The sequence below is a fragment of the Actinotalea fermentans genome (assembly GCF_007991475.1).
Lineage (GTDB): Bacteria > Actinomycetota > Actinomycetes > Actinomycetales > Cellulomonadaceae > Actinotalea > Actinotalea fermentans.
Genome location: NZ_BJYK01000008.1, coordinates 1 through 57,671 on the forward strand (window position 1 = coordinate 1; position 57,671 = coordinate 57,671).

General features: G+C 73.3%; 47 protein-coding genes (1 of these 47 running past the window's edge). 20 read left to right on the forward strand and 27 right to left on the reverse strand.

Going from position 1 to position 57,671, the window contains the following annotated elements:
* From AFE02nite_RS11215 to AFE02nite_RS11260, 10 genes are all read right to left on the reverse strand, one after another.
* A partial coding sequence (locus AFE02nite_RS11215; RefSeq protein WP_146819654.1) for an FtsK/SpoIIIE domain-containing protein occupies positions 1-2,718 on the reverse strand: 2,718 nt, incomplete at its 3' end.
* Positions 2,719-2,772: 54 nt separating this feature from the next.
* The gene (locus AFE02nite_RS11220) at positions 2,773-3,459 is read right to left on the reverse strand and encodes an FHA domain-containing protein (RefSeq protein ID WP_034249387.1); all 687 of its coding nucleotides are present in this window, start codon (positions 3,457-3,459) and stop codon (positions 2,773-2,775) included.
* A 65-nt stretch (positions 3,460-3,524) separates the two neighbouring features.
* Complete coding sequence (locus AFE02nite_RS11225) at positions 3,525-5,168, reverse strand: serine/threonine-protein kinase (protein ID WP_146819656.1); 1,644 nt, start codon at positions 5,166-5,168, stop codon at positions 3,525-3,527.
* Positions 5,165-6,580 (reverse strand): FHA domain-containing protein, encoded by a 1,416-nt coding sequence (locus tag AFE02nite_RS11230; RefSeq protein WP_146819657.1) that lies wholly within the window; start codon positions 6,578-6,580, stop codon positions 5,165-5,167. The genes AFE02nite_RS11225 and AFE02nite_RS11230 overlap by 4 nt, the downstream gene beginning before the upstream one ends.
* On the reverse strand, positions 6,580-7,401 hold the full coding sequence (locus AFE02nite_RS11235) for a PP2C family protein-serine/threonine phosphatase (RefSeq protein WP_146819658.1): 822 nt from the start codon (positions 7,399-7,401) through the stop codon (positions 6,580-6,582). The genes AFE02nite_RS11230 and AFE02nite_RS11235 overlap by 1 nt, the downstream gene beginning before the upstream one ends.
* Positions 7,401-8,876, reverse strand: coding sequence for a zinc-ribbon domain-containing protein (locus tag AFE02nite_RS11240; protein WP_146819659.1), 1,476 nt, complete (start codon positions 8,874-8,876; stop codon positions 7,401-7,403). The genes AFE02nite_RS11235 and AFE02nite_RS11240 overlap by 1 nt, the downstream gene beginning before the upstream one ends.
* The gene (locus AFE02nite_RS11245) at positions 8,873-11,275 is read right to left on the reverse strand and encodes a transglutaminase family protein (RefSeq protein WP_146819660.1); all 2,403 of its coding nucleotides are present in this window, start codon (positions 11,273-11,275) and stop codon (positions 8,873-8,875) included. Before AFE02nite_RS11245 ends, AFE02nite_RS11240 begins: the two co-directional genes overlap by 4 nt.
* Complete coding sequence (locus tag AFE02nite_RS11250; protein WP_146819661.1) at positions 11,272-12,567, reverse strand: DUF58 domain-containing protein; 1,296 nt, start codon at positions 12,565-12,567, stop codon at positions 11,272-11,274. The genes AFE02nite_RS11245 and AFE02nite_RS11250 overlap by 4 nt, the downstream gene beginning before the upstream one ends.
* A complete protein-coding gene (locus tag AFE02nite_RS11255; RefSeq protein WP_034248085.1) occupies positions 12,564-13,544 on the reverse strand; it encodes an AAA family ATPase in 981 nt (326 codons plus the stop codon). The genes AFE02nite_RS11250 and AFE02nite_RS11255 overlap by 4 nt, the downstream gene beginning before the upstream one ends.
* Positions 13,545-13,558: 14 nt before the next feature.
* Complete coding sequence (locus AFE02nite_RS11260) at positions 13,559-19,570, reverse strand: Ig-like domain-containing protein (protein WP_146819662.1); 6,012 nt, start codon at positions 19,568-19,570, stop codon at positions 13,559-13,561.
* Positions 19,571-20,004: 434 nt separating this feature from the next.
* Between AFE02nite_RS11260 and AFE02nite_RS11265 the strand changes: the two genes are divergently transcribed.
* Entirely contained in the window at positions 20,005-20,463 is a 459-nt protein-coding gene (locus AFE02nite_RS11265; protein WP_034249062.1) for a hypothetical protein, read from the forward strand.
* On the opposite strand, the gene AFE02nite_RS11270 is transcribed toward AFE02nite_RS11265, so the two are convergent.
* Complete coding sequence (locus tag AFE02nite_RS11270; RefSeq protein ID WP_034249061.1) at positions 20,448-20,981, reverse strand: DUF4240 domain-containing protein; 534 nt, start codon at positions 20,979-20,981, stop codon at positions 20,448-20,450. The two genes, AFE02nite_RS11265 and AFE02nite_RS11270, sit on opposite strands and share 16 nt — an antisense overlap.
* 461 nt (positions 20,982-21,442) lie before the next feature.
* On the opposite strand from AFE02nite_RS11270, the gene AFE02nite_RS11275 reads away from it, so the two are divergent.
* From AFE02nite_RS11275 to AFE02nite_RS11290, 4 genes are all read left to right on the forward strand, one after another.
* Positions 21,443-21,667, forward strand: coding sequence for a DUF7455 domain-containing protein (locus AFE02nite_RS11275; RefSeq protein WP_146819663.1), 225 nt, complete (start codon positions 21,443-21,445; stop codon positions 21,665-21,667).
* A gap of 147 nt (positions 21,668-21,814) precedes the next feature.
* Complete coding sequence (locus AFE02nite_RS11280) at positions 21,815-22,132, forward strand: hypothetical protein (RefSeq protein ID WP_034249060.1); 318 nt, start codon at positions 21,815-21,817, stop codon at positions 22,130-22,132.
* Entirely contained in the window at positions 22,129-23,463 is a 1,335-nt protein-coding gene (locus AFE02nite_RS11285) for a hypothetical protein (RefSeq protein WP_146819664.1), read from the forward strand. Before AFE02nite_RS11280 ends, AFE02nite_RS11285 begins: the two co-directional genes overlap by 4 nt.
* Complete coding sequence (locus tag AFE02nite_RS11290) at positions 23,460-23,870, forward strand: hypothetical protein (protein ID WP_034244334.1); 411 nt, start codon at positions 23,460-23,462, stop codon at positions 23,868-23,870. Before AFE02nite_RS11285 ends, AFE02nite_RS11290 begins: the two co-directional genes overlap by 4 nt.
* A gap of 183 nt (positions 23,871-24,053) precedes the next feature.
* Here AFE02nite_RS11290 and AFE02nite_RS11295 read toward each other — a convergent pair whose 3' ends face one another.
* Entirely contained in the window at positions 24,054-25,094 is a 1,041-nt protein-coding gene (locus AFE02nite_RS11295; RefSeq protein WP_146819665.1) for a glycoside hydrolase family 6 protein, read from the reverse strand.
* A gap of 44 nt (positions 25,095-25,138) precedes the next feature.
* Positions 25,139-25,549: a hypothetical protein gene (locus AFE02nite_RS11300; protein WP_034244310.1), complete on the reverse strand. Its 411-nt coding sequence runs from the start codon at positions 25,547-25,549 to the stop codon at positions 25,139-25,141.
* A gap of 241 nt (positions 25,550-25,790) precedes the next feature.
* Here AFE02nite_RS11300 and AFE02nite_RS17440 point away from each other — a divergent pair, with 241 nt between their 5' ends.
* Complete coding sequence (locus AFE02nite_RS17440; RefSeq protein WP_034244307.1) at positions 25,791-26,444, forward strand: hypothetical protein; 654 nt, start codon at positions 25,791-25,793, stop codon at positions 26,442-26,444.
* Positions 26,444-27,841, forward strand: coding sequence for a zinc ribbon domain-containing protein (locus tag AFE02nite_RS11310; RefSeq protein ID WP_052113503.1), 1,398 nt, complete (start codon positions 26,444-26,446; stop codon positions 27,839-27,841). The genes AFE02nite_RS17440 and AFE02nite_RS11310 overlap by 1 nt, the downstream gene beginning before the upstream one ends.
* A gap of 15 nt (positions 27,842-27,856) precedes the next feature.
* Here AFE02nite_RS11310 and AFE02nite_RS11315 read toward each other — a convergent pair whose 3' ends face one another.
* Entirely contained in the window at positions 27,857-28,429 is a 573-nt protein-coding gene (locus tag AFE02nite_RS11315) for a TOPRIM nucleotidyl transferase/hydrolase domain-containing protein (protein ID WP_052113504.1), read from the reverse strand.
* A gap of 149 nt (positions 28,430-28,578) precedes the next feature.
* Here AFE02nite_RS11315 and AFE02nite_RS11320 point away from each other — a divergent pair, with 149 nt between their 5' ends.
* From AFE02nite_RS11320 to AFE02nite_RS11330, 3 genes are all read left to right on the forward strand, one after another.
* Positions 28,579-28,803 carry a hypothetical protein gene (locus tag AFE02nite_RS11320; RefSeq protein ID WP_034244301.1) on the forward strand — a complete coding sequence of 75 codons (225 nt, stop codon included), beginning with the start codon at positions 28,579-28,581 and terminating at the stop codon, positions 28,801-28,803.
* Positions 28,800-29,390: a GIY-YIG nuclease family protein gene (locus tag AFE02nite_RS11325; RefSeq protein WP_052113502.1), complete on the forward strand. Its 591-nt coding sequence runs from the start codon at positions 28,800-28,802 to the stop codon at positions 29,388-29,390. Before AFE02nite_RS11320 ends, AFE02nite_RS11325 begins: the two co-directional genes overlap by 4 nt.
* A gap of 101 nt (positions 29,391-29,491) precedes the next feature.
* The gene (locus tag AFE02nite_RS11330; protein ID WP_034244298.1) at positions 29,492-30,757 is read left to right on the forward strand and encodes an exonuclease domain-containing protein; all 1,266 of its coding nucleotides are present in this window, start codon (positions 29,492-29,494) and stop codon (positions 30,755-30,757) included.
* A 348-nt stretch (positions 30,758-31,105) separates the two neighbouring features.
* Here the strand turns inward: AFE02nite_RS11330 and AFE02nite_RS11340 are convergent, their stop codons facing one another.
* From AFE02nite_RS11340 to AFE02nite_RS11350, 3 genes are read right to left on the reverse strand one after another with little or no spacing between them, the layout of a single operon-like run.
* On the reverse strand, positions 31,106-32,068 hold the full coding sequence (locus tag AFE02nite_RS11340; RefSeq protein WP_146819667.1) for a PD-(D/E)XK motif protein: 963 nt from the start codon (positions 32,066-32,068) through the stop codon (positions 31,106-31,108).
* Entirely contained in the window at positions 32,065-34,269 is a 2,205-nt protein-coding gene (locus AFE02nite_RS11345) for a Z1 domain-containing protein (RefSeq protein ID WP_052113500.1), read from the reverse strand. Before AFE02nite_RS11345 ends, AFE02nite_RS11340 begins: the two co-directional genes overlap by 4 nt.
* Before the next feature lie 24 nt (positions 34,270-34,293).
* Entirely contained in the window at positions 34,294-35,796 is a 1,503-nt protein-coding gene (locus tag AFE02nite_RS11350; RefSeq protein WP_186814546.1) for an ATP-binding protein, read from the reverse strand.
* Between the two features lie 325 nt (positions 35,797-36,121).
* Here AFE02nite_RS11350 and AFE02nite_RS11355 point away from each other — a divergent pair, with 325 nt between their 5' ends.
* Positions 36,122-36,868: a hypothetical protein gene (locus AFE02nite_RS11355; RefSeq protein ID WP_146819669.1), complete on the forward strand. Its 747-nt coding sequence runs from the start codon at positions 36,122-36,124 to the stop codon at positions 36,866-36,868.
* Positions 36,865-37,323, forward strand: coding sequence for a DNA mismatch endonuclease Vsr (vsr, locus tag AFE02nite_RS11360; RefSeq protein ID WP_146819670.1), 459 nt, complete (start codon positions 36,865-36,867; stop codon positions 37,321-37,323). The genes AFE02nite_RS11355 and vsr overlap by 4 nt, the downstream gene beginning before the upstream one ends.
* Here the strand turns inward: vsr and dcm are convergent.
* A complete protein-coding gene (gene dcm, locus AFE02nite_RS11365) occupies positions 37,249-38,613 on the reverse strand; it encodes a DNA (cytosine-5-)-methyltransferase (RefSeq protein ID WP_146819671.1) in 1,365 nt (454 codons plus the stop codon). The two genes, vsr and dcm, sit on opposite strands and share 75 nt — an antisense overlap.
* A 159-nt stretch (positions 38,614-38,772) precedes the next feature.
* On the reverse strand, positions 38,773-39,543 hold the full coding sequence (locus tag AFE02nite_RS11370; RefSeq protein WP_052113498.1) for a DNA/RNA helicase domain-containing protein: 771 nt from the start codon (positions 39,541-39,543) through the stop codon (positions 38,773-38,775).
* Positions 39,544-39,688: 145 nt separating this feature from the next.
* Between AFE02nite_RS11370 and AFE02nite_RS11375 the strand changes: the two genes are divergently transcribed.
* The 3 genes from AFE02nite_RS11375 (at position 39,689) to AFE02nite_RS11385 (ending at position 43,049) form a co-directional block, all read left to right on the forward strand.
* On the forward strand, positions 39,689-40,009 hold the full coding sequence (locus AFE02nite_RS11375) for a nucleotide pyrophosphohydrolase (protein WP_034244290.1): 321 nt from the start codon (positions 39,689-39,691) through the stop codon (positions 40,007-40,009).
* On the forward strand, positions 39,996-41,798 hold the full coding sequence (locus AFE02nite_RS11380) for a DUF2075 domain-containing protein (protein WP_052113497.1): 1,803 nt from the start codon (positions 39,996-39,998) through the stop codon (positions 41,796-41,798). Before AFE02nite_RS11375 ends, AFE02nite_RS11380 begins: the two co-directional genes overlap by 14 nt.
* 159 nt (positions 41,799-41,957) lie before the next feature.
* Positions 41,958-43,049 (forward strand): endonuclease NucS domain-containing protein, encoded by a 1,092-nt coding sequence (locus AFE02nite_RS11385; protein ID WP_034244287.1) that lies wholly within the window; start codon positions 41,958-41,960, stop codon positions 43,047-43,049.
* 15 nt (positions 43,050-43,064) lie between these two features.
* Here the strand turns inward: AFE02nite_RS11385 and AFE02nite_RS11390 are convergent, their stop codons facing one another.
* Together AFE02nite_RS11390 and AFE02nite_RS11395 are read right to left on the reverse strand one after the other, a co-directional pair.
* Positions 43,065-43,904: a nuclease-related domain-containing protein gene (locus AFE02nite_RS11390; protein WP_146819673.1), complete on the reverse strand. Its 840-nt coding sequence runs from the start codon at positions 43,902-43,904 to the stop codon at positions 43,065-43,067.
* A 54-nt stretch (positions 43,905-43,958) separates the two neighbouring features.
* Complete coding sequence (locus AFE02nite_RS11395; RefSeq protein ID WP_034244282.1) at positions 43,959-44,333, reverse strand: hypothetical protein; 375 nt, start codon at positions 44,331-44,333, stop codon at positions 43,959-43,961.
* A gap of 250 nt (positions 44,334-44,583) precedes the next feature.
* Here AFE02nite_RS11395 and AFE02nite_RS11400 point away from each other — a divergent pair, with 250 nt between their 5' ends.
* The gene (locus AFE02nite_RS11400; RefSeq protein ID WP_034244280.1) at positions 44,584-45,150 is read left to right on the forward strand and encodes a dihydrofolate reductase family protein; all 567 of its coding nucleotides are present in this window, start codon (positions 44,584-44,586) and stop codon (positions 45,148-45,150) included.
* A gap of 51 nt (positions 45,151-45,201) precedes the next feature.
* Here the strand turns inward: AFE02nite_RS11400 and AFE02nite_RS11405 are convergent, their stop codons facing one another.
* A complete protein-coding gene (locus tag AFE02nite_RS11405) occupies positions 45,202-45,672 on the reverse strand; it encodes a hypothetical protein (protein WP_034244278.1) in 471 nt (156 codons plus the stop codon).
* Between the two features lie 220 nt (positions 45,673-45,892).
* Here AFE02nite_RS11405 and AFE02nite_RS11410 point away from each other — a divergent pair, with 220 nt between their 5' ends.
* From AFE02nite_RS11410 to AFE02nite_RS11425, 4 genes are all read left to right on the forward strand, one after another.
* Entirely contained in the window at positions 45,893-47,074 is a 1,182-nt protein-coding gene (locus AFE02nite_RS11410) for a hypothetical protein (RefSeq protein ID WP_146819675.1), read from the forward strand.
* Positions 47,075-47,212: 138 nt separating this feature from the next.
* Positions 47,213-47,773, forward strand: coding sequence for a DUF6318 family protein (locus AFE02nite_RS11415; RefSeq protein WP_146819676.1), 561 nt, complete (start codon positions 47,213-47,215; stop codon positions 47,771-47,773).
* Between the two features lie 182 nt (positions 47,774-47,955).
* On the forward strand, positions 47,956-48,621 hold the full coding sequence (locus AFE02nite_RS11420) for a PKD domain-containing protein (RefSeq protein ID WP_186814547.1): 666 nt from the start codon (positions 47,956-47,958) through the stop codon (positions 48,619-48,621).
* A 244-nt stretch (positions 48,622-48,865) separates the two neighbouring features.
* A complete protein-coding gene (locus AFE02nite_RS11425) occupies positions 48,866-50,311 on the forward strand; it encodes an MFS transporter (RefSeq protein ID WP_307726049.1) in 1,446 nt (481 codons plus the stop codon).
* A 13-nt stretch (positions 50,312-50,324) separates the two neighbouring features.
* Here the strand turns inward: AFE02nite_RS11425 and AFE02nite_RS11430 are convergent, their stop codons facing one another.
* The 5 genes from AFE02nite_RS11430 to AFE02nite_RS11455 form a co-directional block, all read right to left on the reverse strand.
* Entirely contained in the window at positions 50,325-51,209 is an 885-nt protein-coding gene (locus tag AFE02nite_RS11430) for a GNAT family N-acetyltransferase (protein WP_034248843.1), read from the reverse strand.
* A gap of 39 nt (positions 51,210-51,248) precedes the next feature.
* Entirely contained in the window at positions 51,249-51,599 is a 351-nt protein-coding gene (locus tag AFE02nite_RS11435) for a hypothetical protein (RefSeq protein ID WP_052114034.1), read from the reverse strand.
* Positions 51,599-52,750, reverse strand: coding sequence for a TFIIB-type zinc ribbon-containing protein (locus AFE02nite_RS11440; protein ID WP_052114035.1), 1,152 nt, complete (start codon positions 52,748-52,750; stop codon positions 51,599-51,601). Before AFE02nite_RS11440 ends, AFE02nite_RS11435 begins: the two co-directional genes overlap by 1 nt.
* A gap of 161 nt (positions 52,751-52,911) precedes the next feature.
* Complete coding sequence (locus tag AFE02nite_RS11450) at positions 52,912-54,141, reverse strand: SHOCT domain-containing protein (RefSeq protein WP_146819679.1); 1,230 nt, start codon at positions 54,139-54,141, stop codon at positions 52,912-52,914.
* A 180-nt stretch (positions 54,142-54,321) separates the two neighbouring features.
* On the reverse strand, positions 54,322-57,671 hold the 3' portion of the coding sequence (locus tag AFE02nite_RS11455) for a DUF2510 domain-containing protein (RefSeq protein WP_146819680.1). The gene runs 1,444 nt beyond the window's last position; 3,350 of the gene's 4,794 nt are visible here — the last part of the coding sequence; the start codon falls outside the window, past its right edge — the gene reads right to left on this strand; its stop codon occupies positions 54,322-54,324.

Below are 57,671 nucleotides of genomic sequence, written 5' to 3' on the forward strand. Positions count from 1 at the left end.
GGGCGTCCGCCCGCCGGCGTACGCCGACTGGAAGGTCACGATCCGGCCGGGCCCGGTGCGGACCGCGCCGCGCCCCGGCAGCCCGGGGTCGACATGCGCGGCCAGCGGGCTGCCGAGGACGTCGTTCGAGTCGTCCTCGTCCGCCATCCGCAGCGCGACGCGCAGGTTCGTGTTCGCGCGCAGGTTGTCCCGGATGACACCCGCGGGGCGCTGCGTCGCGAGGATCAGGTGCAGGCCGAGGGACCGGCCGCGCTGGGCGACGTCGACGACGCCGTCGACGAACTCCGGCACCTCCGTCGCCAGGGCGGCGAACTCGTCGACGACGATCACCAGGCTCGGCGGCGTGTCGGGGTCGCCGCGCTTCTCGAGCGCGAGGAGGTCCTTGGCCTCCTTGGCGTTGAGCAGACCCTCGCGGAAGCGCAGCTCGGCGCGCAGCGACGTGAGCGCCCGGCGCACGAGGTGGGGCGACAGGTCGGTGACGAGGCCGACCGTGTGCGGCAGCCGCACGCAGTCGGCGAACGCCGCCCCGCCCTTGTAGTCCACGAGCAGGAACGTGACGCGGGAAGGGCTGTGCGCCGACGCCATCCCGAGCACCCACGACTGGAGGAACTCGCTCTTGCCGGCGCCGGTGGTGCCGCCGACGAGGGCGTGCGGACCCTGCTCGCGCAGGTCGAGCACCATGGGCCCGGCCACCCCCTGGCCCACGATCGCGCGCAAGGACCCCGCCCGCGCCACGCCGCCGGGGGCGCGGCCGAGCGAGCCGCTCTCGCGCCAGCGCTCGAGCTGCACGCCGGGGTCGGCGCCCAGCTCCGGCCCGACGAGCGCGAGGAAGGACACGCTCTGCGGCAGGCCGGCCTGGTCCTCGACGACGGCGCCCGCGTCCTCGACCGGCGCCAGGAGCCGCGCGAGGGCGGGGGCGTCGGCCGCGGCGAGCCGCTCGATCACCACGGGGAAGCGCAGCTCCCCGGGACGCACGGCGCCCGCCGTGGCCCGCCCCTCGGCGTCGACGACGACGAACTCGCGGCAGGCCGCGGGCAGCGCGTCGGCCGTCGCAGCCACCCACACGACGTGCACGTTCACGTCCGGACCGTTCTCGGCGATCGCCGTGAGGCGGGCCCGGTCGACCGGCGCGCCGTCCTCGACGACGAGCACCACCGATGGCAGGAACGGCGGCTCCTCGGCCTGCGCCGCGCCGGGGTTCGCCGCCACGCGACCCCGCGGCTCGGGTCGGGCGGCGCCGCCCCGGCGCGCCGCGACGAGCTCCTCGAGGGCGGCGACCAGGGTGACCGCCGCGCCGGCGTCGTCGGCCAGCAGCGGCACGCTGCCGAGCGCGGCGTGCGCCGATCCGGTGTGCGGCAGCCAGGGCAGCCAGCGCCAGTCGGCGCTCGACCGGGCCGGCACCACGGCCGCCAGCGACAGCTCCGCCGGCGAGTGGAGCGCGACGAGCTGGAGGGCGATCGCACCGGCGAGCTCCGCGACGTGCTGGCGGGGACCGGCGATGCCCAAGTTCCCGCCCTTGCGGAGGTTCGCGACCACGGGCGCCTGCGTGACCGTGCCCGCGTGCTCGACGAGGTCCCGCAGCGCCTGGCGGACGTCGGCCGCGCCGTCGGCGGCGTCCGCGCCCGTGATCGTGCAGCGCGAGCGGACGTCCCCGGTGCCCAGGCGGACCGTGAGGAACTCCTCGTGCTCCGGCCGGCGCGACCAGAGCAGCGGGCCGTACCGGACGACGGCGTCGGTCAGCTCGGCGGTGGACGGGTGCTGGGCGCACCGCAGCACCCGCTCGAGCCGGTGCGCCGCGTCGACCTCCTCGCGTGCGGCGAGGATCGCCCGGTGGAACTGCTCGGTCGCGGCGGCGAACTGGCGGCGCGCGGTGAGCCGGGCGTCGAGCCAGGTGCCGACCATGATGACCGGGCTCAGCGCGACGAACATCAGGCTCAACGCGTTGCGGGTGACGGTGAACAGGATCGCGCCCATGAGCAGCGGCGCGACCATGGCGACGAGCGGGAAGCGCCGGGGCGGCGACGGCTGCGGCACGGTCGGCGCGGCGATCTCGCGCTCCTCGACCGCCGGCACGACGCGCGGAGGGCGCACGAAGGGCACGACGGTGGTCGCCTGGGCCCGGTCGGCGGGCCGCTGCAGCAGCACGACGGTGAGCACCGTGTCGCCCAGCAGGACGGTCCCGCCGGACTCCAGGGGCACCCGCGGGACGGGGACGCCGTCGACGACGACGCCGTTGGCCGAGCCGAGGTCGACGATCTCCACGGTGTCGGCGACGTTGATGCGCGCGTGGCGCTTGGACACCATCGGGTCGCTGAGCCGGACGGCGACGTCGCGATCCCGGCCGACGACCGTCGCCCCGGCCGGGAGCGGGAACTCGCGGCCCTCGTCCGGCCCGGCGAGGACCCGCAGCACCGCGACCGCGGGGGGGCGCCCTTCCCCGGGGCCGACGACGGCGCCCCCGACCCGCTCGACGCGCACGGTGCCGCCCGAGCGGACCCCGGAGCCCTCGACCGTCGCGGCGGCGTCGAGCAGGAGGCCCGCACCGTCGGGCGTGTGCAGCCGCAGCGTCACCGGTCCGCCCGGGCTGGCGGCGTGCGGGTCGGGGTTGCCTTCGACGAGGGCCTCCGCGACGTCGCCGACGGTGGCGCCGGCGTCGGCCGTGACGACGAGGTCGACCGGCTGTCCGCCGAGGCGTTCGAGGGTGAGCTTGATGCGCATGTCAGGGCGTCCCGGGGGTGGCTGGGCAGGCGGGGGGTGGGCAGAGGGCGGCGGTCACTCGTCGACCTCCAGGTCGAGCAGACCGAGGTGGGCTGCGGTCACCAGGCGCGACGTGACGGCGTACTCGACGAGCCGGATCCGGCGGGAGGTGGCGTGGCCCGCGGGCCCGCCGCGCAGGCCCTTGACGCCGTGGCGGTCGAGCTTGTCGCAGACGTTGTCGAGCTTCCGGTTGAAGCGGGTGAGCGTCCAGCCGAGCCGGCGCGCGGCCGCGGCCGAGGACGGGATCTCGCTGAGCCCCGACCCGGTCCGGCGCAGCAGCGGCTCGGCGAGCGCGACGATCAGCTGGAGCTGCGACGTCGTCCACCGGGCCTCGCCGACCGTGGTGGCGCCGACGGCCTCGACGGCGGTCCGCACCTCGCGGTACGGCGAGGTCTCGAGGTAGACGTCGAACTCGTACGACGTCGGGCCGGCGAGGAACGTGACGGTGGAGACGGGGAAGACGAGCGGCAGGCGCGCCCCGGGCGGGAGCCAGGACTGCACGCCGCCCCCGACGTCGCACACGGTCGCCGAGATCCGGGCGCCGATGTTCTCGAGCCACCACAGGCCGGCGTCGGAGGACAGGCGCAGGAAGCGGCGGTGCAGGAACGGGTTCTCGTCGATCGTGAGGTCGGCCTCCCGGCCCACCTCGAAGACGTCGCCCCAGGCGACGCGGTACCACTCCCCGCAGTACTCGACGGACACGGCGGCACCCGTCGCGTCCGGGGCGCCGTCCGGCCGCCGCGGCGCCTCCTGGTCCTGTCCGAGGCTCACAGGCACCCCCTGACCGGCTCGACGGACGCCTTGCCGTCGCGCGTGACGAACACCTCGATGCAGGTCTCGCCGTCCTGCACGGGCACGGACGCGGTCGGCTCGGCCGAGCGCGTGAGGGCCTGCTCGTCGACGAGGCTGAGGAGCCGCCACAGGTACTCGTCGCCCGGCTCGGGCTCGGGGTTCGTCCAGGTGAAGACCACCTGGTCGCCCTCGCGCGTGCCGCGCACGTCGGTCGCCGACGGCACGACGTCCGCCAGGGAGTCCACGGGCTGCACGTCCGGTGCCCCGGTGGCCACCGGGTCGGTGTCGTCCCCGTCCGGCTGACCGCCGAGCAGGACGGCGGCGCCCACCCCGAGCGCGGCGACGGCCACGACGGCGACGACGACGGCCGTCCGCCGCCGCCCGCGGCCCGCCGGCGTGTCGTCGTCGGGCGCCGCGTCCTGGGCGCCGGTGCCGGCGGCGACGGGCCGGTGGAGCGTCTCCTCGACGGCCGGCGGCGCCGGCACGTCGACCCACGCGCTGCGTCCACCGCGCACGATGGTCCGGGCCATGGGCGGGGTCGTGTCGCCCTCCAGCGGGTCCGCGCCGGCCGAGGCGACGCCCGGCCGGGGAGTCGGCGCGGACGGGGTGGACGGCGCGGGCGCCGGGGCGTGCGCGGGCGCCGGGCGTCCGCCCGTCGTCCCCGGCGGGCGGTCCGGCGAGATGCTCTGCACCCGCCGGATCCGCGTCCCGGGCTCGTCGTCGTCGCGCGCCTCCTGCTCGACGACGACGTCGTCCTGCACGGAGACCGGGGTGGCGCCGAAGCCGAGCTCGGTCTGCACCTGCTGCAGCGCGCGGGCGAAGGCGAGCGCCGAGGGGTAGCGCTGGTCGGGACGCTTGCCCATCGCGGTGGCGAGCACCCGCTCGAGCGACGCCGGCACGTCGGCGCGGCCGATCGGCGGGACCGGCACGCTCTCGATCCGGGCCATGAGGTCCGCGGACGTGTTGGACCGCCCCGGCAGCTCGAACGGCGAGCGACCCGCGAGCAGCGTGTACACCGTGGCACCCAGGGCCCACACGTCCGTCGTGACGTCGGCACGCGGCGGGTCGTCGAAGGACTCCGGCGGGCTCCACGGGAGCGACATGCCCTCGGGCCCCGCGCTGTCCTCGACGGTGGAGGCGATGCCGAAGTCCGTCAGCTGCGGCTCGTTGTACTCGGTGAACAGGATGTTCTGGGGCTTGATGTCGCGGTGCAGGATGCCGGCGCGGTGGGCGGTCTCGACCGCCCCGGCGATCTCGACGCCGATCCGCAGCGACTCCTGGAGCCCGAGCGGCGCCTGGCGGTAGCGGACCCCGAGGTTCGCGCCCGGGCAGAACTGCATGACCAGGTACGGACGCCCGTCGGCGGCCCGCCCCACCTCGAAGATGTTGACGATCGAGGGGTGGCTCGACAGCTGGGCCATGAGGTCGGCCTCGGCGTCGAACCCCGCGAGCGCCGCCGGCGAGAGCATGCTCTCGAGCAGCACCTTGATCGCGACCTTGCGCCGCGGCTTGTGCTGCTCGTAGAGGAAGACGTCGGCGAACCCGCCGGACCCCAGCAGCCGCTGGTAGGTGAAGCCCTCGAGCTGCGGCGGCGCCGACGGGGCGCGGCCCGGGCTCACGGGAGCCCCACGAACGTGAGCAGGGCGCCGTCGCCGAGGTCGAGCACGTCGTCGGACCGCAGCAGGACGGGGACCTGGGGGTCGAGCCGCCGCGGGTCCTGCCCGTCGCGGAACAGCACGGTGCCGTTCGAGGAGTCCAGGTCGACGGCGAGCACGTGCCAGTCCTCGAGCCGGATCGCCACGTGGCTGCCCGACACCTCGCCCTGCGGGCTCGGCACCGTGAGCACCCGCGGCACCTCGCCGGAGACGCGGGACACCTTGGGCCGCCGCCCGACGACGTAGGACCCGTCGAGCTGGACCACCTCGCCGCCCGACACCTGGACGGCGCCGAGCGCGGGGCGGGCCACGCGGGACGCCTCCCCGGTGACCTGCCGGCCGCAGACCCAGCAGTCGCCGCGCTCGGGCGGGTTCGCGTGGCCCGACAGGCAGATACGGGCGAGCACGCCGTGGCCGCCCGACGACGGCGCGGGCGCGTCGGGCGCGCGGCCGTGGGCGCGGGCGGCCCGCAGCGCCGCGATCGCGGCCGGGCCCATCGTGCGGCCGTCGTGCAGCGCATCCGCGACGGCGCCGTGCTCGGCCTCGTCGGGCTCGCGCACGGCGGCGTCCTCGATGGCACGCATCTGCGTCGCCCCGAACAGGTGCGCGTACCCGTCGGCCGCGTCGTCGGCGTCCTCGCGGGCAGCGGCCGGCTCGTCGTCGAGCGGGAGGAGGCTCCACGTCGTGCCGCCGAGCGTGACGTCCGGCACGGGCTGCGGCTCGGGTTCCGGCGCGGGCTCCGGCGCGGCCTCGGGTTCCGGCTCGGGCACGGGTACCGGCTCGGGCTCGGGTTCCGGCTCGGGGACCGGCACAGGCGCGGGCACGGGCTGCGGTTCGGGGACCGACACAGGCTCCGGCTCGGGCACGGGCTCCGGCACCGGCTCGGGCTCCGCGACCGGCCTGGGAGCGGGCGTCGACACGAGCACGGGCGTCGGCAGGGGCTCCGCCGTCCGCGCGACCACGAGCGCGCCCGCCCGCACGACGCCCGCGGACACCGGCAGGGCCGGGCCGTCGCCGAGCGCACCGACGGAGCAGCGGACGGCGCCGGGCACGCGCTCCTCGCGCCACGTCACGACGCCGCGCCCGTCGAGGCGCGCGTCGTCGCCGGTCTCGCGTGCGATCTCCACGGAGAGCGGTCCGCGCACGAAGACCTGTACGCCGTCGTCCTGCCAGGCGAGCAGCAGGAAGTCGGGGAGGTCGCCGGTGCCGATGGGCGCGCCGGCGACGATCTCGCCGAGCACCCTGGCCAGGCCGGCCCCCTCGGTCAGCCGCTGCTCGAGCGCGAGCGCCAGCTCCACCCCGCCGGCCGGCAGCAGCAGGGCCGCCGCATCGGTGACGACGGCGAGCCCCTCGCCAGGTGCGTACAGGCAGCGCATCACGGCCTCCGTCGGGCGGTCGGCTTGGTGTCGCCGTCGGGCTCGTCGACGCCGTCGTCGGGGCGGCGCTGCGCCGTCCCCTGGTCCGCGCCCGCGTTGCCGCCGTCGACGACGACGGCCGTCACGTTGTCCCGGCCGCCGCGCGCGACGGCCTCCCGGACCAGGCCCTGCGCGGCCGCCACCGGGTGCGGCTCGCCGCGAAGCAGCTCCGCGATCTCGTCGTCGGTGAGCTCCGCCGTCAGGCCGTCCGAGCAGACCAGGACGCGGTCGTGCGAGCCGATCGGCAGCAGCCAGAAGTCCGCCTCGGACCAGCCGCCGGCGCCGAGCGCCCGGGTGACGACGTGCCGCAGCGGGTGCTCGGCGACCTCGGCCTCGGTGATGTCGCCCGCCTCGACGAGCTCCTGGACCTCGGAGTGGTCGACGCTGATCTGCTCGAGGCGGTCGTCGGCCAGCCGGTACGTGCGCGAGTCGCCGACGTTGACCACCAGCCAGTAGGGCTCACCGCCCTGCCACGTCACGACGACGCCGCTCAGCGTGGTCCCCGCGTCGCGGCCGGGCGGCGCCTCGATCGCCTCGACCCGCGCGCGGGCGCGCGCCACTGCCTCGTAGACCTCGGCGGGCGAGACCTCGCGCCCGGCCAGGTCGGCGAGGGCGGCGATGGCGGCGCTGCTGGCGCGCTCGCCCGCCGCGTGCCCGCCCATGCCGTCCGCGACGACGAACACGGGCGCCGTCGCGACGTGGGAGTCCTCGTTCAGCGGCCGCACCCGCCCGGCGTCGGTGGCGGCACCGGCGGCGAGGACCAGGTCGGCGGTGGCGACCATCAGGAGACCCGCGCCACGAACGACCGCTCGCCGAACCGCACGGTGGCGCCGTCGGGCACGACGACGCGGCGGCCCGCCGGGACCGGCTCGGGCGCGGCGCCCGGGACGAGCAGCTCCGTGCCGTTCGTCGAGCCCTTGTCCTCGACCCACAGGCCGCCGTCGTCGGTGCCGAAGGCCAGGTGGGTCTTGGACACGGACATGTCGGGGTCGGTGATCGCGACGAGGTGCTCCACCTGCTCGCCCGCCGCGGCCTCGGGCGCCCGCCCGACGATGCCTCGACCGGTGACGTGCACGACCTCGCCGGTGTCGAACGCCAGGCGGTGGCCGCCGCGGCGTGACGCACGCGGGGACAGCCGCGTGTGCACCAGGTCGTCGTCGGCCTCGGGCGCGGCCGGCGCCGGGGCGGCCGCGGGCGTCGCGGCCACCGGGGCGGCGTACGCCTGCTCGGGTGGCGCCGGCGCGAACCCGGGCACGTCGGCGATCAGCCCCTGCGCGGGCGGCACCACGGCCGCGACCGGGGCCGGGCTCGGCGCCACGACCGGCGCGGGCATCGGCGCGGGCATCGGCGGCTGGACGGGCTGCGGCATCGGCGCGGCGACCGGGGCGGCCGTCGGCATCGGCGCCACGATCGGCGCCGGCGTCGGCGGCTGGACCGGCTGCGGCATCGGCGCGGCGACGGGAAGCGCGGTCGGCGGGGCCGCGGGCCGGGCGGACCCGGCGCGCGCGCGGACGACGGTCGTCCCGGACGCCTTCTCGTGCCAGCCCTGGCGCAGCGGGCCCTTGTCGAACACGCCGGTGCCGGCGAGCGCCATGACGACGGCCGCGTTGAGCAGCGACGTCCCGATGGTCGCCACGAGCCCGAACAGGAAGAGCAGCGCCACCACGCTGCTGAGCAGCGTGACGGGGAACGAGATCGCGCCGAGCACCAGCCGCGACAGGAAGATGCGGCCGACGCCCGGCGCCTGCCCGGTGGCGGCGTCCACGGTCCGCGTCCCGGTGACGACGTTGCCGACCCGCCTGCCGGTGCGTCCCTCCCAGATCCAGGCGACGACGAACCAGATCAGGACGAGGAGCTGGGGCAGCTGCGTCGCCAGCATCGAGCCCGTGTCGAAGCCGAACGTGCGCCAGAACCACACGACGGAGCTCCCGCGGGTGAGGAGGACGGCCCCGAGGACCGTGATCGCGCTGACCGCCGCCATCTCCACCAGCCACGACAGCGCGCGCAGGCCGGGCGAGGCGATCTCGACGCCCGCGGCCCACGCCGGGGGGACCCCCTGCATCCCCCCGACGCGCGGACCGGGCCCGTACCCGGGCGGGTAGCCGGGTGCGTAGCCGACGCCCGGCGCGGGGCCGGGCCCACCGACGAACGGCGCGGCCGCTCCGCCGGGCACGGTCGTGCCGCACCGGGGGCAGAAGGTCGCCCCGGCCGGCACGGGCGAGCCGCACGCGGCGCAGAAGTGGGCCTGCTCGTTCATCGACGTCCTCCTCTGATGCGGGCGAGCGCGGAGCCGCGCCGTCCGTCCTGCCTCCACCTGAGCGAGCGGACCGAGAACCGCGCGGCGAGGCGCCGCCAGCGGCCCTGGCCGCCGCGGAGCTCGGCCAGGAGCCGGTCCACCTCGGCCCAGAACGCCTCGACCTCGGCGTCGGTCGGCTCGACGGAGCCGAAGACCACCTGGTCCACGCGGTCCGCGACCGCGACCATCAGCGGGCCGCCGTACTCCGGGGCCAGTCCGGTCGCCGTCTCGCGCCGGGTCGCGCCAGGGCGCAGCGGCGCGCCGAGGTCCAGCGCCGTGTCGGCGACCTCGCGCCAGCCCCCGCACACGCGCACCACCGGGTGCGCGGCCCGCCGACGACGGCGCCGCCGTCGTGCCTTCGCGGCCGCCACCAGGACGAGCGGGCCGACGAGCACCAGCACCGGGATGCCGATCGCCGCCGCGAGCCGCAGGTAGGCGCCGAGGTCGACGCCCTCGTCCTCCTCCGCGACGTCGTCCTCCTGGGCGAGCGGGGGCCGCGGGGCGACCTCGGGCTCCTCGGGTGGCGGCGGCTCGTCGAGCGCGGCGGGCTGCGGCTCGCGGTTGGACCGCGGCTGCTGGTCCTGCGGGACGTTGTCCTCGCTCGGGGTGACGTCCACGGGGACCCAGCCGGCGCCGTCGACCGCGACCTCCAGCCACGCGTGCACGTCCGTCCCGCGCAGCTCGACCGGCCCGGCGCCGGTGCCCGTGGCGTCCGGGTACAGGCCCATGACGACGCGCGAGGAGTAGCCGAGCGAGCGGACCATGAGCGCGGCGGCGACGGCGTACTGCTCGTCGTCGCCCACGGGCGGGTCGCTGGAGAGCAGCCGGACGAGGCGCGCGGCGCCGTGGCCGGGCGGCGACGGGGGCTGGCCGTCGAGGCCGTCGGAGAACACGCCGTCGGTGAGCAGCCGGTCGCGCACCAGCCCGATCTGGGCCAGCCCGTCGGTCTCGGTGCCGACGAACGAGCGGGCCGCCTGGTCCACGACGTCGACGCGGTACTGGGCGGCGGCACCGGCGTCGCGCGTGGGCGCCGCACCGGTGAGGTCGGCGAGCGCGCGGGTCTCGGGGACGACGGCCGTCACCGCGTAGGTGTCGCCGGTGGCCAGCGGCCGGGTGGCGAGCATCGTGCCGGTCTCGCCGTTGACGTAGAGGGTGCGCTCGGCGCCGTCGCCCGCCGCGGGGAGGTCGACGGCCACGGGGACGCCGGGCGAGGGCAGCCACGGGCCGCGGTACTCGCCGACGGTCACCTCGACCCGGCTGGGCTCGTCGGCCGCGACCGGGGCGTCGGGGTCGCCGAGCACGGTGTCGGCGAGCTCGAAGGACCCGGCGGTGCCCGGGCCCGTGCGGTCGCCGCCGGCGACACCGAGCACTGTGCCGTCGTACGCGTCGAGCACGGCCAGGCGCAGCCGCGCGCCGGCCGGCAGGGCGTCGACGGTGAAGAGGACGTCCTCCTCCTGGTCCTTGACGTACCGCCGGAACGACTGCAGCGGGCTCGCGTACTGGCGCAGGTCGAGCGGCGGCTCCACCTGGTCGCGCAGCACCTGCCGCGACTGGGCCCCGGCGACGACGGGTCCGGCCAGCGCCACCGTGGCCGCGACGGCGGCGACCATGACGGCCGCCTGCGCGCCGCGGCGCCGGCTCAGCCGCCGCGCGTCGGCGCGGTCGTCGACGGTCTCGGTGGACGCGGGGACGGCCGGCCGACGCGCGGTGGAGACCCGGCGCCAGGCGAGCCACCCGCAGGCGAGCACCGCGAACGCGCCGCCCTGCACCACCGGCCAGGCGGCCTGCGACGTGCCCAGCAGGATCATCCCGACGAGCAGGGCCCCCAGCGGCAGGAGCGCCCACTCGGCGCGCCGCACCCGCAGCGCGAGCGAGACGGCCAGCACGACGGCGACGAGCCCGGCCAGGAGCGGCACGACCACGAGCTCGGGGAACGCGAGCACGGGGGTCGGCGCCGTGACGAAGCCCTTCCAGGCGCGCACGGCGTCGAACGCGAGGGCGCGGAAGGTCGCCGCGCCGGGCACGACGCCGCCGAGCGTCGTCCCCGGGCGCGCGAACGGGCCCGCGACGAGGAAGTAGCCGAGCACGGTCGCGCCGGCGACGGCGAGCGCCGGCCACCGCCAGGCCGCGCCCGCCCAGCCCACGACGGCGCCGAGCAGGACGCCCGCCGCGGCGGCGGGCACGAACCACGCGCCGCCGAACGCGGGCACCAGGCAGGCCAGCGCGGTGCCCGCCAGTGCGAGCACGACGACGACGTCGACGAGGGCGACCGGGCGCCGCGCGCGCGTGGCCGTGTGCGTGGCGGTGCGCGTCCCGGTGGGCGGGCGGCTCTCGGCGCGCCTGCCGGGCCGGGCGCTCACGCGTCCCCCAGCCGGCGCATCGCGACGGGCAGGTCCTCGAGGGCGCCGATGGTGAGCACCGTCAGCTCGGCGACGGACCGGCGGGAGGGCTCGGCACCGCTCTCGCAGCGGACGGCGACCCCGGCGACCTCGATCGGCAGTCGCGCGGACGCCGCCCGCAGCCGCGTGACGCTCGTCCCCGAACCGACGACGAGCATGGCGATCGAGGCGCCGGGGGCCGCCGTCGCCAGGGAGCCGGCGAGCGCGACGACGTCCGTGCGGCGCGCCGATGGCTGGACGCGCGTCAGGTCGTCCAGGAGCCGGCCGGCCGTCCTGGTCTGGAGGGTGCCCGACTGGGTCAGGACGGTGAGGTCGCGCTCCTCGCGGAACGCGTGCAGGCCGAGCGAGCCGGCGACGCAGACGGCGAGCTCGAACTCGTCCTCGTCGGATCCGTAGTCGGCGACGTGCGTGGACAGGCCCACGGCCAGGTGGGACCGCCGCGTCTCCTCGTACTGGCGGACCATGAGCTGCCCGGTCCGGGCCGTGGACTTCCAGTGCACGTGCCGCCGGTCGTCGCCGACGACGTACTCGCGCAGCGCGTGGAAGGACACGTCCGACGGCGACAGGTCGCGGCTGGGGCGCCCCTCGAGGTCCTTGAAGAACCCGGCGGAGGTGCCGGCCAGCGACACGGTCCGGGGGTGCACGAACAGGTCGATGGGGTCGGTCCAGCGCACCTCGCGCCGCGCCACGCCCAGCGGGTCGGCGCGCACCGAGCGCACCGGCCCGACGGCGATCACCGCGCGTCGGGAGGTGGGCACGGCGAACAGGTCCTCGTGGGTGGCGCCCGGCCCGAGCCGCGGGAGGGCGAACGTCGCGAGGTTGGCCCCGACGGGGAGCTCGATCTCGGCGGGCAGCGTGCCGCGGGCCGACGTGTTGGCCACCTCGACGCGGCCGACGGCGCGCTCTCCCACGACCACGCGGCGGTGCGCCAGCTCGAGCCGCACGGCGTACGGGGACCGGCCGACGAGGAACACGCCCGCGACCACGACGACGGCGGCCACGCCGACGGCGACCACCCGCAGCTCGTCCCAGCCGTACCGGCCACCGGCCCACCAGGACGCGCCTGCCACCGCGAGGAGCAGCACGCCCAGCCCGCCGACGGCGAGCCCGCCCGGCCGCCAGCCCCGCACCCCCCGCAGCCCGCGCCCGACGACGTCGGTCACCTGCTCGCGGGCGCGCAGCAGCGCCGGCGGGACCGCGAGCCGGAGGCGGGGTGGCCGGAGGGCGGCCAGCCGGTCGAGCACCTGGGTCATGCGACGGTCCGACGCTCCTGGGGGGCGGCCACGTCGGCGAGGACGCGGCCGAGGACGCCCGCGGCGGTGGCACCGGCGAACTCGGCCTCGGGGTCGAGGACGAGACGGTGGTTCCAGACCGGGTGCGCGAGCTCCTTGATGTCGTCCGGCAGCACGAAGGTGCGCCCGTGCGCGGCCGCCCAGACCTTGGCGGTGCGGATCAGGGCGAGCGCGCCGCGGACGGAGACGCCCAGGCGCGTGTCGGCGTCGTCGCGCGTGGCGCGGGCCAGGTGGGAGACGTACTCGAGGACCGTGGGGTCCACGTGGACGTCGGAGGCGAGCGCCGCCATCTTGATGACGGCGTCGGTCGTGATGCGTGCCGGCAGGTGCGACGCCGGGTCCTTCTCCTTGGCGCCGCTGAGGATCTCCACGGTCGCCAGGTGGTCGGGGTAGCCGATCTCGGTCTTCATGAGGAACCGGTCGAGCTGCGCCTCGGGCAGCCGGTAGGTGCCGGCCTGCTCGATGGGGTTCTGGGTCGCGATGACCATGAACGGCGCGGGAGCGCGGTGGGTGGTGCCGTCGACCGTGACCTGGCCCTCCTCCATGACCTCCAGGAGGGCGGACTGCGTCTTGGGCGAGGCGCGGTTGATCTCGTCCGCGAGCACGATCGAGGCGAAGATCGGGCCGCGGTGGAAGTCGAACGTGCGGCTCGCCTGGTCGTAGATCGACACGCCCGTGACGTCGCTCGGCAGCAGGTCCGGGGTGAACTGGATGCGGTTGTGGGTGCCTTGCACGGTCGCCGCGATGGCGCGGGCCAGCGACGTCTTGCCGGTGCCGGGCGCGTCCTCCAGGAGCAGGTGTCCCTCGGCGAGCATGCAGGTGAGAGCGAGGCGGACCACCTGGCTCTTGCCGAGCACGGCGTGCCCGATGTTGTCGACGAGCGCCTCGAACGTCTGGTGGAACCAGGCCGCCTGGTCGGGCGTGGGTGCAGGGTTCATCGAGTTCTCCTTGTTCACCACGTGATCCATGGCGTCGTGATCACGCCGATCACCTCGAGACGGACCCGGGTACCCGAGTAGCCGTAGTAGCAGGGGCTCTGGATCGTTCCGTTGGCCGGGACCGAGACGGGCTGGGTGGTGTAGTAGACGCCCTCGCCGCCGTTGTCGGACCAGCAGGCCAGGCGATAGGACCCCGCCGGGACGTTGGTGACGGTCAGGTTGATGTAGGCGCATGCCGCACCGGTGCACACCGCGTCGTTCATGCGGGCGCCCTTGGACGCCGTCGCGGACATCGGCGGCGGGCCGCTGCTCGCCGAGGCGCTGCGGCTCGCGGTCGTCTGCCCACAGCCGTCCGTCGCGTACGCCTCGATCGAGTGGCCCTGGCTGTAGCCGTTGCCGACGCTCCCGCTCCACGAGGTCGCCGCCGTCTGCCACGCGCCGCCGTCGACGCGGTAGTGCAGCGTCACACCGCACCCGTTCGCTGTGGCGGTCGCGGCGAGGCTGACGCTCGTCGCGCCTCCGGTCGCACTGACCGACGGCTGGGCCAGCGGCCCGTAGGGCGCGACGCCGGAGCCGGACGCGTTGTTCCCCGTGTACCCCGCGGCGACGGCCGGGCCGACGTACTGCGCGCCGTCCACGGTGGAGACCGCGCGGACCTGCACGGAGTAGGTGGTGCCGTTCGCGAGGCCGCCGACCTGCCGGTTGCCCGCGAGCGCCCCCCAGCCACCGCCGCTGAGCGACACCTGGTAGCTCATCTGCCCGGCGGTGGCGCCGTTGCGCGGCGCGTCGCCGAAGGCCAGGGCGAGGGTCCCGTTCCCGCCGGTCGCCGACGCCGTCAGGCCGGTCACGGCGCCCGGCGGCACCACGGCCTGGCGCGGGGCGGACGGCGCGCTCGGCGCGGAGTCCCCGGCCTTGTTCGTGGCGACGACGCGGTAGGTGTACGGCGTCTCGGAGGTGCTCACGGTGACCGCCTGCGACAGCGCGGTCCCGGCGTCCAGGGTCTGCTCGGGCAGCGCCCCGCCGTGGAACACCTGGAGCGTGTACCGCTTCACGGCGTCGCCGTTGTCGGACGCCGGCGCGGCCCACGAGACGAGCATCTGGGCCGAGCCGCCGACGGGCTCGAGCATCGACGTCGTCGGTGTGCCGGGCGCGTCGGGCACGCCCGCGGGGATCTCGGCGGCGGAGTACGCGCTCCAGTCGGACGGGCCGGCGTTGTTCACGGCCTGCACGCGCACCCGGTAGGCGGTGCCGTTGTCGAGGCCGTCCCAGACGATCGACGTCCCGGTCACCCCGGCGCGCTGCCCGATGCCGGACGACGGCGGCGGGGAGATCTCGAGGGTCACGGACGCGATCGCTGACCGCTCGCCGCCGTAGTCGCGGTTCGACCAGCTGACGGTGAGGCTGTGGTCGCCGAAGACCAGGGTGGGCGGTGCGGGCGGGTCGGGGACGGCGTCGGGCCGGATCTCGCCGGACTGCGCGGACGGCTCGGACGGGCCGACCTCGTTCACCGCGACGACCGTGAAGCGGTACGGGCGGTCGTTGGTGAGGCCGTCGACGGTGCACGTGGTCGCCGGGCAGGCGCGCGTGCCGCCGCCCTCGCCGAGGATCGACACCTCGTAGCCCGTGATCTCGGCGCCGTTGTTGCGCGGCGGCGCCCAGGACAGCACGGCGGTGTGGCTGCGGACCTCGACCACGGTCGGGGTGCCAGGCGCGTCGGGCACGCCGCGCACGGTCAGCCGCACCCGGCCGACGACCTGCCGCGAGGGGTCGCCCGTCGCGTCCGCGACGGTATAGGCGACGACGACCGTGCCCACGAACGTCTCCGCGGGAGTCACCGTGACCGTCCGCCCGTCGGTGCTCACGTCGGCCGTGCCGGACTCGAGCAGGACGGCGGCGACCTCCAGGCGCTCGCCCGGGATCGGCGAGACGTCGTTGTCGAGCACGGGGACCTGGTACGTCTCGCCCTGGTTGGCGTCGTCGACGACGTCGTCCACGACCGTCGCGAGGGGCGCGCCGGACGCGGTCACCGTGACCGTCGCCGTCGCGGCCGTCTCGCTCTCGCCGTCCGAAGCGACGACGGTGAAGGTCAGCACGGTGCCCACCGGCGTGCCCGCGGCGGGCTCGAGCGTCAGGACGCCGTCGGCGGCGACCCGCACGGTCAGCGCGGCGGGCACGTCCTCGGTCCGGAAGGTCAGGGGGTCGTCGTTCGGGTCGGACGCGTACCGGCCGAGCTCGACAGCGGTCTCCTCGCCGAGGGCCGCGTCGACCGCGAGGCCCAGCAGCTCGGGCGGCTCGTGGCCCGACGGCGTCACGTCGATCGGCAGCGACAGCGTGGCGCGGCGCCCGGTCGGGTCGTCGACCGTGCGCGTGTCGATCACCTCGACCGTGAGCGCGGCGGGCCCGTAGTAGTCCGGGTCGGAGACGAAGGAGACCGTGTGGTCGTCGACGAGCCCCGGCGTCCCGCGCAGCGCCTGCAGCCGCTCGGCCTGCGTCACGCGCACCACCCGGCCGGCCGCGACCACGACGACGTCGGTCAGGTCCACGCGCAGCTCCTCGCCGCTCACCACCGTGAGCGGGGCGAGGTCGGCGCGCAGCGTGGGCCGCTGGCCGTCGGTGCCGGGCACCCACACGAACGCGCTCGCGCGCAGACCGTCGGGGTCGGTCACCGTGTAGCGCACCGCCTGCGCCGTCGGGAGGACGGGCACCGAGAGGACGCCCGCCCGCGCGGTGACGCCGACCGTGTCGGTGGCGACGGTGAGCGTGCCGACCGACCCGTCGGGGTCCTCGTCGTTGTCGAGCACCGCGACCTCGACCTGCGTGCGCCCGAGGACGTCCGCGGGGGACATCCGGTCGTCGCGGGCGACGGGCGGCTGGGTCGGCGCCTCGGCCGTGACCTCGACGGTGAGCACGCCGGTCGCGTGACCGACGCCGTCGGACACCCCGTAGCGCACCGCGTAGGTGCCGGGCTGGGCGGGGGTGCGGACGAGGAGCCGGTCGCCCTCGACGTCGACGGTCAGGCCGTCGCTCGGCTCCGGTTCGCCGTAGAAGCCGAGCGTGCCGCCCTCCGGGTCGACGTCGTTGGCCAGGACCGGGACGGAGATCTCCCGCGAGGGCCGCGTGGCCCGGTGGTCGTCGACGGCGACGGGCGGCGCGTTCGCGGCCACCTGGGACGCGATGCCGACGAGCACGACGCCGTCGGCGGACGCGCCGAGCCGGTCCGTGACGGTGTACGCGAACGAGTCGGTGCCGACCGCGCCGCGGGCGGCCTCGTACTCGACCCAGCCGTCGCCGATGGCGGTGACGCGGCCGAGCCCCGGCGCGCGCGAGACGCCGTCGAGCTGCACCGAGTCGCCGTCGGGGTCGATGCCCGCCAGCGGGATCGCGATGCGCGAGCGCTGCCCGGAGAGCACGCGCGCGGTGACCGTGACCGGCGTCGGCGCGGCGTTGGAGGCGGCGTCCACGGGCGTGACGTGGACGGTGATCTGGGCGGAGTCCTTGTGCCCCTGGCCGTCGCGCACCGTGTAGGTCGCGTAGGCCGTCTGCGGGGTGGTGCCGGCCTGGAAGCGGACCACGCCCTCGCTGACGAACATCGTGCCGGCGGCGGCGTCGGGGGCCTCGGCGAGGTCGGGCTCGACGGTGATCGGCAGGCCGTCCGGGTGCGTGTCGTTGGCCAGCACGTCGATGGTCGCGACGTCGCCGGCCCGGACCGTCACCTCGTCCTCGGCGGCCTGCGGGGACTGGCTCTCCCCCTCGCGGGTGACGGGCACGACGACGACCTCACCGCGCGTGCTCGCCTGCCCGTTGGAGACCGTGTACGCGACGGTGAAGGACTGCGGGCCCGGCTGGACGGCGGACAGCCGCAGCACGGCGTGGTCGAGCACCGCGACGGAGACGCCCGCACCCGGGGCCGCCGCGGCGGACTGCAGCACGAGCACGCCACCGGTCGGGTCGACGTCGTTCGCGAGCACGTCGACGAGCACCGAGCCGTCGCTCGGCAGGAGCGCGCGGTCCCGCACCGCGACGGGCGGCTCGGCGACGGCGTCGTCGGGGGCGACGTCGACGCGCACCAGCCCGACGGCGACCGCGGGGCCGTCCGTGACGAGGTAGGTGAGGTAGTACACGCCGGCGGTCGGCGCGGTGAACGTGATGGTGCCCGCCTCGAGGTTGCGGTCGAGGGTCACGCCGGCGACGTCGTCGACACGCGCCAGCCGGAGCTGGTCGCCGTTCGGGTCGGTGTCGTTGTCGAGCGGGCGGATGCTCGCCTCGCGGCCGGCGACGGCCGTGAGGTGGTCGACGGCGGCGAACGGCGGCTGGTTCTGGCCGGCCGGCAGCACCGTGATCTCGACGGTGCCGTCGGTGGTCTCGCGCCCGTCGGTGACCTGAACGGTGACGGTCTTCGCGCCCGTCTCGACGCCACCGTCGATGAAGGTCAGGGTGCCGTCGGCGGCCGAGCGGACGCTGTCCCCGGCCGACGACGTCGCGGCGCCGACCAGCTGGAGGACGTCGCCGTCGGGGTCCCGCCAGTCGCCCAGGACGTCCACCTCGACGGTGCCGCCCTGCCCCACGGACGCGCGCGTGCTGCGCAGCTGGACGGGCGCGCCGTTCTGGTCCGGCGCGCGCACGGTGAGCGTGACCGACGCGGTGTCGCTGCCGCCGCGGCCGTCGTCGAGCGTGTAGTCGAACGTGGCGGACCCGGTGGCGTCCTCCGGGACGGCGACCTGCAGGCCCGCCCCGTGGCCGATCGCCTGCACCTGGCCGAGCGCCGTGCCACCGTCGGGCGTGGCGGCGAGGATGTCGCCGTCCGGGTCGGTGTCGTTGTCCAGGACGGTGAGGATCGTCGTCCGGCCGGGCCGCACGCCGAACGCGTCGTCGCCGGCGACGGGCGGGCGGTTGGGCAGGTCCCGCTCGGCGAGGATGCGCTCGGTCTCGGTGGCGGCGTCGTCGGTCTCCTCGGCGGAGCTGTCCTCGGCCGGGGCGAGGTCGTCCCACTCGTCCGACATGACGTAGTCGAGGTCGGCGAGCCAGACCGTGCCCGTGGCCAGGTCGTTCAGCACGACGTAGCCCCGGTTGACGCGGTAGCGCAGGTCGCCGGACGTCGCGGGCAGCGTGTCCGTGTAGGGCTCGTCGCCGTCGCACAGACGGACGACGTCACCGGTGGACCACGCGCCGTACGTGCACGCGCCGACGCGAACCGGCGGGGCCGGCGTGCCGGAGGCGCCGACCACCCGCGGCTCGCCACCGCCGAGCGGCTGCAGCACGAGGCCCTCGCTCGTCGCGACCGCGACGGCCCCGGCCGCGACGCCGGGCTCCTGCAGGCGCGCGTCCTCGCCGGGCACGGTCACGGTGGCGTCCGGCAGGTGCAGGACGCCGGCCCCCTCGTCGAGCACGACGGCGGACCCGCCGACGGCCGTCACCTGCAGCGGGCCGTCAGGCCCGACCTCGAGGGAGCGCGTCGACGTGTCGCCGGGCACGCCCGCCTCGGTGCGCACGGTCGTGAGCGTGGCGGCGGCCGGGTCGGCGACCAGCACCGCGCCGTCCGCGCCGACGGCGACGTCACCGCCGTCGGCCACCGTGGCGACCGGCTCGCTCTCCGGGTCGAACGTCATCAGGGCGTCGGCGGGCAGCGCCCACACGGACCCGCCCGGGACCCACACCGCGACGGTGGCGCCGCCCAGCTCGACGCGTGCGCCGTCGGGCAGCGAGACCGAGCCGGCGGGCTGGACGGCCGCCGGGTCCACCTGGCTGACCGTGCCGCCCTGCGGGTCGACCAGGAGCACCAGCCCGCCGTCCTGGAGGACGTCGAGCGCGGTGGAGCCGCCGACGACGGCGCCGTCGACCGCCTGCGCCTCGTAGTTGAACCGGCCGAGCTGCATCTCGGACGCACGGGTCACCCACACGCCGCTGTCGTGCAGCTCGACGTCGGTGGTCGAGTACCCGGGGTTGGCGAGCGCGAGCGCCACGACCGCCGTGGACATCGCGGACAGCCCTGCCACGGAGGGCGCCGTGCGCCGGAACCGTGCCCTCATGGCGTCCTCCTTCGAGCGGTCGACCGCCGCACGTCCGGGTCAGGGCAGGGGCCGCTGACGCGCCGACCGTAGGAGCGGGGGGATGGGGCGGACGATGGGGAGAGCTCCCCATCTCGCGTGCCCCCTCCGGCGGACGAGATGGGGAGAACTGCCCATCGCCGGGAACACTCGACGGGCCGGTGTGGAGCGACAAGTCCCCCGAATCGGGGACGACTAGGCCGTTCGGGGGACACCTCGTGCTCGCGGTTTCACCCGGTGCCGGACCGGCCCTGGGGGCCCGCGTCTTTGCACGTGAGACGCGTGTCCGACGTGTCCGGAGATGCCAAGACAAGGCCGGACGCGCCGGACGGCCCGCGCCCGGCGCCCCCTGGGCAGTAATGGGGGGAGCGCGGCGTCGCCGCGCTCCCCCCACCCCCGGCCCCGGGACCACCCCCATGAACCAGCACTGCTCGGTGCGCTCGGTGCGCACCACCGGCGTCACGCTCGCCGACGTCAGTGGCGGCGTGCTGCGCGTGCTGCGCTCGAGCCGCGGCGTCCGGGGCACGCTCCGCCTGAGCGAGGGTGCGCTCACGGTGCGCGGCGCGGCGGACGCGGGCGACGACGTCGTCGAGCTGCCGCTCGCCTGGGTGGACGACGCGCACGGGCGTCAGCCGCGCGGCCTCCTGCGCCCGGGCCTGCTCATCGTGGGCGCGCAGGACCCGGCCACGGGCCAGCAGCTGTCCGTGGTCGTCACGACGGCGCGCGGGGTGGACGCGATCGCCGCCGCCCGGGAGGTCGCCGACGCGGCGGCCGCGGCGGGCAGGCTCAGGTCAGAGCGGTCCGGCCGGCTGAGGCAGGTGCATCCGTCGAGCCAGGCGGCTCAGTCGGGTCGGTCGGCTCAGTCGACGTCGTAGGCGAGCGAGGCCAGGCGCGGCAGGTGCTCGCGCATCGCGTCGTCGTCGTCGAAGTCCCACATCGGGGCGAGCTCGGGGAGCGCGATCTTCCCGGCGTCGGGCAGCTCCTCGTCGGTGGCGGCCTCGTACGCGTCCCAGGCGACGCCGAGCATCGCCTCGCACTCGAGCTCCTCGCCCCCGGCCAGGGCGCCGCGGACGGCGGGGACCTCGGCGAGCGAGTCGGGGTCGGCGACCGCTGCCTCGAACGTGTCGCGACCCTGCGCGATGAGCCAGCCGCGGAAGTAGTCGAAGCCGTCGTCGGACGCGCCACCGTTGATGAGGTAGGCGGCGGCCCACAGCTCGGTGAGGTAGCTCTCGGCGACCAGGCCGGCGAGCGCGACGTCGAACGCCTCGATCACCTCGGGGTCGCGGTCGGCGAGGGTGCGGACCAGGGTCTCGGCGACGGAGTCGGCGTCGGTGGGGTCGTCGGCCTCGTCACGGGCGGTCTCGATGAGGTCCCAGAGCTCGGTGGAGTCCATGCGCGGAACGCTAGTCGCGTCGGCGGGTGGCGGGGGAGCCGTTCGCGGCGCCCGCGCGGGTTGGCCGGGTGCACCCACCGCTCCCCCCACCCACCCACGCGTGCACCCACCGCCACCCCCCACCCACCCACGCGTGCACCCACCGCCACCCCCAACCCCCAACCACCCACGCGTGCACCCACCGCCGCACTTGGTGCGGGAGTGGCTGGAGTGAGCGGGGGGACAGCACGCGGGTCCCAGGCGCCACTCCAGTCACAAGCGCGGCGGCACGTGCCCGCGCCCGCGCCCGCGCCCGCCGACCATGCCCGCGCCCGACGGCGTTTCGCCCACCCGATCCCCTTTCACCCGACGGCGAACGGTCGATGTGGAACACGAGCGGCAGCGCGGCCGTTCGCAGAGGTGTCACGCCCAGCCGGATCCCCAGATCCGGGTGCGCCGTCCACGAAGCGAGGTACGCCGTCATGCCCGTTGCCACCAGCCAGCCCGCAACCCTGACCCGCCAGGACCGCTGCGACCGCTGCGGTGCCCAGGCCTTCGTGCGCGCGACCCTGCCCGGCGACGGTCTCTCGCTCCTCTTCTGCGGCCACCACTTCCGCGCGCACGAGCTCGCCCTGGTCGCGGCCGGCGCCGAGATCCTCGACGAGCGCCACCGCCTCCACGAGCAGGTCAGCACCCCGGAGGCCTGACCGCCGACGCGCGGGCGCCCTTGGGGTGCCCGCCGACGCACCGCCGCGCGTCCGCGGACCTGTGGACAACCACTTCTCCACCGCCGCCGCGCCCTAGGGTCGTCGCGGATCCGGACATTCCGGACCGCACGACGCCGGGGGGCAGAGGTGACGGACCCGCTCGAGGTCGACTTCGAGGAGCTGCGCGCCGCCGCCCGCGCAGCGTTCGCGGTCGCGGACGACCTCTCGGCCATCGGCAACGCCGAGCCCCTCGCGGCGCGCGACGCCTACGAGTGGTCCCTCGCGCCGTCGACCGGGCGGTTCGCGGCACGCTTCGGCCACTTCGTGCGCGAGCTGGGGCGCAACGCCGACGACGCCGGTGAGGTGCTGCGCATCGCCGCCGAGGCGTACCTGGCCGACGACATCGTCGCGCCGCTCGAGTTCGGCCACCTGGGCGAGGGCCTGCCGAGCGGGGCGCTGGTGTGAACCGGACGGGTGACCTGGCCCGCCTCCTCGCGTCGAGCGGCGACCCCGAGGTCCTGGTGCCGGGCTCCCTCAACGCGCTCTACGGCGACGCGGACGCGCTGGTGCGCCAGTCGGGCGAGCTCACCGCTCTCGCCGACGACGTCCGTCGCCGCACCGTGGGGACGTGGTTCGGGGCGGGGGCCGCGCGCTGGGCCGAGCTCCGACCGGTCCTGGCCGACAACGTCGACGCGGCCGCGGCCGTCTACCTGGTCGCCGCGGATGCGCTCCGGGCGCAGGCAGCGGTGCTGATCCGCGGACGCGCGGTCGCCCTGATCGCCGCGCGGCTGTGGCAGGAGGCGATCCGCGCGGAGACGATGGCCTCGCCCGACCTCGTCTGCGCGCCGCCGCGGCTCTCCCTGCCCGCCGCTGCCCCGCGCATCGGCGTGCCGGCCGGCGCGTCCGTCGCCGTGCCCGGCCGACGCGCGTCGTTCCCGGCCGCCGGAGGCCCGGACCACGACCCGACCGGCCTCCGCGCGCTCGCCACGCGCGTCCTCGCCCTGGCCCACGACGGCGTCGCCCGGCACGCGGCGGACGTGGCGGCGCTGCTCGACTCCCTCTGCAAGGACCTGCCCGACGGCGAGTTCCGGCTGTCGTCCCTCGTGGGTGGGATCGGGCACTGGGTCAAGACGAACACCCTGATGTGGGCGACGACGCACCCGCTGCGATGGGTCGTCGACTTCGAGGGGACGCTGGCCGACGCCAACGCGATGGTCGACGGCGTCGAGGAGACCGTCCGCACGCTCGCCGCCGACCCGCACGAGGCGAACCGCCTGCTCCTCGATTCCCAGCTCTGGCACGACGACCCGGGCCGCTGGATCGGCCAGGCGCTCCCGGACGCGGCCCTGACGGTCGCCGGCCTTGGCCCGACGACGCGCGCGATGCGCCGCCTGGAGGCCCTCACCGTGGCGGCGGAGCGGCGCCTCCCGTGGCCGAGGCCCCGGCCGGAACCTCGCACCTTCACGTCAACCGACCCGCTGGTCGGCGAGACCGCGACCATGCTCGATCACGTGCTCCCCGGCGTAGTCAAGGGCGTCAACCAGGGGGTGCCGACGCTGTACGGTCGCTCGCAGGAGATCGACATCCTCCTGGAGCGCATCGCCATCGAGGTGAAGAGCGGACGCGCCCAGAAGGTCGCCGCGCAACTGGACGCGATCGCAAGCAAGACGGGGTTGACCCCGCTCCTGTACGCGCCCGATCTGCCCAACGTCGCGCGGGCAGGTCTCCTCATGGAAGGTCGCCTCGTGGCACGCAACTTCGACGAGCTACTGCAGATCCTGAGGGAGTTCATGTGAAGAGCGCGTACTTCTTGTCGCACGACCCGCTGCTGTTCGAGAAGGCCCGGCAGGCGGTGCGCGAGACGGGTCGCGACATCTGGCACGGGTGCGAGCTCACGTACGAAGGCGACGACGAACTCCAGGTGCGCGAAGTCGCGACCGATCACCTGTTCACCCTCGAGAACCGCGAGGACCCGAAGTACGGGTACCTCTACAAGTCGCCCCCGCACTACCCCGAGCCTGGCGTCACGATGCCTGACCTCGAGACCGCCATCCCCTACGGCGCGGTCTGCCGCTGGGAGGACCTCTTCGTGCGGCTGGTGCGTGTGATCACCGAGATCTCCGGCGAGCCCGCGTGGATCCTCGACGAGAACGGCGTCATCTGGGACGCGCGCAACGTCGACCCCGATCGCGTGCTCCTCTGACTCCCGGCCCGCGCGGGGCTAGGTGTCTCGCGAACTAGTTGCCGCGGTAAGCATTTCGCGGAAGTGTCCCCCGGCCCGCGCCCCGCCTCGGTCCCTGCTCCGCCGTGAACTCCGCCCGCGCCCGCCTCGATCCCTTCCGCCCCGCGCACTCAGCCCGCCCGCGCCACACCCCCGCCGCGCACCTCACCACCCCGCGTTGCCGGCCAGCTCCAGCGCGATCTCCTGCCACCACTGGCCTGCGGCCGGCCCGCCGTTGCACTGCCCGTCCGACTCGCCCGGCAGCTTGACCCACAGCAGCGCGTCCAGGTGCGTGCCGTCGTCGACCAGGCGAGGCGGCTCACCCAGCGCGCGACCGCGCGGGTTGCACCACTCGCCGTTGGACCCGTTGCCGTTGCGCGACACGTCCACGACGTACCTCGCGCCGCCCGTCAGGGCCGAGACCTGCTCCCCGTACGCGACCGAGTCCGCCGTCGTCTGGTAGTTCGAGGTGTTCAGCGCGAAGCCCGCCGCGTCCGCCAGCCCCACCTCGTTCAGCCGCCGGGCCGCCTCCTCCGCGGACAGCCACCCCGAGTGGCCGACGTCCACGTACACCCGCGCTCCGGCGTCGGACAGCGCCGTCGCCGCGTAGCGCAGGTAGCCCACGCGGTCGCCCTGGCCGTCGCAGTCACCGAGGCCCGCGAGCGCGTCCGGCTCGAGCACCACCCACGGCTGCCCGACGACGGCGCCCGCCACCGCGTCGATCCACGCCGCGTAGTCCGACCCCGCCACCCCGCCCGCGGAGTAGAGCCCGCAGTCGCGGCCCGGGATCGCGTAGACCACGACGACGCCGAGAGCGCCCGCGGCGTCGGCCCGCCCGGTGTAGTCGCGCACGGCGTCGGCGGCCGCGGCGGGGTCGGCGTCGTTGACCCAGAAGGCCTGCGGCGTCGCCGCGATCTTCTCCAGGAGCTCACGCGCGGGGTCGGACGCCGCGGCCGCCGCGATCGCGGCCTGCGTGTCGGGGTTCAGGTAGAGCGCACCGGCCTGGGCGGGCGCGGCGGGTTCGGCGTCGGGCGACGGCGCGGCCGTCTCGGGCGAGGGGGCTGCCTCGGGCGGTGAGGACCGGGTCGCCGTCGGGGTGCTCGCTGCGGTGGGGGCGCCGTCGTCGGCGAGGGCGACCGCGACGACGACCCCGCCCACCGCCAGCACGCCCGCGACCACCACGCCGACGACCCGTCGCCTGCTCACCCGGCCTCCTCACGCTCCCGACGCACCCGCCGGACCCCGATCGGCTAGGGCGCGTCCTCGGGGGGCGCCGGCGTCGCGACGATCCGGACCTCCTCGGGCGGCGGCGTCGCCACGATCCTGCCAGGCAGCGGCGGCATCGTCGGGCGGTGGGGCAGGTCCCCGTCCGGCGTCCGCGCGGGCGGCCGGCCACCGGTCGCGGCGACGCCCGGCGACGGCGCGGCCGGCGCGACGCCGTCGAGGTAGCGCGCGGCCATCCGGTCGTGGTTCGTGGCGAACGACCACACGCCGGTGATCAGGGCGCCGATGCCGATGAGCCACAGCACGACCGCGACGAAGGTGAGGAAGGGCTCGCCCGTCTGCACGGAGAGCCAGCCGACGCCGGGCGCCCCGACGAGCATGAGGCCCAGGCCCCAGCCGAGGGCGTTCGCGGAGGGGACGGCACCGGTGCGGTTCATCGACGGCTCCTTCGCTGGGGCCCTGGTCGTGCGCCGGACGAGCGGCGCGGGCGGCGTTCCGATGATGCCGGGCCAGACGCCACCGCCGCTGACGAATGCGGACCCGCGTTGCCTGGAGCGCGCCCCTCGGCGGGTGCCGTCGAACGTCCGCACAACCCCGGACAACGCCGCGCGCCCTCATCCCGCCCGGGGCCCTCGCGACGCCCGTACGCTGCGGCCGCACCCGCCGACTGGAGCTCTCATGGGACGACCGCATCGATTCGCCGGCAGCCGCCTCGACGCGAGGACGACGCTGCCGCCGAGTCGCATCCTCGACCTCGGCACCGCGGCGGCCGAGGTCGCCGTCGGCAACCGGTGGGACGGGCGCACGGTCACGAACCTGGTCGCCTCGGCGGCCGACGGCGCCGCCTACGAGATCCGCGGCGGGATCGGCCTGAACGCCAAGCACCTGGACTTCCGGCTGACGGTCTCCGACGCGGGCGAGCGTCGCGACGTCGCGACCGTGATCACCTGGTACCGGACGTTGCAGAGCGTCATCTACGGCTTCATCCCGATGGGCCGCAAGACGATGCTGGGGCACCACGCGTACCTGCAGTTCATCGAGGACCTCGCGCAGCGCATCCGTGCCGAGGACCCCGCCGCGACCATCACCATCCGCAAGGGCGAGCAGGTGCTGGCGGCGGTGGGCCAGACCGCGCTCGCGTCGGCTCCCCTGGTCGCACCGGCTCCCGCAGTCGCGTCGGCTCCCGCAGTCGCGTCGGCTTCCGCGGTTGCGGCGGCTCCCCTGCCGGGCCCGACGGCGCCGCCCGCGCCCGGCGGCCGGGCATGCACGTCGTGCGCGGCGGTGGCCTACGACGGCGACGTGTACTGCGGCCAGTGCGGGGCGGTGCTCTGATGGAGTTCCTGGCGATCCTGTCGGGCATCTCGCTCGTGGTGCTGGCCCTGCTGCCGAACGGTGGCCTGACGCCGGGGCGCAAGGTGGGCGTCATCGGCCTGGGCGTGCTCTTCGCCGGGTACGGCTTCTACGTGGCCGCGCAGGACAGCGGCACGTGGAGGTTCCCGATCATCGTCTTCGCGCTGCCGGTGATCGCGGCGGTGGAGGTGGTGCGCGAGATACGCGACCACCGCCGTCGGACCGCGCAGTGGGCTCCGGCACAGGGCGCACCCATGCCGAGCGCACCCACCCTGAACGCACCGGGGCCGGGCGGCGCCGAGCTCGCGGCCTTCTGCACGGCGTGCGGTTCTCGTCTCCGGCCGGAGGTGCGGTTCTGCACCCGGTGCGGCGCCCGACGCGCGGTCGTGCCCGCCCCCGCGGCGGTGGGCCGTCCGGCGTGGCTGCTTCCGGTCGCCATCGGTGGGGGCGCGGTCGCGCTCGTCGTGACGATCGTCGTCCTCGTGACGATGCTCGGGAACCGCGGGCCCGGCGTGGACGAGCAGGAGGACGTCGCGGGCGCGCTGGTGGCGGCCGCGCGGGAGAGCGCGTGCGCGGACGCGGCGTCGGACGGCCTGTACCTCGCGTCGGAGATGGCCCGCGTGATCCCCGACGACTTCTGGGTGGACTCGCCCGCGTACCCCACGGTGGTGGAGGCGCCGTTCGCCGAGCTCGCCCGGACCTGCGGGTACGAGTACGGGTCCGAGGCGCTGAACGCCGTCGGCATCGTGGGCGTGACCTACCGGGCAATCGACGGCGCCATGCTCGCCGCGGCGCCGCCGGTCGTGGCCGAGCCCGCTCCGCAGGACCAGGGCGGTGTGAAGCAGTCGACGCAATCGGACGAGCCGCTCGTCGTCCCGGGCTCGGTGACGCTGTGGGGCGGCGGCGCCATCGGCGACCTCGGCTACTTCGCGCCCGCGGACTACGCCCTCACCACCCTCGCGAACGAGCTGGGGGCGTGGGAGTCGGAGGGGGACGTCTCCTGCAGCGACGGCGCCATCACCGGCCGGCAGTACTGGTGGGATGACTTCCTGGTGTTCGTCGGCGAGCAGGGCTTCACCTACGACCACCCGTCCGGGGAGGTCGTGACGGTCGAGGCGCCGTACGTCGGCGGCTGGATGCTGGTCCCCGGGGACGGCGCGCGGACCGGCCTGCGCACGGCCGACGGCCTCGGCACGGGCGACTCCGTCGACGAGCTGCTCACCAGGTACCCAGGCGCCTACGTCGCCGGCCCGGGCCCGGACGGCACCGTCGACTGGGAGTTCTTCGCCGGGGACATGGGCGGGTACGTCTTCACGACGACGGGCGAGGAGCCCGACGACGTGGTGGTGGCGATCAGGTCGGGGACCGTCTGCTGGTAGCGGGCGCGGGCCCCGTCAGGTGACGACGTCCAGGAGGCGGCGGATCGGCGTCGGCGTCCGCTCCAGCGGCACGACGGCGGCGAGCAGGCTCCCGTAGGCGATCTTGCGTCCGCTCGCGGTGCCGATGAACCGGCGCAGCTGCGCGTCGAGCGGGCGCGTGCGCTGGAACGGCTGACGCTGGAACGCGCGGAAGCGGTCGAGGTCGTGGCGCTCGGCGAGCAGGTCGAGGACGCCGTCGGTCGTGCAGGCACGGATCAGCTCGTCCTCGAGGTCGCGCTCGCAGCGGAAGAGGTGGTGTGCCGCGGGGTCGAGGGCCGCCGGGTCGAGGGCGGCCGAGTGGAGGTCGACGAGCGTCCGGCGGACGACCCGCTCCTCGGCTGCGTCGTAGAGACCGGCCGCAGGGAGGCCGTCGGCGGCGGCGGCGCGCAGGTGGGTGCGCAGGTTGGTGATGCCCTGCATGGGGACGACCGCGATGCCGGTGAGGTCGCGGCCGAGGCGGGCGGCGAGGGTGGTGACGGCGGCGGCGTCGGACGCGCCCTCGACGAGCACGCGCCAGCGCTGGGCGGGTGCCGTGCCGGCGTCGGTCACCCCGGCAGTGTGCGGGCGCGACGGGCCGTCGCGGAAGGTGCCGACGGCGGGCACGGCGAGAAGGCGGGGCGCAGACGGCCGTCGTCGGGGCCCGCCTACGACCACTCCGGGACTATTCACGGGCTCGACCAGCCAATTACCGTCGGTCGATGGGACTGAACCAGAACGTCGCCTCGATGAACGCGGGGCTCGGGGCGCTCGCCCAGCAGCGCCGTAACCGCGAGGCCGCCGTCCAGGCCGGCAACACGAACGCTCTGCTGGGGCTGCTCCTCGAGGCGCAGGAGGAGACGAACCGGCTCCTCCTGTACATCGCCGACCTCGAGCACCGCCGCGAGCTGCGCGAGCTCGCGGCCGGGGAGGGTCAGCCCCGTTGAACGATCCAGCGGCGACGAGCCCGGCCGACGCGCCACCTCCAGCGACGCCGGACGCCCTGGTCGCCGCGCTGCGTGACGCCGGCGCGGCGCTCTCGCCGTCGCAGCTGCGGGCCCTCGACCGCCGATCGCTTGCCAGCCCCGGGCTCTACAGCTGGTGGGTCGACGAGCGCGGCGCGGCCGACCTCTCGCGCGGCCTCGGCCACCCGCTCGGCGCGGGGCTCATCTACGCCGGCCAGGCGGGCGCGTCGCGCAGCCGCAGCGCCAAGCCGTCCACGAACACGCTCGCCGGGCGCCTCGTCGGCATGCACCTCGGCGGCCGGGCTCGGATGTCGACGTTCCGCCGCACGCTCGGGTCGATCCTCTGGCCGGGTTGGGGCGGCGAGGCCGACGAGGAGCTCCTGACCCGCTGGATGGACGACCACCTGCGCGTGATCCCGGTGCCCGTGCCCGACGGCGCGACGCTCGACGCCCTCGAGACGGCCGTGCTCGCGCGGCTCGACCCGCCGCTCAACCTGGCGAAGATGACGCGCACCGACCTGCGGGCCGACCTCACGCGACTCCGCCGTCGGTACGCGCGCGCCCGCTGAGGCGCGCCGTCGGGGACCAGGGTCCCAGCCGTCCCGCGATGCCGGGTGGATCGTGTGGCGGGCGGGCGACCCCCGCCGCACGGCCGGGCGAGGAGGGGCGGATGGCGGGGTACGCCGTCGTCGACGTGGAGACCACCGGGCTGTTCCCGGGCGGGACGGACCGGATCGTCGAGGTCGCCGTCGTGCACGTGTCGCCGGGCGGCGAGCGCGAGCGGTCATGGACCACGCTGCTGAACCCGGGGCGGGACCTCGGGCCGCAGCACGTGCACGGGATCGCGGCGGCGGACGTGCTGGGGGCGCCCACGTTCGCGCAGGTCGCGGGCGCGTTGGCCGAGCTGCTCGCCGGGCGGGTGTTCGTGGCGCACAACGCGTCGTTCGACGCGCGGTTCGTGGCGGCGGAGTACGCGGCGCTGGGCTTCGACGTGCCGGTGGTGCCGGAGACGTGCCTGTGCACGATGCGCTGGTCGGGGCGGCTGCTGCCCGGGGTGGCGCCGCGGAGCCTGGCGGGGTGCTGCGCGCACGTCGGGATCCCCCTCGAGGGCGCGCACGCCGCGCTGGTGGATGCGACCGCGACCGCCGAGCTGCTGGCGCACTACCTGCGGGTGCTCGGGACCGGGGCCTGCGACGCGGACGACTGGTGGCGCGCGCACGAGCTCGCGGAGACGGCCTGCTGGCCCGCGGTGCCCGTGCACGACGTCGGGTGCTGCCTCCGCGGGGCGGGCGCGGCCCAGGCGGCGGTGCCGTTCCTCGAGCGGATCGTCGAGCGGCTCCCCGGCACGTGCGGGCCGGCGGAGCACCAGGAGTACCTGGCGATGCTCGACCGGGCGCTGCTCGACCGGTTCCTGTCCGTGCGCGAGCGGGAGGCTCTGGTCGCCCTGGCGGACCGGCTCGGCATCGGGCGGACGACGGCGCGGCAGCTGCACCGGGACTACCTGACCGGGCTGGCGGCCGAGGCCGTGCGCGACGGGGTGGTGACCGAGGACGAGGTGGTGGACCTCGTCGGGGTCGCGGAGATGCTGGGCGTGGACAAGGGCGAGGCGCTCGAGGTCATCGAGGAGGCACGGCGGGACGCCGGGCTGGGTGAGGGTGGCGCTGGGGCGTGCTCCGGGCTTGCGGGGTGCGACCGCTTCCGGCTGCGGCCGGGCGACCTCGTGGTGTTCACCGGCGACATGTCGCGCCCGCGCGAGGAGTGGATGCGGCGGGCGGCTGCGGCCGGGCTGGTGCCGCACCCGTCGGTGACGAAGTCGGTGGCGCTGGTGGTCGCTGCCGACCCGGACTCTCTGTCCGGGAAGGCGCGGAAGGCCGCGGCGTACGGGATCCCGATCGTCGGGGAAGGGGCGTTCGAGGAGATGCTGCGGCGGTTGTAGCTCAGAGAACCCCGGGGGCGTCGATGGGACTCTCCCTCTCCAGGTGCACGGGCCTGACCAAACGCCTGCCACCAGCGTTCCCTTCCTGGTTTGCTAGAAGCATGGCGCGAGTACGGTCCATCGCACGGAAGGCGCAGGACGCGCGACTTCACCCGACGGAGGTTGATGCGACCTACCAGGTACTCAGGACTCCAGCCGGCGCCCTCTTCCAACTCAGCACATACGGCTCCGACGCCCGTGCGAGCGAACCCAAAGTAAGCCAGACCATCCAGTTCGACGAGACGGCCGCCCGCGCACTCCTCGGGGCGCTCCGCGAAGCCTTCCCCACACTCTGAACTGAGGCGATGGTCAGCGGCCCACAGGACGGATTTCCTCGGCCTTGGCGGGAACCGCCTCACAGTCGACGCGCAGCCGGACGGCCTCGATGGCCGGGCTGAGTTCTTCGCGGACCCGCGGGATGTCGTCGGCATCGAACAGCCGCATCGATCTCACGGCTTCCTCCCTATCCCAGCGCAGGGACGTCGTCGCACCCATCCAGTCCTCGCCGAGGGTATCTGCGACCATTTGCCAGACCTTCGCAGCCAGGTCCACTCGACCGTGGAGGCGCTCCTGCACCTCCTCCACCAGGGACGCCACACTCGTCCCCGCCTCGGTGGCAGTCGTGACAACACTCACCACACGGGTCCGGGCGCCTTCAACCGGACACAACTGAGCGAGACTGAACTCATGTATCCGCGCGCCGCCATCAGTCGTCTTGACCTCGATTCGCGATGTCGGCGCAGCGAAGTCGAACCGGTCGTCCGTCGCGACGTGCCACGCTTCGACCATTCCCTCGACGTCGGATGACACGGCGATAGTGAGCAGCTCTCCCCAAAGCCCCAAGACGCTACCCCCCCGGAATGCAGAGGGGTCGAAGAGCCCCACGACATGCCGAAGAGCCGAGCGCACCGTCCCGGGCGTGGGCTCCTCGCCGATGAGATCAACGACTGTGGCCGCAACGCCGCAGAAAGCTGGAAGCATGGACGCTGAGACCTCCCGGAGCGCGACCACTCCCACCGTCTCCGTCACGGGGCCCATGGAATCTCCGTGGACCACAACCGTCGCGCGCGAGTGGGCAACAATCCGACGCAGCGTGACGGGCGCCCCGACGTGGCCGACAACCTCCGGAGGCGTGAGGAGCACGACCGCCCCGTCTGCTCCACGTCCCACCCGGAACGCCGGTGCGTTGGGCACTCGAGCCACGTTGTAGCCGCCGAGTTCCGGAGGAGCGACCGAGTCCAGGACCCTGAGTAGATCGCGACCAGCGGTCATCCCTCCACCTGCACAAGAGCGCCACCAGCCAGATGCCGAGGCACCCACACTGCCAGCCCCCGGAGATTCGGCGCCACGATCTCTCTTGTCTCCGCATCGACCGCGTCGACCGCGAAGACCTGGATTGTGAGGCGCTCCGGAGTGCGGAACGACGCGTCCCCTTGGTAGCCCTCCTCGCCACCGCCCGGCCGATAGCCCTCCTGCAAGTTGAGCACACGTCCGTCCATCTGCGACACCAAGCGACGCGACCGCCTCAGTCCGCCGCGCATCCACACAACATCTGCCAACTCATTAGGCGACTCATCGAGACTCGCGCCAAGTACGAGAAGCAGTTGGTTAAGGGCGACTCGGTCCACGGGATGCGCCTCCCACGCCGCCAGGAACTCGCCGACGATGACCGCGAGCGAAGCAGTACCCAACCGGTGCCTGTGCTCAGGTCGCCGATCATCATGGTGCTCACGCCAACCGAGTTCCGGTGCGTCAATCAACCGAGCAACAAGTTCCCGGTTCGTCTTGGCGTCGACAGAGGGAATCCGCGCCAGTCGCTCGAACCGAGCCCAAGTCTCGCCTGAGATCCTCGAATGCAGGTACGGCAGACCCACGACATCTTTCCGGCACGGCTTGAGAGCGGGGTCAAGGAGCATTCTGCGCTTCCAGTCCCCGAGACCCTTCCCCTCCTTCTCCAGCACACTCAACTCCTTGCGCAAGTAGCGCTCGTGCTCCACATAGCGGCTAAACGCCTGCTCCGTCTCGGGCACGAGCCATGCTCGACAGAACTCGGCATACGCGCGCTTGTAGCCGAAGAAGCGGGCGCGCTGCTGGATCGTGTCGGCGTTGCCGACGCCCGTCCCCCGTGGCATGTAGGTGACCGAGAGCCCTTCTACGGTGAAGCCTCGGTCGAGTTTGTTGCCGCCCACGAGCACCCAAGCAGGCGAAGAACCCCACTGGATCCCGTCCTCCTCAGGCACCTCGCTGTTCACTACGCGCACCTGCACCTTGAGGAGATAGAAGGGCAGCTCGGCAATCACATCGTCGAGGGGCGCCACGGGCGCTCCCTCGAGGACTAGCCCACGCCATGCCGGCTCGATGATCTCCCGAACCAACTCATCCCGATCTAGGCCAGGCTCACCAAGAGTCAGCCTCCACGCCTCGAGCGCCCCCGACACCCATTGCTTGTACCGGTTGTGCAAGTCCTTGGTGTGGGATGGGTGAACGAGCATCGCCAGCTGGCGTTTCCCGCGCTGGGACACCACGCCGACCAGGAACGTTGCGATGGCATCCAAGAGAGTCGCCGGGGGCTCGTGAGTGTCAAGATCGACGGCCGCATACGTCTCGGAGGCGGGGATGGGAACGACGAAGGACGACCGATGCTGGGCGAAGAAGTACTCCCCGCCCGTGTACGTCTCGCCCGCGTCCAGCACTCGCACGAAGTCGGGCGAGAGCATGTCGGCGAGGTTGAGCAGGAGCGGCGCCTGCGGGGTCGCCGTATACATGAGGTAGGTATGCGCGTGAAGGACGTTGCGAAGACGCACGATCGCGGCGTAGGTGGCCGTGGGGTCGTCAACGTCTCCCGCGTTCAACCCGGCCTGGTCCGCTTCGTCATCTACGACAAGTACCGGAGTCTTAGCGGTCAGGACCCCCTGCCGAACTAGGTGCTTCAGGAGGCCCGTAACCGCGTCAAGGCGCGTCGCGTTCTTCATCACTGTGATTATCACGGTCTGTCGGAAGTGCTCCGGAACATTTGGAGAGACCGATGTCGCGACCGCGTTGGCAATTGCGTCGACGTCGGGGCCGCCAGCCTTAGGGTTCTCGACGAGCAGCCATGGAGACATGCCGCCGTCCCTCTCCACCTTTAGATCCTTGCGCAGTCGCCTTGATGTTTGGCGATGGAGGTTCGTCTTCGTGCCAGCCATGAGAATCACCAGGGGGTACCCGTTGTCACGAGCAAGTGCTGTCACGGCGGTGAAAGACAGCGTCTTCCCGCTTTGCACGTATCCGACGACAAGGCCGGTTCGACGCCCCCTCACACCCGGTGGCAAACACGAAGCAAGCACGCCGACTGACTGGTCCTCGACCCGCATCCGCGAGGCATCATCCAAGTTGGCCTCACTGAGCAGACGGTTGGTCTCAGGTCCCACTACAGGGGCCCACAACTGACCCGGCATGGCCGGCTGCTGCAGGACCTCCACGTGCTCAACCATCACTTCTCCTCGCAAGCGGTTGGGTCACACCGGCTGAGCCGCGAGGACGCGGACCAGTGCGTTGACGGCCTGCGTGACGTAGTTCGGGAACTTCGCGCCGCGCGACCGGGCGACTTCCTGCGCCAGGCCGACGGCGATTGCCACGCGCCAAACCGGCTCGAGTTCCTGGGCCGGCATCTCACAGAATGCGCGCATGAACGGGTGAGCCTGGTTCACCTTGACAGAGACCACCGGAGACGCGTATTCGAGGTTGCGGCGAACGGTTATCCAATCGCCGAGGGCAGGCTCGTCGACGAGTTCAAGGCGGGCCGTCCACGTCACGCCATCGTGGAGCAACTCGAGGTCGCGATCAACGAGAGGCTCTTCCGAGTCTCGATCGGTGAGCGATTCGGGCTCCTCGTCCAACTCAAGGTTAACGTCACCCGAAGGCCACACCTCGTCAGAAGATCGCCAGAGGCTCCCGATGTCGCCAGCTGCACGCAGAAGATGGGACGTGCGGTCGGCGAGCGCATCCAACTGAGCTTGCGGAGTCTCCTCGGGCTTCCTCGCGCGGTACCCCTGCGCCTGTTTGAGGATCGGAATCGGCTCAGACTCGAGGATCTTCTTCAGCCCGAGGATGACGTCGTCTTCCTCGTCAAACCATACGAGATTGTCCTTCGTGTAGGTCACCGCGAAGTCACTCATGTCTAACTCGCCGAGGAGACGCTGCGACTCAAACGAGTTGCCTGAGCCAAAGATCAAGGAAGGCTTGTACAGGTCTTCGCCGGCTCCACTCACCACCTTGCCTCGGTACACAAGCGCAAGACCCGCCTCGCGCTGCTTCCCGGTCTCTCGTACAGCGACCCACCCCGTTACGCGTCGGCCCGACTCGAGGTCGAGCCTAACCTCTTTGATCCATCTGGACGGCTCCCCGCTCGGGTCAGCGTAATACGGCGCCACTAGAACTGGATGCTCCTCATACACGAGGGGAGCACCGTTGTAAGTGATCACCACGTCACCGCTCCGAAGGAATGTACGGTAAATGCTCGCCAGATGCTCCTTAATCTTCCCGATAGTGCGGCCACGCGGAACGCGGTGCAGGTCCCATAGCCGGAGCTCGGTCCAGTGGTCGAGCGCCCCCGCATAGTGCTCGTCGACCCGGAGTTCTTCCGTGCCCTCCTTCAAGATCGCCGGGACGTCGAACTCGACAGACCGCTCTCGCGGCTCATCGAGAGCCGTCGTTCGGAGCGACCAGCGACGGGCGAACCAGCACGCCGCTGCCTTCATACCTACTCCGAACTGGGAGAGACCGGTCGCGTCGCTCGGCGGCTCGGCGACCTGGAAGGCGCGCCCCCAGTCCTTCACAGCGATGCCCGCGGCGTTGTCCCTGATTGTGATCAGTCCGCCGTCGGCCGGGTCAACAGTGATGTGGATCTGGAGCTTGTAGCCGGGTCCGTCGATCTCACGGAGCCGCAGACGGTTGCTCATCCAGCTCTGGAGGCTGTTGTCCACGAGCTCCCCGATCGCGTACCACTCCCGGTAGCGCATGTGCGGAAAGAGTCCGAGCATGCGAACCCCGGGCCTGATGCTGACGTTGTCTGACACTTCGCGCCCTCCGCGTTCAATCGACACGCGCCATAGTTCCGTATCTGTACGACATCGTGAACAGGTGACGCGCGCCTGGGCCGCGACACGCGCCGAAAGCGGCTCCGTACGCAGGCGCTGAGCGCCTGTCTGGGAGGATCGATGGGTGGTGGACGACGCAGGAGCCGATGGGGCGGTTGCCTACTCACTGAGGCAAGGGGTCGAGTCCCTCATGCTGACCCCACCCTCGGACCGGGCTGCCCACGGTGACGCACTGACCCTTCACCAGGTGAGCGAGATCCTCGGCGTCGAACGACCCCGCGCCCGTGCTGTGTGGCGGCTGGCGGCCAGCGAGCTGGCCGTAGCGGCCGAGCGGGCGGGCTGGCCCGCGCGGGTCACGAGGGCCTTGGGCGAGCTTGAGGGACTCGGAACGCTGCTCGAGGTCGTTGGCGCAAGCCGCGGGCTCGATGCTGCCGGAGACCGATTCGATCCTCTGAGCGCCTACGCCCTAACCCGAGTCACGCTCGAACTCGCCCTGAGTCCTGAGGTGGCGTGGCGTCGTTCTGGCGTGACTGTCCTGGTCGCCAAGAGCGGCGACCTCACCTCTGCCGTCCCTACGGACGCACTATTCGAACACGCGAGTGAGTTGAGGCACGTCGTCGCGGGCCTCGTCACAGCAGGCGATGTCGTTGGTGCCCGACGGCTCGAGCAGGCCGTAAGCCTCTCGCCCGAACTCGGTTCTCTGACCGTCCTCAGCGCCTCCCGCCTCAGCGAGTTGGCGGCGGCTCAGATTCCGTACGTGCTGAGCAACCGTCGTGGCGAACTCTACCTCGCCGACCTCAAGCCCGTTCCTGCGCTGGTCGCCGTGGGCCCGACCCTTCCTTCGAGGGAGGTTACCGTCGAGGAGCTTCAGCGCAGGGTCCGTGCCCGCTTCCCTGGCGCCCTTCCGCTGCCCAGTCGAGAAGCCCTGGACGACGCCGTACGCGTCGCCACCGGCCGAGTCTGGGGAACGCGCGGCTACCGCCCGGCGCAATGAAGCGCCCAGAGCCGACGCGCATTCGGCCGGACACGCAGACGAGCCTCCGGTTCTCGAGACAACTGCGCAGCGGGACCTCCCCCGAACTCCTCCTCAGGCGCGAACTCCACCGTCGCGGACGGCGCTACCTAGTGCACCGTCCGATTCCCGGGCTACCGAGACGACGCGCCGACCTTGTCTTCACACGCTGGCGCCTGGCCGTGTTCGTCGACGGGTGCTTCTGGCATGGATGCCCCGAGCACGGCGTGATGCCGCGGAGCAACAGCGAGTGGTGGGGCTGGAAGCTCGAGATGAACAGGGAGCGCGATCGGGACACCGACCAGCGCCTGCGGGAGCTGGGCTGGACAGTGCTCAGGGTATGGGAGCACGAGTCTCCCGGGTTAGCCGCCGACCGTGTTGAGCAAATCCTCGACGCGCTCGCTCGCAGGCCGCGGGGGGCGCGGGATGACCGGTGAAGGCGGTGACGCGAGCACTGCTCGCACCAAGCCCGGTCCGAGCGGAAGGTTCGCGATCTCCTCTCGATCACGGAGCACGTGCTCGCGCAGGACGTGGTAGACGGTACCCACGTGGACAGCGTTCCCAAGTTGCTTGTAGGTCAGGGCATCCCGCTGCTCACCAAAGTCGAACCAGTCGGGAAAACCCTGGAGGCGCGCGGCCTCGCGCGGAGTCATGCGGCGACCCCAGGGGCCGATCACAGGGGTCTGAGCGATCGCGACCAGAGCCGGTGCGTAGGTGAGTTTCTTCGCACGGATGCCAGACGGCCGGAGATGGAGAAGACACGCCCGGAGATCCCGCGGCGCGTCTTGCGCCTGCCACTCGAGCTTCTGACGACTGGCAGGGAACGTGCGAACACGCGGGTTTGCTCTCAGCCAGCCACGAATCGCAGCTCGGTTCGCTCGATAGAACTCGATGTTCTTCGCCTCGAGGACCTGCTTCCAGCCTGGGGCTGACGGGTCCGGCAACCGATCGTCCTCCCAGTAGCGACTCCACAGAGGAAAACCAGGAAGCTGAACGTCGCGTGTCCGGTGAAGAAAGTCATTCCAGACGTCGATCCACTCCTGCTCTTCATCCGTCAGTAGGTAACGCTCTCGGTCGCCGATTAGGTGCTCAGGCTCAAGCACATCGCGCTGAAGGTCCCAGCTGCTCGGCTCCCAGCCGTCAACCGTGATGCGGGGAGTCACGACCGGCTGAACGTCCGTCTCGCGGAGGGCGCGCTCGCGACCCACCTGCGTTCCCATGATGTACACCCGCTCGCGGACCTGCGGAGCCCCGCCTCGATCAGGCGGCAGCAGGTGAGGGCTGAAGACGGCCGGAGCGTCGGGAACGCGGTAGCCAGCCTCCCGCAGTCCGTGCACGACGGCCGCCCATACGTCCCGCTGGCGAGGACCCGCGATGTTCCTGACGTTCTCGAGCATGATCACTGGGGGCTTATGCACCCGCAGCATCCGGAGAACCTCGTTGACCATGCGACCGCGAAGCTCGGACATTCCCCGCTGATGGCCCGACTTGCTGAACGGCTGACACGGGAAACCCCCGGCCAAGATGGCGTGCTCCGGGACGAGCCTGCCGGGATCTGCCGCCAGCCTTGCGATGTCGCCGGCCGGCCCAAGGCCCCAGTTCCTCTCGTATATCGCCGCCGGCGCGGGGTCGATCTCCGAGGCGAGTACGGCCGCCCCCCCGAAGGCACTCAGGGCCGCGTGGAAGCCACCAATTCCGGCAAACAGGTCGACGAAGGGGAAGGTCACGGGCTCAGAGTAGGAGCTAGACCGGACATCGTTGCGCCAACACTCGAGCCGCCGGACGCGCGAACTCCTTGAGGGGCCGAGCCGAGCCCCCAGGGGCTGACGCCATGGCGATGGCGGCTCGGTTCGCCGTCGGACGTCACGGCGACACCTGTCGGCCTGCTAGAAGCGCGCCTCCTGTGGTGTCACTGCCGAGATCTCAAGCAGCATCGCCCGCGTCTCCTCGTCGGCCGAGTACAGAACGGTCCCGACCATCCCTCTGGTCAACAGCACCTTGTACACGTGCCGCACCAGTCGGTCGAACCTCGCGTCGTCCACGCTCGCCCGGCTCCGATACTCCGGATCGCGATTGAACTCCCGCCGCGCCACCCACCGGTCGCCGCGCCACACCAGGTCCGGCCCGATGATCACGCCGTTCCAGTCGTACTCGAAGCCCTGGGCCGTGTAGACGCAGCCCACCTGGCCGAACCCGGCCGGGTCCGTGGCCCACAGTGACGACGGCGGAGCGCCGCCCACCGACCGCTCGCTCTTGAGGTTCCACGGCCGCGACCACGAGCCGATCTGCACGTCCGCCACCAGCGACCCATCCGCTCGCGGGTCGCTCCACGGCCAGCAGTAGCCCGCCGTCATCCGCGCGCCGTAGCCGGCCGCCATCCGGGCGTTCAGCCGCGCCTCCATCTCGGCCGGCGACTCCACTACCTCGACCGTGAACGAAGGCTCGTCGCGCCACTCCACCGGGCCGTCGCCGCGCAGCCCGAGCAGCCGCAGCACCCAGTCGATGTACGTGGAGCTCCCGCCGGCGCGGAACTGCGCGTTGAGGTCCACGTGCCGCACCTGCAGCCCGCGCGCACCCCCCGCGGCTTCGCTCTCCGGCACGCTGCCCATCTCGCCCGGTCGCACCACCTGGTACTGGTCCAGCAGGAACACGGGCACGCGGGCCGCGTCGAGCAGCTCCTCGATCTGCGGACGGCCTTCTCGCGCAGCGGCTTGGGCGTGTAGCGGTTCACGGACATCTGATGCCGGGTGAGATCTCGCCAGCCAACCCAAAGCCGTCCGATCCCGGTTGTACCGTGACGGGGTGCTCGACCCACGCGTTCACCAGGAGCTCCGCGCTTTCGTCGCTGAGCGGGACTGGGCGCAGTTCCACTCAGCCGAGAACCTCGCCAAGAGCATCTCGATCGAAGCCGGGGAGCTGCTCGAGTGCTACCAGTGGGATGCGGACGCCGATCCGGACAAGGTGCGTGCCGAGCTCGCCGACGTCGTCACCTACTGCGCCCTTCTCGCTGATCGGCTGGGCCTCGACCTGTCACAGATCGTCCTCGACAAGCTCGAGGTGACCCGCCGCAAGTACCCGGTCGACAAGGCCCGCGGCACGAGCGCCAGGTATGACGAGCTCTGAGATCCACCGGGTGCAGTTCGCGCGCCCGGCGATCGACGCATGGGCGGCGCTCGACCGGCGTCGCACCAACTGGCCCGTCGTCTACGTCATCGACGACCTCGACGGAGCCGGGCAGGACAGCGGACGCCTCGCCCAGGTCTACGTAGGCGAGTCGCTGAACGCGCGGAGCCGGATGCACCAGCACCTCGACTCCGGGACCAAGCCGGGGCTGCGCACGGTCCGGGTCGTGATGGGCGACGAGTTCAACAAGTCAGTGTGCCTCGACCTCGAGTCGTACCTGATCCGCCTGTTCGCCGGCGACGGTGCGTACACGGTGCTCAACCTCAACGGAGGCATCACAGACGCCGACTACTTCCGGCGCGACGACTACCGCGCATCCTTTCCGACGATCTTCGAGGAACTCCGGCGCGAGGGTCTCTTCACGCGCAGCATCGCGGAGATCGAGAACAGCGACCTGTTCAAGCTGTCGCCGTTCAAGGCGCTGACCCCGGACCAAGCGATCGCGATCGAGGACATCCTCGAGGGCCTGTTCGCTGACGTCGAGGCCGGCGAGGGCAGCACCATCGTCATCCAGGGCAGCGCCGGCACCGGCAAGACCGTGGTCGGCGTGTACCTGATGAAGCTCCTGAAGGACATCGGCGCGGCGACCCCGGACGACATCCTCGACAGCGACTGGATGTTCTCCGAGTTCTACGCGGAGGGGTACCGGGAGCTGGCGGAGAACCTCCGCGTCGGGCTCGTCGTCCCCCAGCAGTCGTTGCGCGAGTCGATCCGGCGAGTCTTCCGGCGGACGCCGCGGCTGAGCCCGTCGATGGTGCTTTCGCCGTTCGACGTCGGGAAGGCGACCGAGCCGTTCGACCTGCTCATCGTCGACGAGGCGCACCGACTCAGCCAGCGTGCGAACCAGCCGTCCGCGATGCAGAACATCGACTTCGCGCGGATCAACGAGCACCTGTTCGGCGTGGACGACCCTGCACGAACGCAGCTCGACTGGATCACGGCGCAGAGCACCCATCAGATCTTCCTGGTGGACGTGGCGCAGAGCGTCCGGCCGGCGGACCTTCGACGGAGGGTTCTCGACGACCTTGCGGCCGGCGCACGCGCGAAGAGTCGCCTCTATCCGCTGACCACGCAGATGCGTGTGCGCGCAGGCGAGGACTACGTCGGCTACGTGCGGGACGTGCTGGATCCGGCGCACGCACGACGGCCGGTCGAGCCGCGACCGTTCGCGGAGTACGACCTCCGGTTCTTCGGCAACCTCGCGCACATGCGCGACGCGATCATCGCCCTGGACGGCGAGAAGGGGTTGGCGCGGCTCGTCGCCGGCTACGCCTGGCGATGGCGGAGCCGGAAGGACCCTGAGGCGTACGACATCGAGCTCGACGGGGTCCACCTCCGGTGGAACAGCACGGACAAGGACTGGATCAACGCGCCCGGCTCCATCAACGAGGTCGGTTCGATCCACACCGTGCAGGGCTACGACCTGAACTACGCGGGCGTCATCGTCGGCCCTGAGCTGCGGTTCGACCCGCGCGCGGGTCGCCTCTTCCTCGACCGCGGTTCCTACTACGACACCCGCGGAAAGCAGAACAACCCCCAGCTCGGGCTCGTGTACACCGACGACGATCTGCTCGACTACGTCCGGAACATCTACGGCGTGCTGCTCACGCGAGGCATGCTCGGCACGTTCGTGTACGTCTGCGACCCGTCGCTGCGCACGTACTTGCGCCCGTTCTTCGACCAATCGCGACCCGGAGCGCTGGAGCAGCTCCGCGACACGGGGCCGTAGCTCCGCGACCATCAAGGCCGACGTCCTCGGGATCGACCTCATGGACGCCGCGCGGGTGAAGCAGGCGGCGGCACGCTCGCGCTTCCCTGCGGCAGACTTCCAGGGCGTTGCGCCCGACAAGACGTAGGGTCCGAGCTCACCCCCGACGAGGAGATCGACATGCCGGTGGAGATGGGAATCTGGCGCATCGACGGCGAGACTCCGCGGCGCCTCGCGGCGACCGCGCTCCCGTCCGAGCGGGCGCTGGAGGACTTCCTCGCCGAGGACCCGACCCTCCTCGGCACGCGGCTGCTCGTCATCGGCCGGCAGGTGCGCACGCCCTACGGCAAGTACATCGACCTCCTCGCGATCGACGAGGAGGGGAACCTGCACGTCCTCGAGCTCAAGCGCGACAAGACCCCGCGCGACGTCGTCGCGCAGCTCCTCGATTACGGGTCCTGGGTCACCGGGCTCGATCGCGAGGCCGTCATCGCGATCGCGAACGAGCACCTCGGCAGCCGCGGGCCGTTCGAGGTCGCGTTCGCCGACGCCTTCCAGACGCCGCCGCCGGACGAGCTCAACGCCCAGCTGCACCTGACCGTCGTCGCGTCCGAGCTGGACCCCAGCTCCGAGCGCATCGTCGAGTACCTCGCCTCGTTCGGCGTCCCCATCAACGCGGTCTTCTTCTCCTACCTGCAGGACGGCGACCGGCGGTACCTCGCCCGGAGCTGGCTCATGTCTGCCGAGGAGTCGGCAGCGGCACCCGGGCGTCGCGCCGGGAAGACCGCCGACTGGAACGGCCGCGACTGGTTCATCTCGTTCGGGGACGGCGGCGGCCGGTCCTGGGAGGACGGGCTCCGCTACGGGTTCGTGTCCGCCGGTGGGGGACGGTGGTACTCGCAGACGCTCCGGACCTTGCCCGTCGGCTCCCGCGTGTTCGTGCACGTGCCGCAGGCCGGGTACGTCGCGGTCGGCGAGACCCTGCGCGCCGCGGAGCGATTCGAGGCCGCCCAGGTGGAGGTGGACGGCGTCTGGGTTCCCCTCGCCGCACAGGACCTGCAGGCCAGCTACGTCCACCGCGAGGGCCTGAGCCCCGCGGACGTCAGCGACGACGACGCCGAGTACGTCATCCCCGTCCGCTGGACGCGCGCCGTCGGACGGGAGGAGGCGTACTGGGAGAAGGGCATGTTCGCCAAGCAGCTCAGCGCCTGCAAGCTGCGCCAGACGTTCACGCTCGAGCGACTGGCGGCGCACTTCCAGCTCGACGACTAGGGGCGTCAGCCCAGGTCACGCCCGACCGGCGGAACGGTCTGAGTTGCGGCCGCCGGTCAGCTGCCGCCCACCCCGGTGCCGGCCCGGCCGCAGGATCTCGACGACGTCACTCAGGTCCGTCCGGCGCTTCTCGGGGAGCCCCGTGATGCGCTTGGCCAGCTCCTTGCCCTGGACGATCGCCACGCCGTCGATGGTTCGTCCGCCGTCGTCGTAGCGACCCCACCAGACGATCACCGGCTGGACCCAGACCGCCCTGCCCGTCCGGGCCTCGATGACCTTCTTCAGGGTCACGGCGTCCCGCTTTGCTTGGCGAATGAGCGGGTCGAGACGCATGGTGAGCGTCTCATCGTCGGGATGGACGCCCTTCAACTCTCCGTCGATTGCCCTGAGCTGGTAGATCGACGACTTGGAGTTCAGGAGGAACAGACCTGGCGGGCCGACGACGACGTGGTCGAAGTTGTAGTCACCGTTCCGGAGGTCGTGCAGCACGTCCCAGTCCCGCGGGAGCCGGTCGAGCGCCTTTGCCGTGGCTGCTTCTCCGTACGCGCCCTCCTGCCATCGCTCGATGCTGCCCGGGGGGGTGTCCCGCGCCGCAATGAGCAACGCCACGAAGCTGCCCGCTACCAGTCCCGACGTCCACGTCGCAAAGCCGTCGCCCTCGGGCGGTGTCAGCGCGAAGACCAGAGCCGACAACGCCCACCAGCACACCGCGAGCACCAGCGTGGCAACGACCCACAACGTGCGCTTGCGGCGCAGCCAGTTCCGGCGTAGCTGGCGGTACTTCGCGCGGGCACGAGAGCCCGCCCGGCGCATCGCGCGTCGTCGTTCCCACCAGTCGCGGACCAGAAGTGCCATGCGACGGTCATCGGCAGCTCACCCGCGACGGTGAAGCCAAGGAACGACGTGCCCTCAGCGCTGGGCGAGCAGCCAGAGGATCGTGTCGTGGATGTGCTTGGCCTTGTCGGTGCCGCGGAAGGTGGCCTCGCGCATCGTCGATCCGGACTGGATGGCGATGGTCGCGGACGACGCGAACTTGCCGAACATCGACTTGTCGGAGACGAAGGACACGGCGCTGATCGCCCGGATCGGAATCGAGGTCACCGCGACCTTGCCGCCGACGAACGAGTTGTCCTGGAGCACTACCCGCTGGTTGGTGATCCCGACGAAGCCGGTCCCGGCGCCCGTGCAGTCATAGACCGCGAAGCACTGCTCGCCCTGGATGAGCCCGTCGAGGACCTTCTGGAGCTGGTCGGCCTTGTCGTGGGGGATCGCGTTGGTGCCCATGCCCGAAGATTAACCGGTCGCCGCCGTCCATTCTGCGCGGCATCGAGAGCTCGCCGACTCCAGCGGCGGCGCGACCGCCGGCAGATACTTGCCGCGGAAAGCACTTCTGGGAAATGTCCCCCAGGGTGGCCGGCCCAGACGCTCCCACGCGCACCGCGGGAACCTTCCGCACAGCCCGCCGGCCCGATCAGTTCCCTCCTCGCCCCCGGTCTACCCACTCGACCCACGACCACCGGAGGACGAGGCCCGCATGCCCAACCTCATCTACCTGACCAATGTCTCCCTCGACGGCTACATCGAGGACGCCTCCGGCCGCTTCGACTGGAGCCAGCCCGACCCCGAGCTGCACCAGTTCTTCAACGACCTCACGCGCCCCATCGGCACCTTCCTCTACGGCCGCCGCCTCTACGACTCGATGGCGGTCTGGGAGACCGACCCCGACCTCGCCGCCGGCCACCCCGTCACCGAGGAGTTCGCCGAGGTCTGGAAGGACGCCGACAAGGTCGTCTACTCCACGACCCTCGAGGCCCCGCGCACCACCCGCACCCGCGTCGAGCGCGCCTTCGACCCGGCCGCCGTCCGCGAGCTCAAGGCCGCCGCGACGCGCGACCTCACCATCGGCGGTGCCGGCCTCGCCGCGCAGGCGCTCACGGCGGGCCTGATCGACGAGGTCCAGCTCGTCGTCCACCCCGTCATCGTCGGCGGCGGCAAGCCCGCGCTGCCCGACGGCGTTCGCGCCGACCTCACCCTGCTGGACGAGCGCCGCTTCCCCGCCGGCCACGTCTACCTGCGCTACGCCGTCGCCCACCCGGCCTGACCGGCGTCGGCCGACGCCGTCGGGCAGCCGGCCGACGCCGTCGGCGACCCGCTACCGCGCCGGGCCCGCGAGCGCGGTCTTCGCCAGCTGGTCGGCGGCCGCGCCGAACATCGCCGCGACCTCCTTCTCCTCGACCGCGGCCGCGTAGGCGCCGAACGCCAGCGCGGCGGCGGCCTGCACCACCTGCCAGCCGACCTCGGGCGACTCGGTGAGGAACTGCTCCGCACGCGGTCCGGGCCGCGGCCAGCGACGCGGCCACCCCGTGCCGCACCAGTCGTCGTCGACGTCCTGCACCATCCGCTGCGCGGCGTCGAGCTGCCCGCTCGCGGCGGCCCCGAGCGCGGCCTCGGCGACCGCCCGCACCGTCTCCCGCACCTCGAGCTGCAGCACCCGCTCGGGGTGCAACTTCGGCGGGATCGGGTCCTGGCTGGACGCCACCCACCCGACCTTCGGCACGTGCGGCGCGATCGCCTCCCACAGGATCGGGTCGTGCCTCGCGAGGATCCGCAGCAGCTTCACCATGTCCCGTACCACGTCGAGCCCCTCTCCTCCGCGGCCGCTGGACGCGACCGACGCCTGCGCGACACCGGCGGGGGCCAGCCGGCGTCAGCGTGTCGGGGGATGGCTGGAACGCTACGCCGACGCGCGGTCCCGGGGAACGGGGTTCTCCACAGGTGCTCCTCGTCCACAGACAGCCCGACCTTCGGGTGACGGCGCGGCCGCGCGTCCCTAGCGTCCCCGCGTGACCACCGCGCACCGCCACACAACCGCCCTGCCCGACGCCGCCGGCGGGCCCGCCCGCTCCAGCCGACCCACCCGGGTGCGGTCCCGTGCCGCAGCGGCGGCCACCGTGCTCATGCTGATGACGGCCGCCTGCGAGTCCTCGGCACCGGAACCATCGGCCGAACCGACGCCCGTCGCGGTGCGATGGATCGCGGGCAGAGGTGCGGCCGCGCGGGCGGCGACGCAGGTCGTCGCACCGCCGACTGCCCCTCCCGCGGGCTCGGCCCTGCCGGGCAACGTCGAGCAGACACCCGAGGAGGCCGATGCGGCCGCCTTCGGTCGATGGTTCATGGAGCTCTTCCCGTACATCCACAACACTGGCGACACCGCCCTGTGGGAGGCGGTCAGCTCACCGGAGTGCAGCTACTGCGCGTCGGTGCTCGAGGTTGTTCGCAGCGACGCGACCGCCGGTATCGAAAACGCCTACGGACCGGTCACGGTCACGCACGCCCGAGCGTCGGCGCGCTGGTGGGCCGATCCCGGTGACTACCTCGTGAGCCTCACCCTGACGGTCGCACCGGCCGAGGACCGCGGGCCCGACGGGCTCGTCACCGACCGCAGGGGACCGACCAGGTACGACGTCAGCGTCGCCGTGGCGCTCGCGGACGGTGAGTGGCTGGTCGAGGGTGTCTCTGCGGCCGCCGTTCAGGAGCTCCCCCTGGGGGGCGAACCCATCGCAGACACCCTTCCCGTCGACGTCGTCGAGCCGGGCAGCGACCGGACGAGCGCGGGGGTCGGCACGAGCGTGCGCTACTCGCTCCTGCGCGCCTACGCCGAAGCGACCGGCGACCTCGGCCCGCTGTCGGCGCTCGAGTCACCGGAGTGCACCACGTGCAGCGAGACCCATGCGTTCGTCACCAGCCTCGCCGACGCCGTCCGGCCCCACGGCGCCCAGGTGCGGTTCGAGACGGGGACCTGCTGGACGGGCGATCCGCTTCCGTGGGTCGAGTGCCACGTCTGGCTGAGTCGCACCATCCCCGGCCGCGCCCCGTCGTACTCCCACGACATCACCCGGGTCACGTGGGACGGCACACGCTGGGCCGTGTCGCGCACGTTCCAGCAGGACGAGGTCTTGCCGCCCACGGCGGTCTCGGATCCGACGTCGGACCATCGCGCTCGGCACCTCCCCGTCGTCGAGTAGCCATCCGCGTCGCGGTGACCGGCAGCCACATCGACCACGGCTCGCGTCTCGGTGTCCACAGATGGGCGGATCGGCTGACCGGAATGTCCGGTTCCCGCTAGGTTCTGGGGCGTGCGCAGGGGAACGCTCCAGGTGGTCATGACCGTGCTGTCGCTCTGCGCGACGAGCGTCGCCCTCTCAGGCTGCAGCGACCCGGCCGCCCCGCGCCCGACGACGCCGCCCGCCACCTCCGCAGCCCCCTCACCCTCCGCCACCCCCACCCCGACGCCGACGCCGGACGCCGCCACCCCGCCCGAGCGGCCGGACATGAGCCAGGTCGATGCGGCGACCGCCGAGGCCGTCGCGACGTACTTCTTGGAGCTGTACCCGTACGCCTATGCGACGGGCGACCTGACCGAGTGGCGCGCCCTCAGCCACCCGGAGTGCATCTTCTGCGCCAGCGTCATCACCAACGTCGAGCAGATGGTCGCCGCCGGCGAACACTGGGAGGGCGGGACCGCGACCATCGAGTCGGCGGAGGTCGTGGCCTCGGTGCCTGAAGCGTTCGACGTCACGGTTGTCACCGTCGAGGAGCCGTCGATCCTTGTCGATGCCGACGGCATCACCGCGAAATCGGCGGACGGCGGGCGCGGTACGTCGCACGTGATCGTCACCGCACACGACGGGGACTGGCGCGTCCGAGAGATCGAAGTCGAATGACGGGGCACTGGCTGCACCAGGTAGCGGCGATCGCCCTCGCGGCCACGGCTGTCGTGCCACAAGCCGCTGACTCCGACCAGCCGCGAGTCGGCGCCGAGGCCGAAGGAAGTCGAGTAGACGTCTGGGCACAGGAAGCGGAGCGCGCTGCGGGCACGTCATCGACGGATCGAGCACGGCGGCTGGTGGAGTTCGAGCGTCGCCCAGAGTGTGACCCCGAACGCAAGATCGCTGGCGTGTGCTTTCCCGGCACCCCCGAGGAGATCTCCATCCGGGCCTGCGGCGGCGATCCTCCCGTCTTGCCCCTGTGGTCTCGCACCCGCGCCACCCCGGCGTCGCCGTGGAGTGGGTGGGTCAACATCATCGCCTGGACGTGCCCGGACGATCCGGTGCCCACCCTCACCGGCGAGGACTTCCGCCGCCTACCCCTTGCCCCACCGCCCCTGACCATCCAACCCGACCGCACCCAGCACCTGGTCAACCTGCCCACCATCGTCTACACCACTCCGACCACCCAGACCCTGACCGCCACCCTGCTCGGCTACCCCCTCGAGGTCGAAGCCACCCCCACCACCTACACCTGGGACTTCGGCGACGGCACCACCCTGACCACCACCAGCCCCGGCCACCCCTACCCCCACCACGACATCGCCCACCCCTACCCCCAACCCGGCACCTACACCATCACCCTGACCACCACCCTCACCGGCCGCTACCGCCTCACCGGCACCACCACCTGGACCCCCATCACCGGCACCGCCACCACAACCACCACCGCACCCCCCATCACCACCACCGAAGCCCCCACCCACCTCGTCACCACCGACTGCCACCACACCACCACCTGCTGACCACCCAGCAGCCAACGACCGCGACACCCGCCCGCACCGCCCGATCCCCGCCCACCACTCCGCGGCTGGGAACCTCTCACCGAAGATGCATGCCGCGGCAAGCATTCCCGCGAAGAGGTACCCCGGAGCGAGAGCGCGCAGAACCGAGAAGCGACCCCCACGCCGCGAACGAGCGCGCCCCGATAAGTCCTCGCCCTCTCGCCGGTCAGCCGTCACCATCGGGCAGACGAAAGGGACGACGGCGATGACGAGCACCACGGACCACCGAACGACGACGGCGATGCGCACCTTCCGGCACATCCTCGTCAACACAGCGGTCGCCAACGTCACCACCAGCTACCTGTGGTGGGCGCTGACCTTCTGGGCGTACCTGGAGACGCGGAACGTGCTGGCCACCGGCATCGTCGGCGGCGCGTACATGCTGCTCATCTCGTTCAGCAGCGTCTTCTTCGGCACCGTGGTCGACCACCGCCGCAAGCTCGCCGTCATGCGCCTGTCGACGACGATCACCTTCACGGCCTTCGCCGCGTCCGCCGCGATCTTCCTCATCCTCCCCGAGCGCACGCTCCTCGACCTCGGGGCGCCCTGGTTCTGGGTCTTCGCGGTGATCATCCTGGCCGGCGCCGTCGTCGAGCACATGCGCAACATCGCCCTCTCGACGACCGTCACGATCCTCGTGCCCGACCCCGAACGCGCCAAGGCGAACGGCCTGGTCGGCATGGTGCAGGGCGTCGCGTTCCTGGTCACGAGCATCATCAGTGGCCTGTCCGTCGGCATGCTCGGCATGGGCTGGACCCTCGCCATCGCGCTCAGCCTCACGGCCGCGACCCTGCTCCACCTGCTGCTCATCAACTTCCCCGAGGACCGCGTCGCCGCCGCGCCCGCCGCCAACGCCCGCGAGGCCGTCGACCTGCGGGGCTCCATCCGCGTCGTCCGCGCCGCGACCGGCCTGTTCGCGCTCATCATCTTCTCGACGTTCAACAACCTCATCGGCGGCGTCTACATGGCGCTCATGGACCCCTACGGCCTCGAGCTGTTCTCCGTCGAGGCCTGGGGACTGGTCCTCGCCGTCTCCTCCACCGGCTTCCTGCTGGGTGGCGCCGTCGTCGCACGCCTGGGCCTGGGGAGCAACCCCATGCGCACGATGCTGCGCGTCGTCCTCGTCATGGGCTTCCTCGGCGCGGTCTTCACCATCCGCGACTGGTGGCCCATCTACGCCGTCGGGATGTGGCTGTACATGTGCCTGATCCCCGTGGTGGAGGCCGCCGAGCAGACCGTCATCCAGCGCGTCGTCCCCTTCGAGCGACAGGGGCGCGTCTTCGGCTTCGCGATGGCGCTCGAGACGGCCGCGACGCCCGTCACCGCGTTCCTCATCGCCCCGCTCGCGCAGCTCTGGATCATCCCGTGGGCCGCGTCCGACGACGGCGCCGCCGCCCTGCGCCCCATCCTCGGCACCGGCGAGGCGCGCGGCATCGCCCTCATCTTCCTCGGCTCCGGGCTGCTGATGATGCTCGCGACGCTCGTCGCCTTCCGGACGCCCGTCTACCGCGCCGTCTCGCGCACCTACCGCGAGGCCGCCCCGCCCGACTCCGCCGGGGACGCCGTCGGGGACGCCGTCGTGGCGGCGGGCGAGCTTGCCACCTCACCGGCCGTGCGTGCGGGCGCGCTCGACCCCGACGTGAGCGGCTGAGCCGTGGCGCCCGTCAGCCGGCGCGCTCGAGGTCCGCGACCTGCGGCCCTGCGGTGAACCCCGCCGCCGCGTAGGTGGCGACGGCGCCCACGTTCGAGCTCTCGGCGCACACCACGGCGCTCGAGGCCCCCATCTCCCGCAGGACGGCGGCCGCGGCCACCGAGACGCCGGTCCCGTACCCGTGCCCACGATGATCGCGGTGAACCCCCATCGGCTCGATCAGGCCCGGGCGGCCAGGGCCCGCCGACCACACGGTCGCCACGGCCATGCCATCGCCGTCCCGATCGAGGGCGACGACGGTGCGCGCCGCGGCGGACAGAGGTCCCTCGGCCATCGTGCGCCACCGGTCCACGACGCGCCGCAGCTCGTCGGACGACGGCTCCGTCCCGCGGAAGGCCGACCAGTGGATCGCCGCCCAGACCGCCGCGCGGTCGGCGTCGACCGTCTCGACGCGCACCGGTAGGTCGCCCACAGGCGCGGACAGGTCGCGCCGGAACGGCGTCCACAGCTCGCCGGGCCGCCATCCGTGCTCAGCGAGCACCGCCGACAGACGCCTCGCGCCCCGAGCCTCGACGCTCGCGCTCCCGGCACCCATCACGCCCCGGGGGTCGGCGAGGTCAGCCGCGATCCGATCGGCGAGCCCGTCGTCGTCCGCGACGTCCGGCGCCACGGCCAGCCGCAGGAGCGAGGGACCGTCCAGCAGCCCCATCGCGAGCAGCCTGCCGTCGCGCGACCAGGTGCGCAGGGCGGCGGCCGTCGCGTCCGCGCCCCTCGTCGAGTACCAGCCCACGTCACCCGGGTGGAGCTGGAGCCCCGCCCTGTCCGACTGCCAGGTGGCCAGCTCACCGACCACCCCCGCGAGGTCGGCGACGTCGGGAGTGCGCAGGTCGATGCTCACCGGTCGATCCAACCGGCCGACCGCCGCCCCTGCACCCGCTCAGTCCGTCAGGTTGCGGATCGTGTTCCCGACGATTCCCGGCATCCCCGCGATCCCGGCACCGCCCTGGCTGATCGAGCCGCGGACCTCGTCGTTGTTGGCACCCTTCATCTTCGAGTGCTTGACGCCCTTCTTCGTCTCCACGTGCTGGTCCCATGCGCGCACGTCGACGATCCGGGCCTCGGTCTCCCGCTCGTGGTGGTGGTGCTTGTCGGAGTTGCGGTACCGCAGGTACATCAGGCCGTAGAACACGAAGCCGGAGGCGAACAGGAGCAGCCCGAACATCCGGGGGTCGCCGGACGAGCTGTCGCTCGACGCGACGATGGTCTGCCCGAGGAGCTCGAGGTTCATCAGCCCACCACCAGGATGATCGTGCCCAGCACCATGCCGATGACCTGCACGACGGCGGAGACGGCGAGGAGCTTGCCCTTGTTGATCGGCACCGAGCCCATGGTCTCGCCGGTGCGCGCGTTCACCGCGACGTAGTGCAGGAACGACGACCCGTCGCTCTTGCGCTGGTAGTAGCTGTAGAGCCACACCGGCAGGTAGGCGGAGACCCAGCGCTGCCCGACGACGTCGAGCCGCTCGTTGTCCCAGCGCACGCCGCGGTCGTAGTACGCCAGCGTCGAGTTCGCCTGGTACCTCGCGATGTCGCCCGCCTGCACCTGCGCCAGGGGCATCAGGTGCTCGACGTTCGTGTCGCGGCGCTCCATCGTGAAGCCCGACAGGTAGTTCGCGTCGTACCGGACCGCGTTGGCGGTGTCGAACGGCATGATCGAGTTGATGATGTTGTTCGTGTTCGCCGAGACGCGCTGGTCGAGGCGCCCGCTCGAGGACTCGACCGTCAGGTCGTTCACGTGCACGTCGAACTCACGGGACACCTGGTAGATCTCGACGTCGTACCGGGTCTCGTGGTTGTCGCCGACCTTGACGGTGTACCGCCGCAGCTCGTGCTCGCCGACGCCGCTCATCGCCGCGTGCGCGTTGACGTCGATGACCATGTACGGCAGGTACACGCCCATGACGTTCTCCGGCGCGAACTCCTTCTTGAACCGCGGGTGCGCGAAGAACTGCCGCTTCCCGACGAACTCGCGGATCTTCGCGACCGCCGCGTCCTTGGGCACGCGGAACGGCAGGAGCATGTCCGGCACGGCGCCGTTCGGGATCTGCTGGTTCATCGACAGCGTGTTGCGGCACCAGTGGCACCGCGCCTGCGTGCTGTGCTCGGTGTCGACGACCACCTCCGCGCCGCACGCGCTGCACTTGAACGTGCGCACGGTCTCGGTCGACTCGATCGTCGTCGCGCCCGAGCCGAGCACCAGGCCCCGCAGCTGCTCGATGGGCGTGTCCAGGCCGAACGCCTCGACCGCGTTGACGGCCTGCCACTCGTGCCGGCAGAACCCGCACCGCAGGTTGCCGGTCGCCTGGTTCAGCGAGATCTCGGTGGCCCCGCAGCGCGGGCACTTCGTCAGACCGTCGATCGCGTCGGCGTCCGTCTGCACGATGCGCGGCTCGTCCGTGGGCGGGCCCGGCGGGCCCGGCGGTGGCGGCGGAGGCGGCGGCACCGCGGCGGCGGGCGGCGGCGGGGGAGGCGGCGGCACCGCCCCCGCCGGCGAGGGCGGGGGCGGCGGCGCGGGCACCGCGTCAGGCAGGGACGTCACCGTTACAGCCCGAGGACCTTGGCCTTGGCGGCGTCGAAGTCGGCCTGCGTGATGAGGCCCTGGTCGAGCATCGCCTTGAGCTGCGTCAGCTTCGCCACCGGGTCCTCAGCCGCGGGCGCGGCCGGGGCCGGCGGGGCCGGGGGCGGCGTCTGCGCGGCGGGGGCGGCGGGCGGCGCGGGGGGCGGCGTCGTCGGCTGCTGCTGCAGACCGCTCACCGCACCGCCGGCGGCACCCATGCCCATGCCGAGGAAGGCGAGGTTCGCGCCGCCGGCACCGCCGGGGTTCTCGCCGGCCGCCTGGATACCGCGGGCCGCCGCCTGCTGCATGAACGCGTTGCCGCGGTTGCCGGACAGCGCGTCGGCCTTCTTGACGTCGCTGAGCAGCGCGCGGGTGTCCTCGTCGTACTCGACGGCCGCCAGGGCGACCTTGACGATCGTGAGCCCGCGGTCCGTCGTCCAGCGGTAGCCGTCCTCGACGGCGGCCGCGAGCGACTGCGCGAAGCCGACCGCGTCGCTCTGGATGCGCGCGATGCGGTTCCCCTTGCTGGGGTCGTTGGTGTACATCGAGAACGCCGCCGACAGCGAGCCGACGACCTCGTTGAAGAGCTGGCTCGCGGCGTCGTTCTCGAAGTCGGAGAAGTCGAAGACCTGCGGGGAGGCGCTGTAGTACGTCAGCGGCACGAACTGCTTGACGAACAGGATCGGGTCGACGATCCGCAGGCTGTACGTGCCGCGGGTGATCGCGCCGACCTGCGCGTTCAGGTACGCGTCGTCCCAGTAGATCTCGGACTGCGTGCCGAACTTGTTGTTCGGGATCTCCTTGAGGTTGACGTAGAACGCCAGCTGCTGGGACCCGGGCTGCCCGCCGAACTTGAACCGCTCCCAGGACATCCCCAGCGTCGAGGAGAGGATCCCGCCGCCCGCGAAGATCGACTGCGAGTTCGGGTCCTCGGAGTTCCAGACGTACCCGCCGGGCTCAGCCGCGAAGGCCGTGAGCTGGCCGTCCTGGAACGTCAGCAGGCCGTACCCCTCGGGGATCACGATGCGGCTGCCGTTGCTGATGATGTGCGCCGAGCCCTGGGTGTTCGAGCCGCGGCCGGCGTTCTGCCCCTGCGCGACGGCGGGGAACAGGGCCGCCGTCGGCTCCAGCCCGGCCGGGGGGACCAGGAAGTCCTTCCACTGGTCGGCGAACGTCCCGCCGAGCGCCCCCGCGAATGCCTTGATGAGTCCCACTGTCGCCTCCGTGGTTCACGAGCGGTCGCCCGCGGCAGCCATCGCCACGGTCGCGGGACGGCCTGTGTGGCCGAACCCGATCACGCTCGGGATGCTAGCGGACCACCCCCTCGCGAGAGGGGAACGAACGGGTCCACGAACGTTCCACGGGGTAGGTCCGCCCCGGGCGCCCCAGCCGCCCTACTCCCAGCCGGCCGTCGCCTCGGCGAGCCGCGTGCGCCCGTCGCGGACGGCGGCCCGGCCCCGCTCGAGGAACGTCGCCGCGAGCACCACGAGCAGGCCGACGAGGGCGACCAGCACCCACATCCCGGCACCGCCCCACGCCGGCACCAGCTCGACGAGCGGCAGCACCACCGCGACGACGACGCCGGCCAGGACGATCGCGGCGCCCGCGAGCAGCCGACGCCGGACCCGCGTGAGCAGCGACCACAGGAACACGAGCACGCCGATCCCCGCCGCCACCAGCGCGTGCAGCACCGACACCGTGAACGCCGCCACGAAGGACGCCACCACGCAGAACCCGATGCCCGCGACGTCCAGGGCGGCGAGGGACGGGTCCGACGGCGGCAGCACGCGCTGTCGCCGGTCCGCCCGCCAGATCTCGACCACGGCGATCATCGCGCCGCCGACCGGGACCGTGTACCAGGCGACGACGCCGCCGAGGGCGTCCGCCGCGTAGAACGCCCAGGCCAGCCAGGCGACCACCGGTGCGGCGGCGCGCAGGCCGAGCACCCGCAGCGCGACGCCGTACGCCGCCGCCTCGACCGCGGCGACCGCCAGCACGGCTGCCACCAGCACCGCACCGCGCACCTCGACGGCGTCGACCGGGCCGGCCACCCGTCCCGCGAGCGCGAACCCGGCCGCGACCACGAGCGTGGCGAGGCCGAAGGTGACCAGCGGCGGCTCCGCCGCGGACGGCGTCGGGCGCGTCCGGCGCAGCACCAGCACCGCGATCGCCGCCGCCATCGACACGAGGGCGAGCACCGTCACCCGCAGGAGCGTCGACGTCTGCGCGACGGCGAGCCCGCTCAGGAGCGCGGCCAGCAGCGGCCCGACGGCGAGCAGGCGCCACCCGGCCCGCGACGCGTACGCACGGCCCGCCAGCTCGGCCGCGACGGCGAGCAGCACCCACGCGCCCACCTGCCACCAGCCGACGACGGCGCCGCCGGTCGTGGTCAGCTGCGCCGTGCCCGCAACGGCCCGGTCTTCCGTCAGCAGCGGCAGCATGCACGCGAGCAGGGCGAGCGCGGTGGCCACGGAGCCCCACGCCGTCGCCCAGGACGGGTGCAGGCGCCCGGTCGCGGCGAGCGCCAGCACGGCCACGGCCACGAGCGCCCCGCCGACGGCGGTCACGTCCGCCTCGGTCTGCGACGTGCCGAGCCACGTGGTGTCGAGGACCACCAGCCACGCGGCCGCGGCGAGGGCCGCGCCGATCCACTGCCGCGCGGTCCGCCACGGGCCCGACTCGCGGACCGCGGCGAGCGCCGTGTGCCCGGCCGCCTGCGCGACGAGGGCCCCGACCACCCAGCCCCGGCCCGCCCACGCCGCGCCGAGCACCACGAGCGCGCTGCCGGTCCAGGCGAGCGTCTCGCTCGTCACGCGCAGCCGCGGCACGCGACCCAGCCGGACCGCCGCGGCGACGGCGAGCACGCCCGTCAGCACGTACACGGGTGGCTGCTCGGCCGCGGTCGCCATCGCCAGTGCGACGACGGCGGGCGGCGCCGCCGCGAGCGCGAGCGGGACGTCCCACCGGGCCCACCGCGCGTCGGGCGTGCGCAGGAGCGACGCAGTGAGCGCGAGGGCGAGCAGCGACGCCGCGAGCACCAGGTCCGCCCAGGCACCGAGGTAGGCCGTCCCGGCGAGCAGCCGCACGCCGACCCAGGCCACGAGGACCGCCGTCGCGCCCACGGAGCCGATGCCCGTGAGCCCGGCGGCGCACAGCAGCAGCCCGGCCGAGACGAGCAGCAGCGTCCCGGCGACGGACTGGTCGGGCAGGGCCGCGGCCATGAGGGTGCCGACGACGAGCTCGCCCCCACCCAGCAGGAACGGCGGCAGCGGGCCGGGACGGGACGGGACGGCGCGCGGCTCGCGCGGGCGCGCCCGGTCGGCGAGCAGGGCACCGACGGCGAGCAGCCCGCCGACGCCGACGAGCACGCCGGCCACCACGGCGGCCGAGCCGAGGTCCCGCACGTCGGCGGAGGCGTTCCACGCGGCCAGGCCGACCAGCGGCGCGACGGCGGCCCACGCCGTCCACACCATCGCCGGGTGCCGGGGCCGGACGAGCGGCGGGACCAGGGCGAGGACGGCGAGCGCGACGACCGCCGACCACTGCTCGGGGAAGCCGAGAACCGTCGGGCCGAGGGCGAGGACCGCGAGCCCGAACCCGGCCCACGGGAGCACCGGGCGCAGCCGCGCGGGCGCGCGCACGCGAGTGGCCGCGGCGTAGCCGAGCGCGGCGACCAGCACGGGCGTGACCTGCCACGCGGGGAGTACCCGCTCGGTAGCCGCCAGGACGGCGAGCGCGCTCCCGGGCAGCCCCAGCACGGTGAGGACCCACGCGAGGGGGCCACCACCGACGGGGTCGAGGAGGGTGACCACCGGCGAGCGACCGCGGTCCCCGGCGACGGCCGTCAGGAGCCAGGCCAGCGTCGCCCCCGCGAGCGCGACGGCGAACGGCCAGGCCGGCCGCTCGGCACCGAGTGCCATGAGCGCGGCGAAGACCCCCGTCAGGTGTCCGGCCAGCGCGACGGTGCCCCCCGCGGTCATCCGCCAGGAGGCGGCGGCGAGCCGGACGGGGTCCGGGACCGTCACGGCGTCCGGCGCGCCCGGCCGCGCGGAGGGGAGCAGGTGCGCCGCGACGACCGCGCCCAGGCCGAGCGCCGCGTAGCCGAGCGCCAGCACGGCCGCGTCGAGACCGGCGGCCGCAGCGACGGCTGCCCACAGGCCCCAGAGCACGGGCGTGACCAGGGCGATCCTCGTCGCTCGGCCGCCCGGACCGGTGGCCAGCGCCACCGCGACGAGCACCAGCATCACGGGCACCACGGCGCGCTCGGCGACGGCGTCCGCGACGGGCAGGCCCTCGGCGGCCAGCGCCATCGACCCGAGGAGGGTCGCGCCGAGCATCCCGCCCCACCAGAACGGCCAGAACAGGTCGCCGTCGTCCCGCCCCAGGCGGCCGCGCGCGAGCGGGGTCGCGGCCGCGGCGACCACCGCAGCGAGGACGCCGGCGACGGCGCCACCCGCCTCCTGCCAGACACCGCCGACGGCGGCGACCGGCGCGACGGCCGCGAGCACGTCGAGCGGCAGGGCCGAACCGGCCGGCGAGGGCGGCCGCACGCGGCGGAGCGCGGCCCACCCGGTCGTGACCACCGCGCCGGCGATCCCCCACCAGGCCCCGGCTCCGGCCAGCACGCCGACCGCCATCAGCACGGTCACCGCCCAGCCGACGACGCCGTACACGATGCCGGCGGCGGCGACGTCGTCGGAGCTGCGACGGCCGAGCCACTCGAGCAGCCCCAGCCCGGCGACCA

Bases quoted from the DNA above. Each gene is read 5' to 3' on its own strand.
- AFE02nite_RS11240 (WP_146819659.1), bottom strand. From the start codon at position 8,876: ATGAACGAGCAGGCCCACTTCTGCGCCGCGTGCGGCTCGCCCGTGCCG.
- AFE02nite_RS11415 (WP_146819676.1), top strand. From the start codon at position 47,213: ATGACCGTGCTGTCGCTCTGCGCGACGAGCGTCGCCCTCTCAGGCTGC.
- AFE02nite_RS11270 (WP_034249061.1), bottom strand. From the start codon at position 20,981: ATGGACTCCACCGAGCTCTGGGACCTCATCGAGACCGCCCGTGACGAG.
- AFE02nite_RS11395 (WP_034244282.1), bottom strand. From the start codon at position 44,333: ATGGGCACCAACGCGATCCCCCACGACAAGGCCGACCAGCTCCAGAAG.
- AFE02nite_RS11260 (WP_146819662.1), bottom strand. From the start codon at position 19,570: ATGAGGGCACGGTTCCGGCGCACGGCGCCCTCCGTGGCAGGGCTGTCC.
- AFE02nite_RS11400 (WP_034244280.1), top strand. From the start codon at position 44,584: ATGCCCAACCTCATCTACCTGACCAATGTCTCCCTCGACGGCTACATC.
- AFE02nite_RS11275 (WP_146819663.1), top strand. From the start codon at position 21,443: ATGCCCGTTGCCACCAGCCAGCCCGCAACCCTGACCCGCCAGGACCGC.
- AFE02nite_RS11230 (WP_146819657.1), bottom strand. From the start codon at position 6,580: ATGCGCTGCCTGTACGCACCTGGCGAGGGGCTCGCCGTCGTCACCGAT.
- AFE02nite_RS11320 (WP_034244301.1), top strand. From the start codon at position 28,579: ATGGGACTGAACCAGAACGTCGCCTCGATGAACGCGGGGCTCGGGGCG.
- AFE02nite_RS11345 (WP_052113500.1), bottom strand. From the start codon at position 34,269: ATGGTTGAGCACGTGGAGGTCCTGCAGCAGCCGGCCATGCCGGGTCAG.
- AFE02nite_RS11330 (WP_034244298.1), top strand. From the start codon at position 29,492: ATGGCGGGGTACGCCGTCGTCGACGTGGAGACCACCGGGCTGTTCCCG.
- AFE02nite_RS17440 (WP_034244307.1), top strand. From the start codon at position 25,791: ATGGGACGACCGCATCGATTCGCCGGCAGCCGCCTCGACGCGAGGACG.
- AFE02nite_RS11435 (WP_052114034.1), bottom strand. From the start codon at position 51,599: ATGAACCTCGAGCTCCTCGGGCAGACCATCGTCGCGTCGAGCGACAGC.
- AFE02nite_RS11250 (WP_146819661.1), bottom strand. From the start codon at position 12,567: ATGACCCAGGTGCTCGACCGGCTGGCCGCCCTCCGGCCACCCCGCCTC.
- AFE02nite_RS11385 (WP_034244287.1), top strand. From the start codon at position 41,958: ATGCCGGTGGAGATGGGAATCTGGCGCATCGACGGCGAGACTCCGCGG.
- AFE02nite_RS11340 (WP_146819667.1), bottom strand. From the start codon at position 32,068: ATGACCGCTGGTCGCGATCTACTCAGGGTCCTGGACTCGGTCGCTCCT.
- AFE02nite_RS11380 (WP_052113497.1), top strand. From the start codon at position 39,996: ATGACGAGCTCTGAGATCCACCGGGTGCAGTTCGCGCGCCCGGCGATC.
- AFE02nite_RS11405 (WP_034244278.1), bottom strand. From the start codon at position 45,672: ATGGTGAAGCTGCTGCGGATCCTCGCGAGGCACGACCCGATCCTGTGG.
- AFE02nite_RS11390 (WP_146819673.1), bottom strand. From the start codon at position 43,904: ATGGCACTTCTGGTCCGCGACTGGTGGGAACGACGACGCGCGATGCGC.
- AFE02nite_RS11235 (WP_146819658.1), bottom strand. From the start codon at position 7,401: ATGGTCGCCACCGCCGACCTGGTCCTCGCCGCCGGTGCCGCCACCGAC.
- AFE02nite_RS11425 (WP_307726049.1), top strand. From the start codon at position 48,866: ATGACGAGCACCACGGACCACCGAACGACGACGGCGATGCGCACCTTC.
- AFE02nite_RS11300 (WP_034244310.1), bottom strand. From the start codon at position 25,549: ATGAACCGCACCGGTGCCGTCCCCTCCGCGAACGCCCTCGGCTGGGGC.
- AFE02nite_RS11255 (WP_034248085.1), bottom strand. From the start codon at position 13,544: ATGAACCCTGCACCCACGCCCGACCAGGCGGCCTGGTTCCACCAGACG.
- vsr (WP_146819670.1), top strand. From the start codon at position 36,865: ATGAAGCGCCCAGAGCCGACGCGCATTCGGCCGGACACGCAGACGAGC.
- AFE02nite_RS11310 (WP_052113503.1), top strand. From the start codon at position 26,444: ATGGAGTTCCTGGCGATCCTGTCGGGCATCTCGCTCGTGGTGCTGGCC.
- AFE02nite_RS11265 (WP_034249062.1), top strand. From the start codon at position 20,005: ATGAACCAGCACTGCTCGGTGCGCTCGGTGCGCACCACCGGCGTCACG.
- AFE02nite_RS11350 (WP_186814546.1), bottom strand. From the start codon at position 35,796: ATGCGCTACCGGGAGTGGTACGCGATCGGGGAGCTCGTGGACAACAGC.